Origin of the sequence: Adhaeribacter terrigena, from assembly GCF_016623615.1 — a bacterium.
GTDB lineage: Bacteria > Bacteroidota > Bacteroidia > Cytophagales > Hymenobacteraceae > Adhaeribacter_A > Adhaeribacter_A terrigena.
On sequence record NZ_JAEHFX010000007.1, the window covers coordinates 57,672 to 115,342 of the forward strand.

Sequence of the window (57,671 nt, forward strand, 5' to 3'; positions counted from 1 at the left end):
TACCTTACCTGATCACAATTCGGGCTTAAGGTTGCGAGCCAGTTAATGTTGCCAACCGGTTTAGCGGCACTGCTCAGGTTAAAGGTAGCTCCGGGCAGAACGGTAGTTACGTCACTTTCAATACTCAGGATGTCATTCGGATCCTGATCGAAAGTAGTAAACTGCAGATTAAGCACAGAACCCTCCTGAACGGTATAAATACTATCTGCAGGAAAAGGATGACCGGGGATAACGGGTGGCGTAATGTGGGGTAAATTATTTCCGCCGCAATCTTCAATCTTGAATACAAATTCGCGGCGGATAAAGCCAATTTTCTTTATTACCCCGTTAACCTTGCGCCATTCGTTTATCTGCACCGTTACGTAATATTTATTGGTAGTAGAAGCGGCTGTATTGGGGTTATAAGTGGCTGGAATGAAATTTAAGATGCCTAGTTTGGAATTTAATTTAAACCATGGGGTAATCGTCCCGGTTGGCTGGCTTCCCCAGTTAACTAAATAGGATTGAAGCGGAAAGGTTGGAGAGTAATGCGTTCCCAAGTTAGGTGCATAAGCAATTTGCGGATTAGAGGGATTGCTGAATGGTGGATTAGGAGAAGGATTAAACACAATGCTCCCCGCCACTACGCCGTGCGGCTTATAAGTTACCGGCGTATTCGGGCCGGCCAAGGGCGCAACCAGTTCATAGGAAAGCGAATCGCAATCGGGATCAGTAGCGTTAAAAATGTATTGCGCTTGCCTCATATAGCAAAAGAACGCAATCGGGTCGTCCATTGAATTTATCTGCGGAGAGCTATTCAGAATACCGGATTCCAGCTTCAGAAAAGTTTCATTATACATTCCTGCCGGAATAACTACGTTTTCGGTTTGCTGCCTGAAACTATTTCCGTAATTAAAACTAATTACCCAATCGCTGCAGGTTTGCTCTGCGGTACTGAAAGTAACAATTCCCTGGTATTGAACAAGCTGGAAAGCCAGCATTCCCGGGTTACAGTTAAAAGGAGCGGTAGCACAAAAAGGGTTTCTTAAAATGCGGGTATTGGTAAGGTTTAGCGCTATGAAACGACCAGCATTACAGCCCGGGGCTTTAATCTCTATATTTTCTACAGGTCCGGCTGCAGGACCATTACAATCACGGTAAGCATGTAACGTAACCTGGTACGTAGCCGGGGCAATGTTAAGATACGTTATAGTGGAGCTCACCAAGTAACTGGCCTGCACGAAATTAATAAAAGCAGGAAACACCAATAGGCAAATTGTAAAAACGAGCAGGCTTGGTTTTATCTTCATAATCAACAGGTATAACAATTCCCGGAATTAAATGTAGGTTACTTTAGATAAGTCGGGACAAATAGGCAAACCGTTGCCTGTTGTTGTAAAATATTCACCTATACAAAAAGCCTCACCGATTTTCTTCAGGGAGACTAAGGCAAGGCAAACAAAAAGAGACGCTCAAATTGGGCGTCTCTACAGTTTTCCGGGCTAAAACCCTACCGTTTTTCTATTGCAGCTTCGTGAATTTCAGGGTTTGAATGGTTTTGCTTTCTGTAATCAGTTTGGCTACGTAAGTTCCGGCGGCATGTTTACCGGCATTTTCCCAGGTAATTGAATGTTCAGCAGAAGCAGTTTTGGGTATTGCAATTTCGTCTATCTGCTGACCTAGTAAGTTATAAATAAAAATACTTTCGGCTTTGGTCACAGAACTTATTCTAAAATTTACTTTAACAGTAAAAGGGTTGGGATAAACCTGAAAGCTTGCCGCCCCAAAGCAATCCGAGGTAATACCCGTAATATTTCTAACCCGGATCCCGTAAGTATTCGTGAAAGTACCCGGATAAGGGCAGGCCCCATCTATGGCGCTTACGTTAAAGTAATAGGGCTCATCCCGAACATCTGCGGAAGTTGGGGTCCAGCTTATCTGCCCTGAATTCGGACTTTGTCCGGGCGTTGAAGTAAAGGTGGCTTGGGATATTATATTCTGAATATTCGAAACCAGTGAAATAATATTTGATGCATCTAAATCGGAAGCACTGAAATCCAGCGTTATTGTAGCCCCCGGATTCACATCGATGTAAGTATTCGGAGCGATAATCGAACCGTTTCGGGTAGCCGTAAGGGCGGGGGTATTATTCGGATCGCTGAATACGTTTACCATAATACAGCGTTGGATAGTACCGATCAAAGTCATCTGCCCGCTGATTTTCCGATATTCTTCTACTTCCAGCCCAACCATGTATTTATTTTCTGTTGCCCCGAGGCCGGCCGTAGCATTATAAGCGGTTGGTTTAAAAGTAATATTACCGGTGCGGGAATTCAGGGATAATGCCGGGCTGGCAGTAATGGGATCTAAATAGGTAAAACCTGGTGCATAGCCGGCCCACGGACCAAGTGACTGGAGATTATAAACAAGCGAATCACCATCCATATCTATGGCAGCTGTGCTATAACTTATTAGTTGGTTTACATTTGCAAAAATAACTGGGGGGTTAATAAATTTAGGCGCCCTATTTATCATACCTGCTGATACTTTATTTAAAGCTATTGGCTCTATAGCATAAGTCCCCCCCATATTGGCTGCTTCAAAATTACCGAAACCAGTTACCCCAAATTTGGTTTGCAAAGTATGTAAACCTGGAGCCGCTATATTGGCTTTGGGTGTGAACGTAAACTTAACTTCAGCATTCTGGTAATTAAGCGGCCCGGTAGATGTACAAGCTGCTGTAACTGACGAACAAAAAGGATTCCCAAAACTCACGATTGGATTCCATGAATAAGTGTCGTATACCGGCGAACCATTATCGAGCGTATAAGCAACCGGACCTGTCTGGAAACTACCAGGAACCGGATTGCAATTCCGATATAAATTAAATGTAAAACCATGGTCTACCAAGTTAGACGCCGGGGCAGCATAATCATGATAAACAAAATCGTACCCTTGGGCAAAACTTTTACCGGAACTTAGAAGCAAAGGTAGCAAAAGCAGGGCTTTTAAAATCTTTGTTTGGAAATCAGATCTCATTTGGGGGAAGTTGGTGTTAGAATTTAAAATATCCTTTTTGATAAAATATCATTTTAATCAGGCTGCAAGGTGTTAATTTCAACTTGAAATACCTAACACTACACGATTAATCTTTAGAAAACCCGCATAAATAACAAAGCCTCCCCGAATTGCTTCAGAGAGGCTTTAGACTTTTTCGGGCTGAAACCCTAGCGTTTTTACAGGTGAATCACTTCGCCGTAAGCAGCAGCGGTAGCTTCCATAATGGCTTCGCTCATGGTTGGGTGCGGGTGAACGGCTTTGATGATCTCGTGGCCGGTCGTTTCCAGTTTGCGGGCAACTACCACTTCGGCAATCATTTCAGTTACGTTCGCGCCGATCATGTGTGCGCCTAACCATTCGCCGTATTTGGCATCGAAAATTACTTTTACGAAACCGTCTTTGGCACCGGCGGCGCTGGCTTTACCACTGGCCGAGAACGGGAATTTACCTACTTTAATTTCGCGGCCCTGGGCTTTGGCTTCTTTCTCGGTTAAACCTACCGAAGCAATTTCCGGGGAGCAATACGTACAGCCCGGGATGTTGCCATAATCCAACGGTTCCGGGTGGTGACCGGCAATCGCTTCCACGCAGATAATGCCTTCAGCAGAAGCAACGTGCGCTAAAGCAGGACCTTTTACGATGTCGCCGATGGCGTAAACGCCGTCCATGTTGGTTTTGTAGAAATCGTCTACTAATACGCGGCCTTTTTCGGTTTTAATGCCCATTTCTTCCAGCCCTAAACCTTCCAGGTTTGTCTGGATACCTACGGCTGAAAGTACAATGTCGGCTTCAATAACCTGTTCGCCTTTGGCGGTTTTCACGTTCACTTTACAGCCTTCGCCTTTGGTATCTACGCTGGTAACTTCGGAAGAAACCATGATATCGATGCCGGCTTTTTTCAGCGATTTTTCGAGTTGTTTTGATACGTCTTCGTCTTCTACCGGCACAATGTTCGGCATGAATTCTACGATGGTAACTTTAGTACCCAGGGCGTTATAGAAGTAAGCGAACTCCACGCCGATGGCACCGGAACCAACTACAACCATTGATTTTGGCTGGTTTTCCAGCACCATGGCCTGGCGGTAACCGATGATCTTTTTGCCATCGATCGGCAGGTTTGGCAACTCGCGCGAACGGGCGCCGGTTGCTAAAATAATATGGTTGGCTTCTACAATCTCTTTCTTGCCTTCGTTGGTAACTTCCACTTTGCCTTTGCCGGTAACTTTACCGAAACCAACGATATGATCGATTTTGTTTTTGCGGAATAAAAACTGGATGCCTTTGCTCATGCCGCCGGCAACGCCTCTTGAGCGTTCCACCACGGCTTTAAAATCTACTGAAGCATCGGAAACGTTGATGCCGTAATCTTTGGCGTGCGTTAAATATTCGTAAACCTGGGCACTTTTCAGCAACGCTTTGGTCGGGATACAACCCCAGTTCAGGCAGATACCGCCTAATTCCGCTTTCTCTACCACGCCTACTTTCATGCCTAACTGCGACGCGCGGATAGCCGCCACGTAACCGCCCGGACCGCTGCCAATAACTACTAAATCGTATTTCGATGCCATAATTTCTGGATTAATATTTTGCGGGCAAAGCTAAGGGAAATCGGGGATTTCGCAAAACCGGAGAATTGTTGATTGCTGATTGTTAATTGTTGGGTGGTTAATTGGTATTGAGAACGGGTTTTAAAGTAGCGTGTTGTTTTCAGGCGCTATACTTTTAGCCCGAAAAACCATAGCATTTTTACACTTCCGGTTTTTTTCGTAACTTCCTGTAATTATGGCAAAAGTAAAATTACAAATAAACGTTCCGGAGCCCTGCGAACAGGACTGGAACGCGATGATTCCGCAAGGCAACGGACGGTTTTGCGACGTTTGCCAGAAATGCGTGATCGATTTCAGCACCAAATCCGACCGGGAAGTAATTGAAATTTTCAGCCGCAGCAATAATAAAGTTTGCGGACGTTTCCGGGAAGATCAATTAAACCGGAATCTGATCTTGCCGCAACAGGCCCTCATTTCCGGCTGGCGCTTGTTTGCCCTGACTTTTGGAGCTCTTTTCGCTACCGATCTTGCACATGCCCAAACCACCAAGCCGAAACAAGCTGTACTGAAAAACTATACTTCTGCCAAACCTGCGCAGCAAAACTGCAAATTCCTGATGATCAGCGGAACCGTAAAAAACCGTTACGGCGAACCATTGAAAGAAGCGTTTATCGGCTTAAAAAATAAACCCGGCATTCTGGCTTATACAGATAGCTCTGGAAATTTCCGGTTCAAACTTCCGGAAAACTGGATCACCAATTCGAAGCAAAAACGGGTAATTTTAACGTTCAGCCGCACGGGATATCATTTATATGAACAGCCGGTTTCCACGCTCAAAAATCACAGGTTTGCCATTACGCTGGATGCTTTGCCGGAAGAAATGAAAAAGGAAGAAAATGTGGCTGAAATTACAGCTTATGAACCGCCGGTAATTGGCCCTGAAAAAATTAGCACAATTATTACTGGAGAAATTCTTCGTATTCCAACAAGAATAATTGTTACTTCGAAAGACGACAGCTACTACAAAATGAAGCACGACCTGAAAGATTAAATTCTTCGTTTCAGGGTAACTTCTGCATAGATCAATTGCCCGTCGCGTTTTAAAAGCAAATTCATCTTCCGGTCAGGATAGGAATGAAAAATGCGGCTGATCTCGGTTAGGGTATAAGACGAAGCGGAATGAAGGTCCAGCGAAAGCAGTTCATCGCCGGGGAGAATGCCGGCTTCCGCGGCGGCAGAATTTTCGTGTACATTTGTAACGCGGTAAGTCCGGTATTTTGGCGGAACGGCAACCAGGTCGATGCCACACATATCGTATTCAAAAGGCCGGGCCAGCGAAATACGGTTACGTAAATAAAGTTTTTGGTGCGGGTAATCGAAAATAACGGAAAACCGCTTGAATAATTCCAGACCCAGACTGCCGTTCCGGGAAACGGTGGTTTTGGCCTGAATATCCGCCGAATCGGGAAAAGAAGCCAGCACTGCATTTACGGTATAGCGCCCCAGTTTTAGCGCCGGAATGCGGCCCAGAAAACCACTAACGCTGCCCGCCAAACCTACGCCCAAATGCGAACGCAATACTTTTTCCGGTAATTTAATTCGTTTATCGGAGCTGCAATCCAAAGACAAGGCAAAGCCGGCGCCGGTGTCGAGCAGGAGTTTTACGGGTACTTTTCCGGCGTCAGTTTCTATTTCGGTTTGCAGGTAAGGTTTGTTTCCTTCCAGTTTCAAGGGCAAGGCTTCGTGCTTCGGGGGAGCTTTAAATTCCGCAGGCTGGTGCAGGATCAGGTTTAGCTTTTTAAAATCTACCTCTATTACAAAGCTGTTGAAAAAATCGTAGCCCAGAATGCCGGTCACCGGAATGCCAATGTAACTTCCCAGCTGAATTACATCTTCGGAAAGCACCGCGAACGTCAGGTTTTCGGAAGTTACGCCCGGCAATTGAACCTGGAGGTCGGGCGTAAAATAAGCATGCAGATCGGAGCCGGATCCTACGCCTGCAATTTCAAGCGCCGGACCACGGGAAAACCGGATGGAATCGCGCAGGCCGGCGTCGGTAATAAGGGAAGAACTTACGCCCGTATCTACCAGAAAATTGAAAGGCCCTTTTCCGTTCAGCTTCGCTTCTACAATTATTAAATTCCGGTGCAGCTGAAACGGGATCTTTTGCTTTTTCCGGCCTTCGGTAAATTTGAAAATTTGCGCCTGAACCGGAAAAGCAAAAATCAGTAGCAAACCAAAAAGCAGCAGCAAACCCGGGTTTTTGGGGCAAAAACCATAGCGTTTCCGGACTAAAAAATGCGGGTTTTGATCTTGCAAAGCAACTGATTTTTACCGCAATAAATTGCAGAATTGAAAGGGCATTTCCTAGTTTTTCAGGGCGAAACGATAGCGTTTTCAGGTCAAAAACTAAAATTGCCCGGAAGCGGATAAACCGGACAGCCGGAAACGAAAAATAATGATTTGCGAAACTTGTTAAGACGGAGCCGGTTTTAAAAACTTTTTTACCTTTGAGGTTATGAAAGTATTAGAAGGAAAAACTGCTTTAATAACCGGCGCCTCCAAAGGAATTGGCCGCGCCATTGCCCAGAAATTCGCCGATATGGGGGCGAATGTGGCTTTTACGTATTTATCGAGCGTGGAAAAAGGCCAGGCGCTGGAAAATGAACTGAGCGCTGGTGGTGCCAAAGTAAAAGGCTTCCGCTCCGATGCTTCCGATTTCAAACAAGCCGAAGAACTGGTAGAAAATGTGGTAAAGGAGTTCGGCAAGCTGGATATTCTGGTAAACAACGCCGGCATTACCCGCGACGGCCTTTTAATGCGCATGACCGAAGAAAACTGGGATGCGGTGATCAACACCAACCTGAAATCGGTTTTCAACCTGACCAAAGCCGCTACCAAGCACATGATGCGCGCCAAATCGGGTTCTATCATCAACATGACTTCCGTAGTAGGCATTAAAGGCAACGCCGGACAAGCCAATTACGCGGCTTCCAAATCGGGCATTATCGGTTTCACGAAATCAGTTGCTTTAGAATTAGGCTCCCGGAATATTCGTTCCAACGCCATTGCTCCGGGTTTTATTGAAACCGAAATGACCGGCGAACTGGATCAGAACGTAGTAGATGGCTGGAAACAAGCCATTCCGTTAAAACGCGCCGGCACCGTAGAAGACATTGCCAACGCGGCCGTATTCCTGGCTTCAGACCAATCTTCTTACATCACCGGCCAGGTATTGCAGGTAGATGGCGGTATGCTCACTTAGTTGTTCGTTGTTGGTTGTTAGTTGTTGGTGACGCAATAACTTTAAAGGTTTGGAGTTGGTAAATGTAGCACAGGAATTTTATGCAGAAAGCTTATACAACGTTAGAAGTCTGGCAGAAAAGTCGTGAATTAGTAACCATAATCTATCAACTTACAGGTAATTTTCCGAAAGAAGAATTATTTGGGTTAACCAGTCAGATCAGAAGAAGCGCCGTATCAGTTCCGTCTAACATTGCCGAAGGTTGTGTTAGAAATACATCCAAAGACACGCTGCAATTTCTATATATTGCCCGTGGTTCGTTATACGAACTGGAAAACACAACTTTACCTCGCTATAGATGTGAAATATCTGGACCAAACAAATTTTGATACAGGAGTACAACTAATCACAACCTGCAAAAAACTCCTGAACGGTTTCATAAATTATTACCAACAACTAACAACCACCAACTAAGAACCAAATTGGAGCAATTCAGAATTCTGTTAACCCATTCGGCCTGGTTTCTGCCGCTTTGCCTTTTGGTGGGGGCGGCGTACGCCTGGCTGTTGTATTCCAAAAATCCGCTGTGGAGTAAGCAATTAAACTACCTGCTGGCGGCTTTGCGGTTTGTGGTGGTTAGTTTTCTGTGTTTTTTGCTGCTAGGGCCGGTGGTACGTTATTTTTCCAATACCGAAGAAAAACCCGCTATCGTTTTCGCCATCGATAATTCCGAATCCGTTCGGCTTTTTACCGATTCCGTTGCGCTGCGCCAAACCCGCGAAAAACTGGCTGATATCAGTGAAGCACTGCGTAAAAACGGTATCGAAACGACCATAAAAAGTCTGAATGCCACGCAGGTTTCAAACCTGAACGCGATCCGTTTCGACCAGAAAAGTACCAACCTGGATGTGCTGCTCAACAACGTGGCCGAAACCTACGAGAACCGCAATTTAGCCGCCGTAGTGTTGCTTTCTGATGGCATTGCCAACCAGGGAAAATCGCCGGCTTATTCCGATTTTCCGTTCCGGCTTTACCCCGTTGCCCTCGGCGATACCGTTCCGAAACGCGACCTGAGCCTGCCGGCTTTGCAATACAACAAGGTAGCTTTCAGCGGCAACAAATTCCCGCTGGTGGCCGAGATCCGCAACGATGGTTTTTCCGGCCGGAATGCTAGCGTTTTATTAAAAGAAAACGGTAGCATTTTAGAGCGAAAAACCATTGCCCTGCAACCAAACAAGCCTTCGCAAACCGTTACCTTCCAGATCACCGCGGCCCAGCCCGGCAAAAAACACTATGAGGTTGTAATAGAAGCTTTACCTGGCGAATTCACCAGACTCAACAATGCCAAGCACGCTTATTTAGAAGTAGTAAAGGGCAAGCTGAAAGTTTTGCTGGCCGCTGCCGCCCCGCACCCCGATATTAAAGCGCTGAAAAGCGCGATAGAAACCGATGAAAACTTTGAAGTAACGCTTTACCTGCCGGGTATTTATCCGCTCAAAAAATCGGATTACGACCTGGCCATTTTACACCAGTTACCTTCGCGTTTACGCACCGGCTCAGAAGTTTTACAGCTGGTGCAGCAACAGAAAATCCCGGCGTTTTACATCGTGGGCGCGCAATCGGATCTGGCTGAATTCAACAAGCAGCAGGCCGGTGTTTTTATTGCGCCACGCGGCAACCAGACCGACGAAGTGGTTCCGGTGATCAACAGCAGTTTCACGCGTTTCGGTTTTGCCGATAGAGCTGCCGAAGCTTTTAAAACCTACCCGCCGCTCACTGTTCCATTTGCCGATTTCAGATTAAACCCGGCTACGGAAGTCGTTTTGCAGCAGCAGGTTGGCCGTTTAAAAACCGATCGTCCGTTACTGGCCGTTCAAACCGGCAACGAAAACACGAACGGCGTTCTATTAGGCGAAGGCCTCTGGCAATGGCGCCTGAACGAAGCCGTGGCCAACGAAAAACCGGCGCATTTCGATAAACTGATCACCGATCTGGTGCAGCTTTTAACCACCAAGCAAAATAAAAAACGCCTGAATGTGTACCCCGTGCAGGATGAGTTTTTAGTTTCGGAAGATGTGCGTTTCCAGAGCGAAGTTTATAATGCGATCTACGAGAAAATCTACGGTCAGCAGATAACCCTTACTTTAACCGATGAAAAGAAGAAAAGCCGGACTTTCAATTTTGTGAACGGCGAAAACTTCTCGGGTTTGAACGTAGGCAATTTGCCGGGGGGCGTTTATAAATACACCGCTGCAACTACCTTAGATGGCAAACGCGTGCAGGATTCCGGGGAGTTTCTGGTGCAGGATCTGGCGCTGGAAACCTTAACTTCGCTGGCCGATCATAACCTGCTTTACCAGCTGGCGCGCAAAAACAACAACAAACTTTATTACCCCAACCAACTCGAGCAACTTGAAAAAGACCTGTTAGAGACGGATTTTAAAAACGTGATCTACACCCAGGAAAGCCTCAAAGACCTTATCAATCTGAAATGGCTGTTCTTCGTAATTCTGGCTCTGGTTTCAATTGAATGGTTTCTGCGTAAATATTACGGCAGCATTTAAAAAAACAGCTTTTTTTCTGATTGCTGCGGCCTGAAAACGCTATACTTTTCAATGCAAAAAGTATAGCGTTTTTATTTGCCATTATCCGGAAATACTGGTGCCTTACCCGGCAAAGGCGCTTTGGCCGGAAATTCCGTATCTTTGTAAACCAACTATACCTGATCTGCAGCTTTTATGGCCCAACAAACCTTCTTTTTGAATAATGATCCGGCGCAACCGCTAACCTTAACCTGGGGCTTCAACTGGAAAAACCTGAGAATCACCTATCTCGGCGAGGCAGTTGGAGAAATAAATTCAAAAAAGGAATTGCTGCAGGGCCAGGAATTTACCTTGCCTAATAATCAGACCCTTACTGTAAAACTAAAGGGTAGCTTTATGCCCCAGCTCGAAGTGTTGGCCGATCAGCAAGCTCTGAGCGGCAGCGCCACGCATCCCGAGTCGGTTCTGGAGCAGGCTTTTAAACTTTCGGCCATCCTGGGCGCATTAAATTTCGTACTGGGTTTTGTTGCTATTTTCTGGCCGACCGAAGTACTTTTGCGTTTAGGCATGGGTATGGAAACCGTTTTTACCGGTGCGCTGATCATGGCTTTGGCCTACGGCATCAAAAAACGCTCGATGGCCGCGCTGATCGCTTCTATCTGTTTCTGGATCTTAGATTACGGGCTTAGTATTTACTTTGCTTCCCAAAACGAAGGCGCCGTAAACCCGAGCTCCGGTCTTATTATGCGGATGGTTATTGTTTTTACCTTGTATCGCGGTATTGCCGCCCTGAAACAAATCAGGCAGCAACAGGCTGCCATTGAACTTGCAAAATAATTCTTTACAAATTTATACATATATGAAAACTGCGGAAATCATTACCGACAAAGGCACCATGAAAGTAGAATTCTACGAAAAAGATGCCCCTAAAACGGTTAAAAACTTTATCGATCTGGCTGAAAAAGGCTTCTACGACGGCTTATCTTTTCACCGCGTAATTCCTGATTTCGTGATCCAGGGCGGTTGCCCGAACTCCCGCGAAGGCGCGAAAGGCACACCTGGCACCGGCGGACCAGGTTACAAAATAGATTGCGAACTGACCGGCGAAAACCAGTTCCACGACCGTGGCGTGCTATCGATGGCGCATGCGGGCCGCAATACTGGTGGCTCGCAGTTCTTCGTTTGCCACAGCCGTAAAAATACCGCGCATTTAGACCGCGTGCACACCTGCTTCGGTAAAGTGGTTGAAGGCCTGGACGTGATCGACCAGATCAAAGCCGGCGACCGCATTCAGAAGATCACCGTTACAAATGTGGAAGGGTAATTAATGTGTTAATTTTTTAATGTGCTGATGTGCTATTTTTTCACGGGTAGTTTTCAGCCGTTAAAAACCCATTAAAAGTAAAGGCCGGAAAGTTTTCCGGCCTTTACTTTTAATGGGTTTTTCAGTTGATTATCGGGTAAACCAGAGCTGGCGAAAGTGTTCAGCGACAGCGTCACTTGCGCCAGCTAGTACCCGTTATGATTTCATTCTCGCATTCTCGTATTCTCGCATTCTCGCATTTTCAAATCTTCAAATTCTTAAATCCCCAGCACGTCTTTACCTTGCTCAAAGGTAACATCTACCGGAATATTGGCTTTTTGCAGGCGGTCGAGGTCTTTTTGTAATTCCGGACCAACTTTGCCTTGCTCGGTGAAGAGTTTTTTCACGCCTTCGTAGTCGCCGTTGCCTTGCAGGGTAAGCAGAATTTCGGAAAGCTTATTCATAGCCTGCTCCATTTTGGCATAATCTACGCGGTAGGTGCCGGTTTTAGCATCGCGCTGGAAAGCACCTTGTTCGGCAAAATAATTGAACCGCACCATATTAGCTGCCCCGTGCGCCTCACCTGCCCCAAACCGAACGGAACGAATTACGCTGGCCAGGAAAGTGGTGTAATAATCTTTCAGATCGCCTTCAATCATGCCTTTTTTATGGAGTTGCGTGATCATGTATAGTCCCAGAATATCGGCTTTACCTTCTTCAATGCCTGAGCCCTGTTCTTTAAGCGCTTCCCGCACCAGGCCTTTGCCGTTCACGGTTTTCTTGATGCCTAAGCCGTGCGCCACTTCGTGAAACATGGTGGTAGCAAAAAACGCATCGAAAGTTAGGTGTTTGCGCTGATCCTGGGCAATGAGCATGTTCCCGATCGGCATTAAGATTTTGTTGAATTTGGCGCGCATGGCATTTTTGAGTTGCAGCCGGCGCGCGCCTTTTTTCAGTTGTACTTCTTCGTCGTTGGGCAGGTTTATGGCAATGGTTTTACCGCCAGTGTTGGCGTGACCGGCGTAATAAAGCACATCGTAAGCGTTTAAGTCAGCATCGGTGCCTGGTTTTTCTGCCTTATATTTGGCCGGAACCGGTAAGCCTTTCTGCAATTCGGGTAACGTGGCCGCATATTTTTCCAGCTTTTTGCTCCATTCTTTATCTTTCACCAACAAATAAGCTTCGTGCGCGGCTTTATAACCGAAAAGCTTGTCTTCGTAAACCTCGATCGGACCAACCACAAAATCGATGGTATTGGTTTTCATGTCCATCCAGGCAAGGTCGCTAGGCTGGTATTTATCCGTTAACAAAGCATCGGCGCGCAGGGTCAGGTATTTTTTCAGGCCCGGATCTTCAGCTAAAGCAGCGGCTTGTTTCAGTAATTCGGAAGCTTGTTTCAGCTGCGTGGCATACGCAGTGCGGTACGGAATCGTAACAAGCTTACCTTTGGAATCGCGGCGCAGCAAGGTATATTGGCTCGTTTTCTCGGGGAGGTTTGCGCTTTCGAATTCGGCTTTGGTCATGTTGGCCGGGTAGAAATTGGCGCCTTCCGGTTTCTCGCCTACGCCCGGCACAAAGGGTTTATCTTCGTTCAGGCGGTCCCAGGGGCCATAATTCATTTCGATGTAGCGTTTCAGATCGGCATCGGTAGTAGCATTAACCAGCGAATCGTAATTGGTATAGGTCTGCTGCTTGAAAATATCGTCCATAATTTTTGCGCAATCCAGCAGCAGCGGGATCATTTGCTTTTCTTTGGCCGTGAGTTTGCTCAGGTCGGCGGTTAAACGCACCGGTGCGTATTGTTTAATGCGATCGGCTATGGTTGCAGTTTGCACCGTATCGGTCGTGGCGGTGGTATCGGCGGGTAAATTGGCGGCGTTCGGAATTTTTTCGGTTTCCTGTACCGTACGTTTGTTTTCGCAGGCAAAAAGCATGGTTGCAGCCAAGGCGCTGCATAGAAAATGGTTACGGTTCATAAAGGAGATTCTGTAACTAAAAAAAATGATGAACCGGAAATTTAGGGTTTGTAAACCGAAAATGGAAATAAAGCCGGCCGGATATAAAAAATATTTTAAAAATGGTATGTTTCCGGCTTCAAAAAGTAACCTGCAACCTGATTTTCAGGTTTAGAGAATAAACCTTAACCACTTATGCTTTTGAACGAAGATGTACTGAATCAGCCGGTTACGCCTGTTCCGGCGGTCAGCAGACAACGAACCGTAGCGGCTAACAGCACCATTTTATTTCTGCTGGCTTACCTGGTTAGCTACCTCGCCTACCAAATAGCCACCCTGGCGGCCGCATTTTCGGCCCGCATCCCTACCGTATTTCACCTGGGGCACCTCGAATTTAAGATCCCCGACTCCGCCTGGCGTACTGCCGATGTGATCGCGGTTTACGCCGCCGGTCCGGTCGTGGCGCTGGCGCTGGCATTTTTGGCTGGAGTGCTTTTTATGGTTGTCCGGAAGAAAAGAGGGCTGCAAAAAACGTTCTTTCTCTGGACTTTCCTGCACGGCTGCAACCTGTTTTTCGGGGCTTTAATTGCCGGTACCATCACCAAAAGCGGCTTCTGGTTTGCCATTCGGTGGAGCGGTTTCAACGATACGGCGCTTTGGATCATGGCTTTCCTTTTCATTTTTATCTTGCTGGCCATCGGCGTTTTAGCGGCCCCGGCCTTCCTGTTTTCCTGCGATTCTATTTCCCTGATGGAATTTCAGAACCGGCCTAAAATGCTGGCAGCAACGGTAATGTACCCCTGGCTTTTTGGTAGCTTTTTCCTGGTGCTGCTTAAATTCCCGGACCTGCAGTATTACGAATTGCTGCAAATTTTCACCCTGATGCTGATCTTGCTGCCCGTCTATTTTCTGAACCAGCAAAACCTTTTTTCTGAAACCGTGGAAATGCCGAAAAGAACGCGGCTGGCCCAAACTGCATTGGTGCTTTTGGTAATTATGGCGGTTGCTTATCGCTTGCTATTACAACACGGTAGGTTTTTTAACTGAAAAACTGCCTTGTAACTTTTCGGGCGAAATGGAGTTTGATGCAGGTAAGCTATTGCTTCCTTTTAAACTTATTTTCAAAAACTATGAAACCACTTTTTTGCTTCAAAACCATAGCCTTTTCCGCCGCGGTGGTATTTTGTTTAAGCAGCTGCGAACGCACCACCCGCACCGAAACCAACACCGAAGCCACCGACCGCGATACGGTTACCGTTAGCCGCACCGAAACCACTACCAAAACCAAAGCCGACGACGAGGTGCGCGATTTTCAAGACTGGGTAAACGATAAAACCAACCGGGCCGATAGTAATGCCAAAGAAAAATGGCCGGAAGTAAAAGAAGATTTCAAAACCCGCAGTGCGCAGCTTGATGCTAAAATGGACAGCTTTTCTGCTGATACGCGCCGCGAATACGAAGCAGCCAAAGCCCGTTACCAGGCCTGGGAAAACCGCCGCGACACCCGCACCAGCCGCCCGCTCGATAATGCCCATCTCTCCAGCTGGCGCAACACTTTGCTCGGAAATTTCGGCAATTTAAAAACCGTAACGGCAACCAACGTTAAAGAAGTTTACCTCACGTTTATGGGAGCCGTTCGCGCCAAAAAAGCCAACTGGACGCAGGAAGACTGGGATTACGTGGACCAGGTTTACGGAGAACTGAACCAGCGCAAACGCGAGATCGACAATGCCATTTCTACCACCGATGCTGTAAAGATCAAAACCCTGCAGGCCGAATATTTAACCCTGGAGGCCTCGGCCGATGCCCAGGATGTAACCCGGTAATTATTAACGGGATTTGCGGGGCTATAATAAAGTCCCCCTTTGGAGGGGGTAGGGAGAGGACTCACGCATTTCTGAATTAAATTATCGGAAAAACTGGAAATCCTCCCCTACCCCCTCCAAAGGGGGACAAAAAAAAGCCTGCTTCGTTTCCGGAGCAGGCTTTTTTAATTTCAACAATTGCTACTTTAACCCGGAGCTTACATAGCTTGCTGGTTAATGTAATTTTTCGCCAGTTTATTCAGGTTGGTATCGGCGTTTTGTTCTTCGTCTAAGGTAGTACGCAGAATCTTCGCAATATCGTCCATGCCTAAGCGGTCGGCATAATGCGCTGCCGTGCCGTAACCGGAAATTTCGTAGTGCTCAATGCGTTGCGCTTCGGCAATTAAACCGGCGTCTTTCACATCCGGGTCCGCATCTTCGTGAATCATGTCTTCGCCTTCTTCAATCAGGCCTTCCATGGCTTTGCATTTCATGCGTCCCGGGCTGATGCCTAACTTTTCGCAGATCTGCTCAATGCGGGCTTTCTGTTCTTCGGTTTCGGTTAAATGCGCTTCAAAAGCAGCTTTCAGTTTCGGATCCTGCGCTTTTTTAGCCATTTTTGGTAAGGCTTCCAGCAATTGCTTTTCGGCGCTGTAAAGGTCTTTTAGTTGGTGATGAAACAGTTCTTCCAGATTTTTAAGTTTAGGCATAGCTTTATATTTGGGTTTGTATAATTTCTCCGGCTTGCATATACGGGGGCTTCCCTAAAAGCGTTTTATATAATTACAATTACTGCGTAACCGCCAGAATATGAACCTTTACCGTTTTACCCATGGGCGGGAAAGCCGATTTACCAAGGTTATAATCTTTGCGGTTCAGGGTAATATTGCCTGAATACACCACCTCGCTCCCTTGTTGTTCGCGCTGAAAGGGAATGGTTACCTCGTGGGTGCGGTCTTTAATGGTCAGATCGCCGGTAACTTTGTAGCCCTGGGCCGTTTTGGCAAAGCTTTTCGACTGGAATTTTATTTGGGGGTAGCGTTCGGCATCAAAGAATTTTTCTTTCCGGAGATCGGAATCGCGGGCGCGGTTTTCGGTATTTACGGTAGCCGCGTCCACGGTGGCCTGCATATTGCTGGCGGCCAGGTTATTTTCATCGAAATTTACGGTGCCCTGCATGCCCGTTATGGTACCATCTACAGTTCCGCCCATATGGCTTATGCTGAAAGTTACCTTCGACTGGGAAGGAATGATCTGCGCAATAACTAGCTTCCTGCTTCCCAGAGCAAGTAAGAAGCCGATGAGTAAAAACCTTAGAATTTTCTTCATGCCGTAACCCGTATAAAAAACACAACCTGCCTTGCCTTTATACGCACGTTTTTCAACCCTAAACCGGAATTGCCTAAAACCTGGAGCCCTTTACAAAATTTACCGGCTCGTAATCCGTTAGATAATTTCTCCGGAAAGGAATAATATCAGCCTGAAATTTCGGGACACAGGTTTATTTCCGGATATTGCCGGGCCAGATTTTGCCGCCAAAAACGGTATCTTTCCGGCCTGAAAAACCGTAACCCAATTATCTAATTACTTCGCTTCATGTATTTCCTGGTTCCGGTTGGAAGAATGCCTTTTTCGTTTTTCCGCGTTCTTATTTGCTTTTCCATTCTGCTTCTTTCGCTTAGTAGCTGCCGCCGGAAACCGGTTGTTCCCGCAGAAAATCCTAAACCGCAATACCCTAAAACCGCAAAGCAAATTCAGCAGGGTACTTTTATGCAGGCCCTGAATACCGAATCGGAATGGGTAGATTCGGTTTTTAATACGCTCACGCCCGACGAACGCATTGCCCAGCTCATGATTGTGGAAGGTTATTCGAACCAGGGAAAAAAATACGAAAAAGACCTGCAGATGCTGGTAAAGAAATACAAAGTGGGCGGCATCATTTTCTTCCAGGGCGGGCCGATCAGGCAGGCGCGATTAACCAACAAACTGCAGGCCGTTTCCAAAGTACCGCTCATGCTCAGCATGGATGCCGAATCTGGCGTAGGTATGCGCCTGGACAGCGCCGTGCAATACCCGTTGCCCATGCTTTTAGCCGCCGCCCGCACCGATAGCTTTGCCTATAAAATGGGGGCCGAAATTGCGCACGAATTCCGGCGGCTGGGCATGCACCTGAACTTTGCGCCCGTAGCTGACATCAACAACAATCCGGCAAACCCCGTGATCAGTTACCGCGCTTTTGGCGAAAACAAGGAGATTGTAACGGCTAAATCGGTAGCGTTTATGAAAGGCATGCAGCACAACGGCGTAATTGCCTGCGCCAAGCATTTTCCCGGCCACGGCGATACCGATGTAGATTCACATTTCGACCTTCCGGTAGTACCTTTTACCCGTAAACGCCTCGATTCGCTGGAACTTTATCCGTTCCGGGAGCTGATAAAAGAGGGCGTAGGCGGTATAATGGTGGCACACTTAAATATTCCGCTGCTCGACGAACTTCCTAACATTCCGGCAACGCTCTCTTACCCCATAACCACCAAACTGCTGCAGCACGACCTGGGTTATAAAGGCCTGGTAATTACCGATGCCATGGTAATGAAAGGCGTTACCAAATACCACCCCCCGGGCGTGGCCGAAGTAAAAGCCCTGCAGGCCGGCAACGATATTCTGGAGCGTCTGGTAAGCGTGCCGGTAGCGCTGCGCGAAATAAAAGCGGCCATTAAACGCGGCGAGATCAGCCAAGCAGAAATAGACCGGCGCTGCAAAAAAGTGCTAAAAGCCAAGCTTTGGGTAGGCCTGAACCAATATAAACCCATCGAAACCAAACACTTGTATGGCGACCTGCATTCGGCTGAATCGGATAAACTGAACCGGGAATTTGCCGAAGCTTCGGTAACCGTTTTGCGGAACCACAAAAACACCCTGCCGCTTAGCTGGACCAAACTTTACAAAAACAAGACGAAAGTAGCCAGCATTAGTTTTGGAGCCTCAAAGCCTACCGTTTTTCAGAAACTGGCGCAGGAACAGATTCAGGCCCCGGCTTTTACTATTAACCGCAAAAACACCAAAGCCCGCGAGCTGCGCAACCTGCGCAAAGCCCTGAAAAAGTATGACCTGCTCCTGATCAGCATTTACGGACCAAACCTGCGGCCCAGCAACAATTTAGGTTACGGCAAACCCGAAACCGAATTCCTGAACGAACTGGTTAGGTCGGGCAAAGCGGTGGTGCTTTTCTTCGATAATGCTTATTCCTTGCCTCAGTTTGAGGGAATACAAAATGCGCGGGCGCTGGTAGTTGGTTATCAGCAGATCACGCCGGTGCAAAAAGCCGTAGCCAAAGTGGTTTTCGGGCAACTAAAACCGCGCGGCATTTTGCCGGTAACCGTAAATGCGCATTTTAAATATGGCGCCGGCTTAACTTTTCCTATTTTAGCGCCCGCATTGGCAAAACCGGCGCCGGCTAAGTTGATAGCACAGCAACATAAAAAAGCAACGCCCAAAAAAGCCCCAAGCCGGAAAAAAAGTAATTCCCGTTAATCAAGATCAAAAAACAAAAGAGAAAATGAGGATCCGAAAGAAAGTAAAAGTATTACTGCCGCTGGAAGCCGGAAAATTTGTAGCCATGGGCGTTTTTGTGAAAGCCGCCGAAAAAGATAACTGGACCGAAGCCGAAATCCAGTATATAATAGACGAGGTGGTGGAAGCAGATGAAAGCGAAGGCCTGAAGATCCTGCAGGATTACGTGCAGTAGTTTTTTAACCGGAAAACGCTATGGTACAGGCCTTAAAAAGTACTTAAACCAAAAATTTAAGCGCGTTCAATCCAGGTTCTGGCAGAATTCAGATCCTGGAAATATTCTACGGGGTGCGTAAGCTGCGGCCGGATCTTACTCATCATGCTGCTCATGGCCATCTGGTTGAACATATCGTCGGCAATAACCAGGGCCCATTTCTGAATATGGAGGCTTTTGAAAAGCGGCAACCATTCGTTCACGCTCCACTCCTGGTCTGCCTGCCGGATCGCCTTCATTTCCTTCATATTGTTTAGCCACTTGGTAAGGTTGTATTGCCGTGAGATCTGGATGGCAACTGTATTGGCTTCCCGGTATTCATCGGAGTTGGCAAACCCGTGCCACGTTAAAATAAGCAGGCTTTTTTCCGGCTCTATTTCAATGGTAGCAAATGGTTTGTCGAATTGTAGCATGGGTATTTTCTTAATAACCAGATACTGGCTGGATAGTTTACCAAACCGGCTCCGGGCAATAACACTTTTTTAATGTTCAAATATATTTAATTTAGATATCGTGTGCAAATCATTAGCGCTTTCCTTAAACAGTTAGGGCCAAAGTCATAAATAAAAGAAGCCGGCATAAACCGGCTTCTTTGCATTGCAGGAGTATTTTACAGATTTAGAACTCGATACGGTAATTTAAAACCGGTATCAGGCCCGCCTGCGTTGCCATTTCCACGGTGCGCGTGTAGGGGTCGTAATACTGGCGGTACATGTTCAGGCGGTTGCTTACATTCTGAATATCCAGCGACACGATATACGAAGCTTTGGGTTTGTTTTTGCGGTAACTCACGCGCAGGTCCGTCCGGAAATAAGCGTCAGCCTGCCGGGCGAAGGTTTCATTTTCTACGTACACTTCCGTACCTTCCTGCTGCGAGCGTTCCGGGTCAATTGGCGTATAGCGGTTGCCACCGGCCCACACCAGCTTCATATTCAGCCCGATTACGTTGTTTCGGTCTTTGCCCACTTTAAATTCCTTGCCGCCCAGCACATTTAAAATATAATTACCGTTGAAACGCGTGTTGCGTTCTATGCCATCTAAAGCAGTGTATTTGGAATTATAAAGCGAGGTAGTGACCAGGAAATAATAATTATTGGTGAAGAATTTTTCGAGGCTTAGCTCCAGCCCGTAGTTGCGGCCCGTGCCTTTGCTTACCAGGCTGTCAGTAGTGAGGCCTTCTTCGGTGTTCAGGGCCGCGTACGCAGATTTCGGATCGGCGGCTATTGCTACGTCATACAGATCCTGGTAATAAGTTTCGGCTTTCAGGCGCAGGTCTTCGCGCAGCATCAGGTCGTAGGAAAGTACCAGGTGGCGGGCTTTGGCGAGTTCCAGGTTTTTGTTGGCCTGGCTGTAGGTGCCATCGGCCAGCGGTTGCCGGGCAAAGTATGCGGCCATGCTTTCGTGGCGGCTGTGGATGCCGAAACCCAGCCCGATAGCCTGCGCACTGCTCAGGTTCCAGCGCAAACCGGCCCGCGGTTCTACTGAAGTGCTGCCGTTCAAACCCAGCCGCACCAGGTGCAGGCCACTGTTAAGCGTCAGGTTTTCCAGCAGACGGTACTTCCATTGGCCGTAAGCCTGGGTTAAACCGGTATTGCCGGCGTTTTCTACGTAGGTCTGCATTATTTTTTCGGCGTTGCGGCCTTCGCTCATCATATCGAAACCAAGCTGGCTGTAAATGGCACCCAAACGAACGGTATGGCGGGCGCTTAATTTATGATTGTAGAGCACTGAAGCCCGGGCAGCCGTTTTCTGATAATTTTCGTGATAAACCAGGTACGGTTGCAGGTTGGGCATGAGCGAATCGTACTGAAAAGCGCTTTTATTGGCCGAAAGCGATACAATGGTTTCCAGGTATGCGTGCGGATTCAGGAAATAGGTATTACTCACGCCCACGGTACCCATGCCGCCTTTATAAACATTGTTGAAGGCATCGCTGGCTTCCTGCCATTTGTTCACGTCTTTTTCAGCTTCCTGGGCATCGCGGCTTAAACCGCCCAAGCCCCAAACGGTAAACGTGCCGGCTTTTTGGGTAGGCAGGTGCAGCTTAAAGGAAAAATCCTGAAAATCAGGGGCATTATCGCCGGCAATTTTAAAGCCCAGGTTGTTGAGAATGGCCAAGGTAGAATAACGGTAATTCGCCAGGTAAGAGCCTTTATAGCCTTTTTTGAACGGGCCTTCAGCGGCAAAATCTACACCCAGAACCCCGGCCTGAAAGGCGTATTCGCGTTTTTCGTTGTTGCCTTTGCGCAGTTTCATATCAAAAATCCCGCTCAGCGCATTGCCGTATTCGGCCGGGAAAGCGCCGGTATAAAAATCGGAGTTATCGATCATGTTCACGCTCAGCATGCTGATCGGGCCGCCGGAGGCGCCTTCCTGGGCAAAATGGGTCGGGTTTGGTACTTCAATGCCCTCGATACGCCATAGAACGCCTCTCGGCGAATTACCCCGCACCACAATTTCATTGCTCATATCGTCGGTAGCGGCTACGCCGGCAAAACTCTGAGCGGCGCGGGCCGGGTCGTTCATAGCGGCAGCGTAATGCCTGGTTTCTTCTACGGAAATACTGCGGGCGCTCAAAGTAGCCATTTCGTTTTGCGGACGGCCTTTTTCCTGCTGCGCCTTTATCACGACTTCCTGCATTAACCGAATATTTTCGGCCAAACCAACCGTGAGCACCAGTTCTTTGCCCGAACCCAGCAGCAATTCCGGGAGGGTTTGTTCTTCGTAGCCCAGGTAATTTATCTTTAAAGTATGGCGGCCTACCGGCACTTTTTCGATCTTGAAATTGCCGTCGGCATCGGTTACGCTGCCTTTAACCGGATTGGTACTGATCACCGCTACCGACACCCCGATGAGCGGCATCTGCGATTCCCGGTCCAGCACTTTGCCGCGAATGGTTTGGGTCAGGTTCTGGGCACTGCTTAAAAAGGGCAATCCGAAAAAAAACAAGAAAAAAGCTGCCAACAGCTTCGTTTGCACTTTTTTAGCCCGAAACCCTAGCGTTTTTCCGGATTTATTTTCGAACTGGCGCTGGTATTCCTGCTGGGCTTTTTTCCAACCGGCGTTATAGTCCTGCACGTTTATTGGGGTGGTTGTTTTGCTTGGCTGATTCATAGTTTAGCAGTTTTTTTAGGCAAAAGGATAGCGTTTACCGCTGAAAAGCGGCTTTAAAAGTTTAAAACAAGTTTTTGGATTAGGTTCTAGAAGGTAAATGAATAAGCTGGCGCAAGTGGGAAGCGAAAGCGCCAGGGATATTTAAAAACGCACGCCGGCATTAAAACCGATCCACATTTTTACATTGGTGCCGCCGGCGGAAGTGTGATCGTAAAAGGTTTTGGTTACAAGTTGCGAACCCACTTCCTGCAATTCCGGCTCCTGGTAGCGCGACACGAAAACGTTGTACACCGGTCCGCCAAAAAGGGCCAGGCGATTGGTTATTTGTAATGTAGCCAACAGGCGGAATTTATTGAGCAGATTCAGCTCATCTGCTTCTAAAATGCCTTTCGGAAATTTTTCAAAGCTTTCTTCAATTACATTGTAAGCCACCAGGTCGGTATTGATGCGGAAGTGTTTGGCAACCGGCCATTCAGCACCCAAACCAATGGAGTAAGCCCAGCGCTTTTTATCGTTCAGTTCGGCGCTTAAACCGGCCAGCGTGTAGAAACGCTGCACCCCGATCTTGTAAGTAAAGTTGGCGTCAAAATCATCGGCTATATAAAATTCTGCGCGTTTGTAACCGCCTTTTTTAACGAAGTTGAACAACCCGATCGGTACGCCGGAAACGCTGTCGGCAATGTTAATGACCGAGATCTGGGTGCCCTGCACTACTTTGGCTACGTTCAGAAAACCCGAAGCCTGCAAACCGGAAACGGTATCGGCGATGTTGAGAAAGCCAGCCAATTGGGCGCCTTCTACGTTTTTAGCCAGGTTCATGTACCCTGCCCCCTGCACGCCGTGCACGTTTTTGGAGATGTTGAGAAAACCGGCAAACTGCGCACCTTTCATGTGGCCGTCGGCAATGTTCATGTAGCCGGCAAACTGCGCGCCTTTTACGTTGCCGTTGGCCAGGTTAAAAAAACCGGCAAACTGTCCGCCGTTCAGGGTGTAGCTTTCGTTGCGTTCTTCGGCCAAATAATACAGTTCAGGGCTGTTGCGCGTAATGTTAAAGAAGCCGGCATACTGCAAACCGCTCACATAGCTTTTCTCCACGTTCCCGAAACCCGAGATTTCCAGCCCTTCCAGACCTGCAGCCGTGCCTAAAATGGCGTGCGCCGAAATATTATTCACGTATTTGTTGGCCTGGGTGCCATTGGTGCTGAGGGGCGGCACAAAACCAACGTGATAGTTGCGGGTTAAAACGGTATCGGAATTTTCGGCGGCTTTTTCGTTTTGCAAACGCAGGGCGGCCAATTTGTCGAGCCAGGTTACTTTTTTGCCTTCCATTTTAAAGACCGTGAGGGTGTCGTACACATTTTCGTCGGCGGGCAGAGCAGTTTTAGCGGCCGGAAGCATAGCGTTTTGCGGGGCTTCTTCGGCAACTCTGGCTATGGCAGGCGTTTCGCTTTTCGCTTTCGGATGCTCTTTGGTTTCCGCGGCTTCCGGCTTTGGGGTTTCTGCGGCAGCTATATTTTTGGCGGGGGATTCCGGTTTGGTTTCGGCGGGTTTTATGGTGGTTTTGGCTACCGTTTTAGGGGCGGATACCTGCTGAAAAGTGGTGGTTTTGGGTTTGTTTTTCGGAAAGCCTTTTTTAATAATGATCTGCCCGTTACTTTGCTTGTAACCCAGATCGGTTTTCTCCAGCAGCACGTCCAGCACTTCCGAAAAAGATTTGTTCTTGATTTCGGCGGTGAAGCGGGTTTTAGCCGGCAGCTCGTTGTTGAGGTACGAAAACCGGTAACCGTATTTTTTCTGAAGCTGCTGCAAAACCTGCGGCAACGTGGCGTTCTCTACCTTTATAGATATTTTTGTGTGCAGGTTTTGCGCAAAAAGGGTATTGATGGTAAAGCTCAGGCAAAGTATTCCCGTAATGAAGAATTTTAGCGTTCTCATTAGAATTATTTTAATTTTTTAAAGTCGTTTGTTTTTAGATCTTGTTTCTATTGCCCGTTTTAAATGGGTGAGTAAATGGCAAATGGTATTTTCGGCAAATTTCCGATATTCCGTAGGCGAAAGCAACCGGCAAAGAATGTTCAGACTTGTAAAATCCTGCCCTTTTTAAAAGCTTTTCTTCACCTGGCTGCCAGCTGGAACGTGGCTTAATTACATCCTTTACCGTTTACCAGGTATTTTTCGCCTTGCTTCGTAATAGTTAAATTCCCCGTCATGGTTAGAATATCGAGCACCTCCTGCAGTTCCGGTTCCTGGAAGGATGTGGTAAAGCGGCAGTTATTCAAAGCCGGGTTCTGAATTTCAATTTCAATGTTAAAGTAGGTTTCCAGTTCGGCGGTTATTTGTTCCAGGCGCTGGTTATTGAAGTTCAGCTGTTTGGTTTTCCAGGCCTGGAAGTTTGGTTCGGCTATTACTTTTTTGGCTGGTTTTGCTACCGTTTTTTCGCCAATTACGCCCTCCTGGCCGGGGGTTAAGAAAACAGCATCGTCGGTTTCGGTTCTGGCAAAGGCCACTTTACCGGTTACTACCTGCACTTTCACTTCTTTTTTATCGTAAGCCCGCAGGTTGAAACTCGTACCGATCACTTCGGTTTTGGTGCCCTGCGCAAAAATGGTGAAGCGTTTTCCTTCGGCTTTGGCTACTTCAAAAAAAGCTTCGCCGGTTAGTTTTACGGTGCGGTTCTCTTTCTGAAAATTCTCGGGGTAAGCAAACGTACTGTTCTGGTTTAAACTCACTTTACTGCCATCGGCTAGCATAATGGTTTTGGTTTCGTTCGCAGCGGTAGTTACCTCGGTCCAGTGGTGGCTAGTGGCACGGGTTATAAAATAAATGCCGACTAAAATGAACAAGGCAAGGGAAGCGGCAATGCCGTAAACCGCGCTCAGAGGCATTTTCCGGACCACCGGCGCTTTCGGTTTGGCCGTTTCCGGCATTTCGCCCGTTCTGGTTTGCACCTTGAGTTGGAAACGCTGCCAGCCTTTTTCTACATCAGGTTCGTAACCGGTTTCGGGCAAAGCAATGCCGGCCCAGACTTTTTTGGTCTGTTCAGCTACCGTTTCTGCTTCCGGATCCTGTTCCCGTTTTACACGGAGCCAGGTTTTATCTGCTTCTGCGGCATTTCCGCTTACTTCTCTGGCTAATTTTTCCCAGAAATCTTGCCCGTTTTTTTCCATTTATTTTTGCATATACACTATGCCGTGCTTATGCCAGCCAAAATTAATTCATATTTTTAATTCCTTGCCCAATTAATCCCACTTCTGAATTTTACCGCTGCCCGAAACCGAGGTGCTCACGGCCGGATTCCCTTTGTAGCGCACCGTGCCGGAACCGCTGATTTTGGCTTGCAAGGATTCGGCAACCCGCACGTCGCTTTTACCTGAACCACTGATGTTTACTTCGGTTCTGGCCGTATAAAGATCGAAGGCGGCCAGTTTACCTGATCCAGAAATCTCCAGGTTGTGAGAGTACGCTTCGCCTTTTAAATTGATCTCCCCGGAGCCGGAAATGCGGGTTTCTACGTTATCGGCGCCCAGCAACGTCAGGTCTATTTCGCCACTGCCCGAAGATTTCAGCGCCAGATCGTTTATGTGCCAGTCGGTTAAGCCCCGCACTTTGTTAACGCCGGAAATAGAAAGCGAGGTAAGTTCCGGGGTGGTAATATAAACCCGAACCGGCTCGGAAATTTTTACGCGATGGCTCCGGAAATCGATCTCAAGTTTGTTGTTGCGGGTGGTGGTACGGACATCGGCCAGCACGTTTTCCTGCCCTTCCAGCACAATGTCTTTAGCCGGCCCCTGGGTTAAATACACTTCAAATTCACCACCCATTTCAATTTCATCGAAGTTGCCGACGGTGCGGGTACGGGTTACATCATCGCCGTGGCCGCGCAGCACTTCGCGCTCGCAGGCAGAAAAAGAAAATGCAGTGGCCACTAAAATAAAGGCGGCTATATGTTTTTTGAAAAAAGACAGGTTCATGATTAGGTATGGTTAAAAATTTCTCAAAATGCGTTTTAGATTTGAAGCCGGATCCGGTGGCTTTCATCTATAAAACAAGAAACCGGGCCCCCACCCTACCCTGCTGCTGAAATTTTTTTAATTATTTTTCAACCACCCAGCATTTCTAAATATGAACAGTCGTTTTTTTTGATTGGGGTGGAGATTTGGGAGATCCAGCAGGGTGCGTTTTATGAAATTGCATTTGTTTCCGGGTTTAGTCTATTAAATGGGTGCTGTCTTTCTTCGTTATTGTTAGCGGATAGCAGTTTATAACCCTGAAAGCATACCGTTTTCAAAGTTAGCTTTCGTTTTTAACTGCTTTTTTTCTGCTTCTTAGTTAACTTTCTCCCTCAAGCCGGGCGGCTTCGTTTAGCTCCGCTGAATCTTCGATTTCTGCGTTCGCGTCTTCTATTCAAACTGGCCTTGCGGCCTGCCTGAAGGCACCGTATGAATAGGAGGCCGCGCACGCAGAAACTGGTGTCAGTTCCCTTCGTAGCTCGCTTTCTTTTTATTTTACTCTCTCAGATAACTTGATTTTCAGGAAACGCTGCCCTGGCGATATGCGTGAAAGGAATATATAAGGAGGGTACTGCCCCTACAGTAAATTCGGTTTGTTGATTCTGGAAATTCTAAAATTGACTAAGCCGAACTTCGCTTCTGAAAATTCAGATTCAGCTAAGAATCCTTTTATCCCTTAAACCTACAAATCCCAATTGGCTTCGCCGAACTACGTTACAGACAAAAATCCTGGCAATCATATAAATCCTGAAAATCGTGTTCAGACATTCATTGCTGTCTGCTTTAGCTGACGGTTCTACAGGCAAAAAAGCTCCCTCCCCTGTTTCTGGAAGCAGTGGTGGAATCAAAGCAGCTGTTGCAGCAAAAATAAAAATACGGCTACCAGGTAATCCTTCAGATTTTCGCGGAGGCGTTGCAGGGCTATGCCCATGTGTTTTTCGACCGATTTAATTGAAATATCGAGTCGTTCGGCAATTTCTTTGTAACTCAGTTCTTCGAAGCGGCTCAGGGAAAACACTATTTTGGTTTTAGGGGGCAGCGCATCGATGGCTTTCTGAATTTCGGTTTCGGTTTCGAGCAGGTTCAGGTTTTTTTCGGCCGTTTCGCCGCCGCCAAAAGCCATGTCCAGCGTATCGATGTCGGTGCTTTGTTTCTGGGTTTTCAGGAAATTTAGGGCGGCGTTGTAGCAGGAACGGTACAGGTACGCATGCATAGCCTCGTTCATTTCCAGGCTTTCGCGCTTTTCCCAGACCTTGATAAATACTTCCTGCACCAGGTCTTCGGCAAAGGTGGCGTCGCGCAGCATGCGGTAAAGACTTTTGCATAGCGGCGCATAATACGTCCGGAAAAGTAAAGCTACTTTTTCGTCGGGCGTAAGATTCTGGTATAGCGATACAACCGCGCCGGCTGTTTTTTCTTCTTCCATGTAACGGGGGCAATGCTGGCGCAAAAGTAGCTTATTTCTGCCAATAGCACCGGAGTTTTTCCGCCGCCAACCCTACCGTTTTAGTTAAACCCACAGCCGGAAAGGGGAACGTCTATAGCTGCAGAAATCTTTAAAGCAATACAAAAAAAGGTCATCTTAAATCATGACCGGTATCATTGGTCGCGCTTTTTCAGCTGGCAATATTTCGTAAAAAAAAGCCTTATGAAAAAGATAACATTCGCCCTGACTGCACTAGCCCTTTTTGCGCTGGCATCCTGTTCCCAAACCCAGAACCCCGAAACGGCCTCGGCTGCTGAAACCCATTTGGAAGAAGCCGGCGTGCCTTCCGGAGGACAATCGGCCGTAGCCGATGATGAATCGCAGAAGAATGTGGTGCAGACTGCCGTTGGTTCTCCCGACCATACCACACTGGTAACGGCCGTTAAAACCGCCGGCCTGGTAGATGTGCTTTCCAACGCCGGACCGTTTACCGTTTTTGCGCCCACCAATGCGGCTTTCGATAAACTGCCGGCTGGTACGGTAGAAGCCCTTTTAAAAGAAGAAAAACGCGGCGACCTGAAAAACATTCTGCAATACCACGTGTACGTGGGTTCACTGCGCACAGAAAGTTTTGAAGACGGCCAGAGTCTGGGCCAGGTAAACGGCGGCCGAGTAACCATGGGCGTCAAAGACGGCAAAGTCACCGTAAACGGGGCTACTATCCTGGCTTCCATTCCAACTTCTAACGGCGTGATTCACGTTATAGACCAGGTTTTACTGCCCAAATAGATAGCGTTTTCCATTACATAAAAGCCCGGCAATTACCGTAAAGGTTTCTGCCGGGCTTCTTTTTCACTTGTAAGGGCCAGATTCAATCTGCAGTTTTATTCATTAAAGCAATTCCACCGGAAGCCATGATCGCATCTTCGGCCAGGCCTAAAACCATGTTTGGCAAACCGCTTTCCTGGCCTAACTTTTTACGGAGATAGAAAAACCCGTAAGCCGCCACCACAGCCCCCGCTACGCCTAATAAGGCGCCGTTGACTTTTGGCTTTTCATTTGCGCCTGCTACCGTTGCGCCCACTATTGCTCCCGAAATAATGCGCGGGATCAATTGCTGAACCGAGATCCGGTCGCCGGTCATGGGTAATTTATCGCCGATCAGTTCAGCGCCCGCCAGGAATTTTAAGCTGGTAGCTACCATAGGCCGCTGCAGGTAACGCAAGCGGGTGTTGTACAATGCGCCGGCCGGATCGTTGGTAAGGAAATGGCTCAGCAACGCCGGGGCGGCCATGGCGCGCATGCCGGCAATAGCCCCGAGGCCTATGGCTTGCAGGTTGGAGTTTGTAGAGTTCATAGTTTGCTGTTTTTTAGTAGAGCGGTATACGGAAACGGTAGGGTTTTGGGGTGGAAAAGTAATAACTATTTGAATCTTCTAAAATTAACAAAAATCAAAACAGCGAGTCGTTATCAAATCTATTGAAAATTTATAATACGGAAAGAACATGCATCTAACAAAAAGCCCCGCTCCTTCCCAGGAAAAAGCGGGGCTTTCAAATTATTAACTAAAAACGTCTACTTAAACATCCCTTTTAAAGCAGCCAATTTGCTCTGGAAATCGCCTTCCGGTTCGGCTTCTTTTCTTGGGGCATTTCCACGTTGCTTACCGCCGCCACTTCCGCCGCTAGCCGGTTTCGCGGCCATCGGGTCCGACTTCATGGAAAGGGCGATGCGTTTGCGGTTGGCATCGACTTCCAGCACGGTTACTTCCACACGTTGCGCTACTTTTACGGCTTCGGCCGGGTTGGTAATAAAGCGGTCAGATAAATGGCTCACGTGAACCAGTCCATCCTGGTGCACCCCGATATCAACGAAAGCGCCGAATGCGGTAATGTTGGTTACGATGCCTGGCAGTTTCATACCCACGCGCAGGTCGGAAATTTCGTTTACGCCTTCGGTGAAACTGAACGCTTCGAAGCTTTCGCGCGGGTCGCGGCCGGGTTTGGCAAGTTCTTTTACAATGTCCTGAAGCGTTGGCAGACCTACGGTTTCGGTTACGTATTTCTTCAGATCGATCTTATTCCGCAGCTCCGCATTTTTCATCAGCTCCGCGATGGACGTATTCAGGTCTTTCGCCATACGTTCTACCACGTCGTAGCTTTCCGGGTGAACCGCGCTGGCGTCCAGCGGATTTTCGGCGTTGCGGATGCGCAAGAAACCTGCTGCCTGCTCAAAAGCTTTATCGCCTAAGCGCGGCACTTTTTTCAGTTCTAATCTTGAACGGAACGGACCGTTGGCATTGCGGTAATCGATGATGTTCTGCGCCAGGCTCGGGCCTAAACCGGAAACGTAGGTTAACAATTGCTTGCTGGCAGTATTAACTTCCACGCCCACGGCGTTTACCGAGCTCATTACCACGTCGTCCAGCGAATGCTTCAGGGCGGTCTGGTCTACGTCGTGCTGGTACTGGCCAACGCCGATAGATTTAGGATCGAGCTTTACCAGTTCCGCCAGCGGATCCATTAAACGGCGGCCGATGGAAACGGCGCCGCGAACGGTAATGTCCTGATCCGGGAATTCTTCGCGGGCAATTTCGGAAGCGGAATAAATGGAGGCACCACTTTCGTTTACCATTACGGTGGCAATTTCTTTAGGCAAATTCAGGCTGCGCACGAAGGTCTCGGTTTCGCGGCTGGCTGTGCCGTTACCAATGGCAATGGCTTCTACTTCGTACTTTTTCGCTAATTTCTCTACCGTTTCAGCAGCCATTTTAGCCTGGCCGGCACCGGTGTGCGGATAAATAGTCTCGTTGTGCAGCAGTTTGCCTTGTTTGTCTAATACTACCAGTTTACAACCGGTCCGGAAGCCAGGATCTAAAGCCAATACGGTTTTCTGGCCCATGGGCGCGGCTAATAAAAGCTGGCGCAGATTATCGGCAAAAACGCGGATGGCTTCTTCGTCGGCGCGTTTTTTAGAGCTCATGCGCACTTCGGTTTCCATGCTAAACTTCAGCATGCGTTTGTAGGCATCTTTTACGGCGAGTTTCACTTGTTCGGCAGCAGCGTTGTGGCCTTTCACGAACTGATTTTCCAGAATATCGATGGCCGCTTCTTCTTCCGGCTGGGCATCGAGCATCAGGATCATTTCCTTTTCACCACGGCGTAAGGCTAAAACCCGGTGCGAAGGCGCTTTTTCGATCGGCTCTTCCCACTCGAAATAGTCTTTGTACTTCTGGCCTTCTTCTTCTTTGCCGGCCACAACGCGGCTTTTGAACACGCCTTTTTTCTCGAACAGGTTACGAATTTTGGTACGCGCTTCGGCATCTTCGTTTACCCATTCGGCAATGATGTCGCGGGCACCGGCCAGGGCTTCTTCTTTGTCTTTTACTTCTTTTTCTTCGCTTACAAATTGTTCGGCTTCGGCCTCTACATCAAATGCAGCCTGTTCGAAAAGTTTGGTAGCCAGCGGCTCCAAGCCTTTTTCGCGGGCAATGGTAGCTTTGGTGCGGCGTTTCGGTTTGTAAGGCAGGTAAATATCTTCGAGCACGGCCATGGTTTCGGCGGCCATGATCTTTGCTTCCAGTTCCGGCGTCAGTTTTTCCTGGTCTTTGATGGATTTCAGGATGGCTTCGCGGCGTTTTTCAAGTTCGCGGAGTTGCTCCAGGCGGTCGCGGATGGCCGCGATCTGCACTTCGTCGAGCTCGCCGGTAACTTCTTTCCGGTAACGGGCAATGAAAGGCACCGTGGCGCCTTCGGCTAATAAATTGGCGGTAGCTTCCAGGGCTTTTAAACCGATGTTGAGCTCCGAAGCTATTTTGAAGTAATGTTGCAGATCGTCCATTTGTTGGATTTGAAAATTTGGAGATTGGAAGATTTGAAAATGCTCTGGAATGCGTTTATCCTCCCCCTACCCCCTCCGAAGGGGGACTGATCGGGATTGTGTATTCAGAATATTTAGTTCTTCAGATGTTTGTGATTCGTATTTTAAACCTGGTTTTAACTTTTATCAGACTTCAAAAATACGGTTAATTTAGAGGAAGCCCAAGCGGGAATCGGGCTTGAATTTGAAGAATGTTTTCGGTATGGGTTTTAAATCTGGGCAGATTTCTGTTTTGCTTCGAAGCGTTTAAGTTTTCTTTCTACTATTGGAATGAGAAGGACCAGGGAGAAACAGTAGAAGAAATTTATAGGCAAAAAAGTGGCGGTAAACGATAAAATATCTTTAAAAAGAAAAAAGTAAAGTAGTGAAATTGCCACGGTTACATGGGTAATAATAAGCATATATTTGGCGGCTAATTTATTTGCATAATGCCAGATCTCCAGGTTTTCCATGGAACGAGGAGTGCGGTAACCGTAAAAGCCATTAATATCTTTGGGTTGCTTCAGATAATAAATGATACCCATTAGAAGCCAAAGCAGGTAATAGACAATTATTAGAAATAATACGATCTTCTTTTCTATTTCTGGCATTCTTTTTCAGAACTTAATAAAACCTGTTTGATTTATCAAAGAGGGAATATACCGTTTTCTTTCTAAAAACTCTGTAACTTTGGTATAGTTTTTATACTGAAAACGATACCGTTTTTGATAAACCGATCATGAAAAAAATACTTTTAAGTTTATTACTGGTTTTTGCCACCACGCTTGGCTTTGCGCAAAGCACCAAAACGAAAACTAAATCTAAAACCACTACGCCAGCCAAAACGGCCGTAAAGAAACCGGTTACCAAGAAAACAGCGGCCGAAAAACTGCCCCAGGAAACGCCGGAACAAAAAGCCGAGCGTGAAAAAATGGCGATAGAAAAAGGGCGCGCCTTAACGCAGAACATGGATAAGAACCTGCGCTTTTCGCCGGAGCAATTCGAAGCGGTTCTGAAGATCAACCAGCAAAGCATTGCCCAGGTAGAACTGGCAAAATTCCAGTACCTGAAGAAAATGAAAAAGATGAACGCTGAAATTCAGAATATTGGAGCCAGCCGCTTGAGTTTACTCAAAGATGTTCTTACCCCGCAGCAGTTCCAGAAATACAACCAGAAGCGCGAAGAAAAAATGGGCATGCCAGGAACGTCACCGCAACAACAACGCGTACCGGCCATGGAACAGCACAGCAACTAGTAAAACCTTGATTTTCAAATTTTTATTCCTAAACCGCTGCCTCAACAGGCAGCGGTTTTTTGCTTTAAAAGGATAGCGTTTTTCGGCTGGCAACCATTTACGCGTGATATAAACTTATCTGCCCGGTTTCAGACTTCCCTCCTATTTTTAATCCAAATCTTCTGCTTATTGTTTCGTTCTGTTTTTCTGAATCTTAGCAGCCTTTTACTTAGCCAGGGTGAAATTCATGGCGCACTATTATTTCTCCTTAACCAGCCTAAGAATTGGTTGTGTCGTTCACGCTATACTTTTGGACTCACACCCTCATTTTCAGGCTTAAAACGCAACTTAAAACTCTTAAATCGGCCATAAATATAACTATTCCAACAAAACACTTGCATCCCTATTACGACCGCTGTTTGGGCCCCAACTTCTAAAGTATCGGGGCGTTAAACCCAACATAAGCAAAAACACTAATAAAACTTCAAAATATCGGTCCATAAATTTTACTTATACCTGCTATGAAAAGAACCTTACTTCCTATCCTTATCTTCGTTTTATCCTGTTTATCTTTCACAGCTTCGGCGCAAACTTCTGACCCATGCTATGGCTGCGATTACGAGCCGCTTTGCGTGATTGAGGATGAAGGCTTCCGCTTTGAATATTTCGGCGCAATTGATCAGGGCAACGGCACCACCCAACTCAAATTCAAGGTTTTTAACGCCAGCCGCTTCCCTTTCACCAGCATCATGTTCGATCTGCCGGGCACTAATATCCCGGCCATTTCGCCGCAAACCAGTTATGTAAGCCGTTTCTGGTACAGCGTAGACAATAACTACAACCAGGAGTTCATTAAATTTACCGGCCTTAACACGCTTAATTACCGTTACGATCAAAGCGATATTTTCCGCTACACGGTAGACAGTGCCACTTTTTACAACGGCCAGAACAACGTGATTGAAATTCAGGCGGAAGCCGGCACCATGACCGGGATCGCAGTTTTTGATCTGAACGAATGCGGCGACATGCCGATCAACCCGCTTCCGGTAGAATTAACCAGCTTTAAAGGCAACGTAACCGCTCAAGGCGTGGCGCTGACCTGGGAAACGGCTTCGGAAAAAAATAACGCTTACTTCTCCGTTCAATACAGCACCGATGGCCGCAATTTTGAATCGGTAGGTTACGTGGAAGGAAACGGCACTTCAGCTGCAGCGCATCGTTACAACTTCACCCATAAAGATCCGGCCGGCGGCAAAGCTTACTACCGCCTGAAGCAAGTCGATTTTGACAATACATCCGCTTACAGCAAAGTAATTGTGCTCGAAACCAAAACCAAGGCGAATTTACCGCTACGCGTTTTCCCTAACCCGACTACGGGCAACGAAGTGAACCTGCAATTCGAGCATGTGAACGCCGAAAAAGTAAACGTAACCCTTACCGACCTGAACGGCCGCGTAATTCTGAAACAAACCACCCAGGCTGCCCGCACCGTAAACGTTAACCTGCAGGGCGCCAATTTAAAACCAGGCATCTACATCCTGAACGTACAGGCCGGTTTACAGACCGCACACCAGAAAATTGTAGTACAATAACCTGAACCAAATCTGAATAGAGCTATGAAAACGCAGAAAGGCTGCCTTGCAAAAGGCAGCCTTTCTGCGTTTAAAAATAGGGCTTACCGGAAAAAACGGTATCTTTAAAACCCAAAAAACTATACTATCGCCCGCATGACCGACAAGAATATTTACCTCGTAATTACGCCAAATGGCCAGCGCCTAGACCTGACCAAAGCCCGTTCTTTAAAAGGCAATAACCTTTACCCTTTCGGGCCGCATAATTTCGCCATTTACCAGACGCCCGATAATATTTTTGTAAAAGGAACCAACCGCGGCGAACGCGAAACGATGCTGAATTACTACGAAATTATTGAGGAAGCGGAAGCCCGCAGTTACCAGCACCCGTATACGCGCGAAGACGAGGTTGAAGAAATGAGCTAAAAAACGGTGTTAAAAAAGCCCGAAAAGTTCGATGTTTATTTTATTGATGATATAACCCAGATCCTCGGGGCGTGCTACAAAATCGAGGTTATTCACGTCTATGGTCAGTACCTTGCCGTGCTTGTAATTGGCGATCCATTCATCGTAGTGTTCGTTCAGTTTTTTCAGGTAATCAAGCCGGATGCCGCTTTCGTAATCGCGGTTGCGTTTTTCGATCTGAGTGATGAGCTTGGGCAGGTCGGCTTTTAAGTAGATGAGCAGATCGGGCGGCTGCACCATGGTGATCATGCTTTCGTAAAGCCGGAAATAATTTTCGTAGTCGCGTTCGCTCAACATATCGGAGCTGCGCAGGTTTTTAGCAAAAATGTGCGCGTCTTCGTAAATGGTGCGGTCCTGAATTACGCCTTTGGTGCGCTGCTGAATCTGCTGGGTCTGGTTAAAGCGGCTGTTCAGAAAAAATACCTGCAAGTGAAAAGCCCAGCGCGGCATGTCGTTATAAAAATCTTTCAGATACGGGTTATCCTCCACGCTTTCCAGGTGAACATCCCAGTTAAAATGCTGCGCCAGCTTGGCCGCTAAAGTAGTTTTTCCGGCGCCAATGTTGCCGGCAATTGCAATGTGCATAAGCAATAAAAAAAACGTTAGGGTTTCGGGCCGTAAAAGTAAAGCAAAGCTGCCAGATTTTACGGGTTAATTCCTGGCCATACCCTGGGTTTTATTTTTTATACCCTGATTCACCTTAAAGGGCTTATTACCACCTGAATTTAAATTTTTAAGCTGAATACCAACAGCTTAAACGAAATCCTCCGGATTGGATGCAATTTATACTGAAAATATGTAACCTTTTCAGACATATCGAATGCAGGCTGCAAACGCGTTTTATATAAATATTTTAAAAAAAATTGAACAAAATATTTTGAAACTCGAAAACCAATTGCAATATTTCAGAGAATTTAAGACTAATCCCTGAAAATTCTTAAAAAACATTCTCACCTAAAACCATTAAAACCTTATGAAAAAATTTTACGCTTTCGCAGCGGCAAGCTTGCTGTGCGTTTCCGGTGCTATTGCTCAGACCAGTGGTTTTGAGCGTTGTTCTGCCATGGAAGTCTTGCATCAGCAGATGCAAAACGATCCTAAAATGGAATCGCGCATGCAGGCCATTGAAGCCCACACCCAAAAATTCCTGCAAAACAAGAGCACTACGGCTAATCAACGGACAAACGCTGTAGTTACCATTCCGGTAGTAGTGCACGTTGTCTGGAATACTGCTTCCCAAAACATCACCGATTGCCAGATCCAGTCCCAGTTAGCAGTTCTGAACGAAGATTTCAGAAAGTTAAATGCCGACAATTCTAAAACCCCTGCTTTATACGCCGGTTTAGCAGCCGATGCCCAGATCCAGTTTGTATTGGCAACCAAAGACCCTAATGGAAATGCGACAACCGGCATTACCAGAACCAAAACCAAAACCCGCACTTTTTCCGGCAATAATGCGATCAAATTTACCAGCCAGGGCGGAAAAGACGCCTGGAATACTTCCCAATACCTGAATTTCTGGATCGCACCAAATTTAGTAGATCGCGGCGTACAATTGTTAGGTTATGGCCAGTTTCCGGGCGGCCCGGCTAGCACCGATGGCGTAGTTATGGCCTACGGGGCTTTTGGCTCCCGCGCAAAATGCCCTAGCGGCGTTTACTATCAGGGCTATGACTTAGGCAGAACTACAACCCACGAAGTAGGCCATTTTCTGAACCTGCGCCATATCTGGGGTGATGCTACCTGCGGTAACGACCTGGTTTCTGATACCCCAACCCAGCAAACTTCTAACTATGGCTGCCCTACCTTCCCGAAAATAACCTGCAGCAACCAGGGCGATATGAGCATGAACTTCATGGATTATACCGACGACCCTTGCATGTATATGTTTACCACAGGTCAGGCGGCGCGCATGGCTGCAGTGCTGGCACCAGGTGGTTTCCATTACAGCTTAACTACTTCTACAGCGGCCTCCACTCCGGTGGCAACTACTACTACTTCTACCCAGGGTGCTACCACCACTGCTTCCAGAGACATGAACTTTGCTGCCGCTACTGTATTCCCGAACCCGGTTAAAGCCGAAATGAACGTGAGTTACTCGGTAACGGCAGAAAACACGAATGTGGAAGTAGAAATTTATAACCTGCTGGGCGCCTTGGTAGGCACTTATAAAGAAGGTGCAAAACCTGCCGGCAAACACGTGTTCAGCATTAATTCCGATAACAGCCGCAGCTTTGGCGCGCTTTCCAACGGAATGTATTTCTGCCGCATTAACGGCGCAGAAGAAGGCAAACTGGTTCGCTTTGTAATAGAAAGATAATAACCGCCCCCTTTTCATTAAAAAAGTCCGGCAAGCATTGCCGGACTTTTTTTGTGTTTAATCGAATAGTTTGAACCGCGGTTTCTCTTCCGGCACTACTTCCTCTTCTTTATCGGGGAATAATCTGAATTTCTTTTTCTCCGGCTTTTTCTCTTCCTCGCCACCAAAAAAGTTAAAGCTGCTTTTCTCTTTCTCTTTTTTCTTCGTTCCGAATATGCCGCCGGAATTTTTATCGTTGTCGCCACCGAAGAGGTTGAGCTTTTTCTTCTTTTCCTTAATTAAAATGTAGCGCAGCGAAAACCCGCCCTGCAAACCAAAATAATCTTCGTGGTTAAAATGAATGGCTGGTTTTAAATCGGCGGAAAGCAATAAGCGGGTAAAGATCAGTTTGGCTTCGAGCCCTAAAACGCCATCTACGCCGTAAAAAGCGCCGTTATCTTTCAGATCACCAATGTGCCCGCCGGCGCCAACATAGTAATTAAGGCCGTGGGTAATAATTGGGAAATGCTGCTGAAAAAGGGCGGTCGCGCTTACTTCGCGGGTGCCGGCCATGCCCAGAAATTCGATGGTGCTTTTAGGTAAAACGCGTTGCTGCAAGGTTAAACCCAGCCGGTGTTTTTCTACGCGCAAACCTACCGCGGTAATGTATTTCTGCGCCTGGGCCGTAAAAGTAAAAGCCAGCATTCCGGCCACAACCAACAAAATTCTGTTCTTCATAAAATCGGGAAAATACCTTTCTGCCCAACGAAATTACGCTTTTATTTGGTCAGAACTAAAAGCTTCTTGCTGGCAAGGTGCCGCTTTGCGCGAATTGCCTTATCTTTGAAAGAACTAAAAACCGTACCAAAACCATGGCAAAAACCAAACTTACTGTAAATAATAACGGCTCTTTAAGAGTAGAGGGCGAATTTGAAATTGTAGATGCGCAAGGCAACGTGTATGGTTTAGCCGGCCGCGAACTGGTAAGCATCTGCCGTTGTGGCCTTTCCAAAAACAAACCGTTCTGCGACGGTTCACACAAGGGCCATTTCGAGCACAACGCTGTAGCTTTTGATCTGCCGGAAAAGAAAGCTTAATTTCAGTCTGCTGCATTCCGTTTTATGGTTGCAATCACCTTAACGCCGGCTTCGGAAATAGATATTCCGGAGCTGCGCGCCCTGGCTTTAACTACCTGGGAACCGACCTATAAAAATATACTGAGCCGGGAGCAACTGCTTTTTATGCAGGAGGAAATTTACAACGAAACTGCGTTGGCAAAACAAATGCAGCACGGCCAGCAATTCTATTTTATTCAGCAGGAAGCATGTTCTGTGGGTTTTCTTTCACTCACGTTAATGAACTCAACAGAGCAACGCTACAAACTGAATAAGCTTTATTTATTGCCGGAAATGCAGGGCAAAGGAATTGGAAAAGCTGCGCTCGATGCTGCCGCAGAAACGGTACAGAAAATGGGCGGAAAAGTGCTGGAACTGAACGTAAACAAATTCAATCCGGCCAAATTTTTTTACGAACGCTGCGGCTTTTCCGTGATCCGGGAAGAAGATATTCCGATCGGCAATTACTGGATGAATGATTTTGTGATGGAGAAAAAGCTGGCCTAAGCTACCGCTGCCTGGGTGCGCACAAACCGCCGAAATACCGGCAGCGTGGCATAATAAACCAACAAACCCAGTGGAATCGCTAATAAAGCCCAGGCCGCAATGCCCAGCAAATTGGCAACCCAAAGTTTGTTCAGGGTTTCTACCCAGTCTTCTTTAATCATGTGCATGATCTGGGCCAGCGAATACCGCAACGGCGTGCCGCCAAAAATAAAAATACCGAGTTTAACCAGCGGGATAGCAATGATGATCTGGATCGGATTTACAAAATAGCTGATCAGCAGCAGGATCGGGCTGTTCAGGCGCAGGCGCGCGGCCACGAGCGTACCTATTAAAGTAGTAACCCCAAAAGCCGGAATCAGGCCGATTACCGCACCCAGGGTAACAGTAAGCGACAATTTTTCGGGCGTAATACCCGCTTTGAGTAAAGCCAGGAGCGGTTTTACCAGTTTGCGTTTAAAAAAATTTTCTTTGGTTTGTAAAGCTGTTTCCAATACTCCGGAAGGTTAAGCGGTGATCTCCTGCAAGGACCGGGTTTGCAGTTCAGAGGTTTATACGTAAAAAACGCCGCAGGTAACCTGAAAAACGGCATTTTTAATAAAAATATAATTTCGGGTATTTTCGTTCCACAAAACTAAGGCCATTTCTGACTTTTTCGTGTAAAAAGTATTGCGTTTTAGATCAGATTTTCAGGATTAACGGATTGGCAGGACATTAGTGTGGATCAGGATTATTATCATGCCCCCTAGGGACAGGTCGCAACCTTTCCGTACGTCATCCGATCAAATTGTCTGAATTAAGATCTTCGGGATTTAATAGATTGACAGGAAGGGTTGTCTGAATCAGGATTTACAGAATTTTAGAATTTACAGAATTAAGGAATTAAATGTAGGGGCACCCTTGGGGTGCCCTTTCCCGTTATTGTCTGAACACGATTTTAAAAATTATAAGGATTGACAGGATTTCTCAACATCCGATTTCACGCATATCGCCAGCGCAGCGCGCCTGAAAACCACGTTAGCAGAGAAACTAAACTAAAAAGAAAGCTGACTACGAAGGAGAATGACATCAGTTTCTGTTCCAAAGACTTTGGATTAACCGGTGCCGAGGAACGAGGCAGCCCGGTAGGGCAGGTGAATCCACGGCTTTGGAGCAGAAACGAAGCCTCCCGGCTTGAGGTAGAAAGTTAACTATAAAACTCAAAACCTAGAAGTAAAGAACAGAAGCAACGCTATAAAAACGCTATACTTTCAAGCTTAAAAACTCAATAGCAAAATATTACTACCAACCCGACGGGATCTCTCCTAACGTCGGGATGACAAGAGGAAAAAATGCTATGCTTTCAAGCATAAAAACTCCTTAATTCCGGATCACAATACCAAACAAATTAAATTGAAAATCCCTACCTTAGCTTTGTAAAATCAAGAAGTTGGCAGCATGGGTTTATTCACGAAAATTACGTACACAGACGTTTCTTACGCCACCCGCGCCAGTCAGCCGCTTACGCTTTTCCAGCTCCAGAATAAGATCCGCGAAGCGCTGGAAGAAGCTTTTCCGGCCGGTTACTGGGTGGTTGCCGAAATTTCGGAAGTACGAACGCATGCCAGCGGCCATTGCTATTTAACCCTTACCGAAAAAGACAACCGTAATCAGAATAATTTAATCGCCCAGGCCAAAGGCACGATCTGGCGCAACAATTACCGCGAAATCTCTACTTATTTCGAAAGCCAGACCGGCCACAAATTGCGCTCCGGACTCAAAATTCTCTTGAATGCCAGCGTGCGTTTTCACGAACTGTACGGCTTCAACCTCGATATTCTCGACATCGACCCGAACTATACCATTGGCGATCTGGCGCGGCAGAAGCAGGAAACGCTCCGGAAACTGCAAGCCAACGGCCTTTTAGAAAAAAACAAACAGCGCTTCCTGCCCGAAGTGCCGCAACGCGTGGCCGTAATTTCTTCGGCTACCGCCGCCGGATTCGAAGATTTCATGAAGCAGCTGGCGCAGAATCCATACGGCTACCATTTTCAAACCACTTTGTTCGAAGCAAGCATGCAGGGCAACGAAGCGGCGGCTTCGGTAAGGCAGGCGTTGCGGTTAATCGAAATGCAGCAAAGCCAGTTCGATGCGGTGATTTTAATTCGTGGTGGTGGCGCGCAAACCGATCTTTTGTGTTTCGACGATTATGAACTGGCGGCGACAATCGGCAATTTTTCGTTGCCGGTACTTACCGGAATCGGCCACGAACGCGACGAAACGGTGGCCGATATTGTAGCCCATACCAAACTGAAAACCCCTACTGCTGTCGCTGCTTTTTTAATTGATTGCTGCCTGACTTTTGAAGCGCATTTAGATACCGTTTTCGAAGACCTGAAAGACCTGGCAGCCGTGATTGTGAAACGCAAAAACGCGCAGCTCGAAAACCAGGTTCTGCAATTATCGCAGCAAACCAACCGTTATTTAAAGCAGCAGGATTCCAGGCTCGAAATGCTGGTGCGCAGTTTATCGGTAAAGCCGAAAAAATACCTGACCGAACAGGATAAACTCATCAGCTGCCACGAACTGAACCTGGTAAATTTCACGCGAAAAAAGCTCGAAAATTCGGAAGTAAAACTTTTGCAGCAAAGCCACAAACTCGAAAATATTAGCCGCCAAACGGTAGCACAAAAGCAGCAAAAACTCGAGCATCTAATTTACTGCATCAGCACTTCCGCCAAAAACAATATCAGCAATAAACAGCTTCTTTTTCAACCCTTTACCAATAAAATTAAAGCCGAAACGCAGCAGTTTTTGCGCGAAAAAACCTACCGTTTGCAGCTCACCGAAATGGAAGTAAAAAACCGCGATCCGGAGCAAATGCTGCTGCGCGGCTACACCTTAACTTACGTGCACGGCCAGCTGGTGCGCAGCGCCAAAGACTTGAAACCCGGCGACCTGATCCAGACGCATTTTGCCGACGGAGGCGCCGAAAGTACCATTACCAACCTGACAATTTTATGAACCAGAACCTAACCTATAAAGAAGCCACGCAGGAGCTCGAAGCCATCCTGAAAGCCATAGAAACCGACGCCGTAGATGTAGATGAACTGACCCAGAAAGTGCAGCGCTCTTCCGAACTCATCAAGATCTGCAAGCAGAAACTGCGTTCCGCCGAAGCCGCCATCAACCAGGTTTTCGAAGACATTGAATGCAACGACGAACCTGAAACGAAACCGAACTCTGACAAACCCGCGACGGGCAAATTGTTCTAAAAAACGATAGCAATTTACATGGAAAAACTCTTATTGCTGCACGGCGCGCTGGGTTGCCAGACCGGTTTCAACGCACTGAAAGCCGCTTTATCGGAACATTACGAGGTTTATTGCCTCGATTTTTACGGCCACGGTTCGGAAGCATTTTCTACGGAACCGTTTAAAATTGAAGGCTTTTCTGAACAGGTTTTTAACTGGCTCGAAGAAAATAAGATCGAGGCTATTTCCATTTTTGGCTACAGCATGGGCGGTTACGTGGCGTTGCATTTAGCGGCCAGGTATCCGGAAAAAGTAAAGCGCATTTTCACGCTCGCTACCAAATTCGACTGGACCGAAGCTTCGGCCGAAAAAGAAACCAAACTGCTCGATCCGGATAAGATTGAAGCCAAGGTGCCGATGTTTGCCAGTGAACTTTCCGAACGCCACGGCGCGCACCTCTGGAAAAACGTGCTCCGCAAAACCGCCGAAATGATGCTTGGTTTAGGCCGGCAAAAAGCACTTTCCGAGGAAGAACTTGCGCAAATTGAAATTCCGGTTTTAGTTAGCGTCGGCGACCGCGACCCGATGGTTAGCCTGGAAGAAACCGTGGCGGTTAGCAAACAACTGAAAAATGCCGCCCTGTTGGTTTTACCCAATACGGTGCATCCGCTGGAGAAAATTCCGGTGGTGAGGTTGGTTTTTGAGTGCCGGCAGTTTTTTGGGTGATTTGGGTAGCGTTTTTGGGTATTGACAAGGGCATATATTAATTGACGACAATTCATCGAACATTCATGTTAAGAATATTTCTATTTTTAATCCTCAACGCTATAAGCGTAAATGTTTTTGCTCAAAGTAAAGCTGACAGTCTTTTTATGTCTGGTGGAGAAGCTTTTGAGCTTGAAAATTACTCGGAGGCCATTAAAAACTTTAAAGAATTAGTTAGAAATTATAAGGGTTTTGAATACTATAATCAAGCAGTCTATAATCTTGCATATACTTACGATGCCTCTGACAGCTTAGACCAAGCAATATTATGGTATGAGAAAATTAGAAGTTCAAATGTTAAAGATAATAGTAGAGTTGGAGGAAGAGGCATTTTTGAGCCTTACGCAAATTATAAGCACTTTTCTACCTCAAATATTGCTTCCATTGAATATAATAGAGGGAATTATGAAAAAGCATTAGATTATTATACGCAGAGCTTAAATAAGTTTCCATATTTTAATTCTTCAGGCACAGATCTGAGAATTAATGAAAATAGATTAAAGATTTATCTTGTTGACTGTCTAAAAAAGCTAAAAAGATTCGATGAAGCTCTTGATATAATTGTTCTTCAAGCTTTAGCCTCTAAGGGAAGTAGTAACTACCAGTCCGTTGTAAAAAGTGCGATTGTATTGATCAATGAGAATTTCGACAAAAATAAGATAGCGTCTGAAATTGAGAACTCTTTAACGACAATTAAAAGAAAAGGGACCGGTTCTTTTGAATTAAATTGGAGAAATAAAAAAACTACAATACATCCTTATTCAGCAGGGCAGAATCTTACTGTGGCTAAATTGAAAGATGAAATTAAACAGTCTCTTTTCTGGACAGAACTCACTAAACCATAACTGACGTCAGAATTAAGCACAAAAAAAAGAGGAACCAGCTTGGCACCTCTTTTTTGCTTTAAAACGATACCGTTTTCTGGTTACCAGATCCGGATGCGTTCTTCCGGTTTGCGTACCATTTTGTCGCCTTCTTTGCAACCGAAAGCTTCGTAGAATTGCGGCATGTTGGCTAACGGACCATTGCAACGGAATTTACCCGGTGAATGCGGATCGGTCATTACCTGCTGACGCAAATATTGGTCGGTAGCATTTATGCGCCAGTTCTGTGCCCAGGCCAGGAAGAAACGCTGGTTTTGGGTGAACCCGTCGTATTTCGGATCGGTTTTGCCGGCGTTGGCTTTTTGTAAAGCAGTAAAAGCAATGTTCAGACCGCCAATATCGGCAATGTTTTCGCCCATGGTCAGCTGTCCGTTCACGAAAACGCTGTCCAGTGGCTGGTAAGCGCTATATTGCTTGTCCACCATTTCGGTGTGTTTGGCAAAACGTTCGGCATCTTCTTTGGTCCACCAGTCTTTCAGGTTGCCTTCGTGGTCGTACTGGCGTCCCTGATCATCAAATCCGTGGGTCAGTTCGTGGCCGATCACAGCCCCCATTCCGCCATAATTTACGGCGTCATCCGCTTTCGGATCGAAGAAAGGCGGCTGCAGAATACCGGCCGGGAACACGATCTCGTTCATAGACGGATTGTAATACGCGTTAACGGTTGGCGGGCTCATGTGCCATTCGTTGCGGTCTACCGGTTTACCCAGTTTCGAAGCCATATCGTTGTAATCGAACATGCGCGCACGCAGCACATTCATTACATAAGGGCCGCGGTTCACGTCGAACGTAGAATAATCTTTCCACTGATCCGGGTAACCGATCTTAACCGCGAAAGCATCCAGTTTCTGCATGGCTTTCTGCTTGGTTTCTTCGCTCATCCAGTCCAGCGTTTTTACGTGCTCCTGAAAAGCAGCCTGCAGGTTTTTGATCATGGTAAGGGCTTTGGCTTTGGCTTCCGGCGAGAAGGTTTTCTCTACGTAAAGCTGGCCTAAGGCTTCGCCCAGAGCGTTGTCAGTAGCGCGAGCCATGCGTTTCCAGCGCGGCTGCATTTGCTTGGCACCGCTCAGGGTTTTGCTGAAGAAATTAAAGTTTTCCTGCGCGTAAGCATTTGGTAAGGCACTGGCTAAAGAAGAAACCATCCGCAAACGCATGTAGGTTTTCCAGTCAGCAACCGGAACCGATTTCAGCATCGCGTTCAGCTCTTTAAAGAAAGCCGGCTGGCCCACAATTACTTCTTTGGCTGCACCCAGTTTCATGTTGGTCAGCCAGTTTTTTACGTTCAGGTTCGGCATCAGCTTCTGGAATTCTGCTACCGTCATTTTGTTGTAATTAGCATACGGATCGCGCAGCTCCACTCTCGATTTGGAAGCTTTGGCTAAACGCGTTTCAATGGCCATTACCTTATTGGCATTGGCTACAGCCTGTTTTTCCGAATCGCCTAATAACGTAAACATGTTGCGCAGGTAATTCAGGTAAGCCGTGCGGATCTCCTTCGAACGTTTGTCGTCTTTCAGGTAATAATCGCGGTCCGGCAAACCAATTCCGCCCTGGAACACGAACAGCGCATATTGCGTGCTGATCTTATCGTCCTGACCCACATACGAACCGAACATCGGGCCGAAGCCATGCATCTGGTGGGTGGCCAGCATATTCTGCAGGCCTTTCAGGTCTTTCACGGCATTCAGACGGTCCAGCTCCGGTTTCAGCGGTGCCAGGCCGGCGGTTTCAATTCCCGCGGAGTCCATGCCGGAATAAAAGTAATCGCCCACTTTTTGCAGGTTGCTGCCTTTTTCGGCGTTGGTGGTAGCCGCAGCGTTGTTAAGTAACTGGCGCAGAATAGCGTTGTTACGTTCCGCTACTTCGTTAAAGCTGCTCCAGATGCTTTCGGTAGCCGGCACCGGGTTGTTCTTTATCCAGTTACCGTTGGCGTACAAATAAAAATCATCACACGGCTTCACCGATTTATCGATGTTGGGCACATCTATGCCCACCCCTTTGGCAACTGCCAACATTTCCGGAGCCGGAGTGGCAATTACTTTGGCCGAAGATTGTTGCTGCGCTTCCGGCGCTTTGCACTGGGTTAGCAACATAGCTGCCAACGCCAACGAAACTGGTATAAACGATCTTTTTTTCATAGAATTATTTTTGACGCTGAAAATTTAGGCAATATTTTCGAATTAATAGCATAAAAGCCTTGCACACACGCATTTTGTATGTTTCCGCACGTTGCTGCCCGTATCCGCACATTACTTTTTAAGCCTGAAACCATACCATTTTTAAATTTGCAGCTTTACCGGAAAACAAAAAAAACCAGCCCGGTTAAGAGCTGGTTTTTGAGGAAAAAAGGATAGCGTTCTTGACTTATAAACTAACCGAAGCGCCTAATACAAAAGTACGGCCGCGATTGAAGAATACTTCAATGGAATTCGGATCGAACTGGTTGATTCCGGAACGGGTTGGAGCATCGGTAATGTAGAATTCATTCAGCACGTTCAGCACCGAGCCATTAAGCGTCAGTTTCAGGTCTTTATAGAATTTAAACGAATAACCGGAGTGAATATCGATGTTACGGCTGGTTGGCAGACGGAAAGCATCCTGCGGGGTTTTACCGGCCGGCAAGGCATCCGGCGAGAAATCTGCATAATTTTTGGCGAACATCAGGTAAGTAGGGCGAATGTAGAAACCTTTAATCGGTTCGTAACGCACACCCAGCATAAACTGGTTTTGTGCCGAACCACCCACGTGAATACCTTTGGCATTAAAATCTGCTTCACCAATCTGAACCCCTGTTTCAGTTACAATCCGGGCCTTTCCTTCTGAATTCCAGCGCCAGTCGCCCAACGAGATAGCAGCATTCAGGGAAACTTTACGACTGATCTCCTGGGCTAATTCCAGCTCCACGCCCAGGTGGCGGGCATCCATGCCGGTAATATTGTAGTAAAGCATGCCACCGGTGGCTTCATCCTGCACTGAACGGGAAATAGAACGGTCGTACCAGGTAGTGTGGTACCCATTCAGGTTGGCTTTAAAATTTCCGCGGTTGATCCCATACCCAACTTCAAAAGACATTACGCCTTCGTTCTGGTTGTTGGCAAATTGCTCACCGGAGCGGGTATCGAACACGAAGTTGAAGAACTGCGGCTTATTAATATAACCTAAGTTGAAGAAGAGGTTGTTGAATTCGTTCAGGTTGTAGTTCAGACCACCTTTAATGGTATAACCGGTAAATTTTACCCAGTCGCTTTCTTTCAGCTTGCCGGTACCGGAAACCTGCTGAATGTTTTTGGCGCTGGTACCACTTCCTACCGTTACCGGGGAGTTCTGATTAAGCTGTACGGTATCTTTTCCGGAGATCACATAATCGGACTGGGTATAATAAATATTATTAACCTGGTTTACAATGGTAGCCGGGGTGGTATAAAAACCGACCGGGGTTTGGGAACCATTAATGCTGTAAATTTTCGGCAGGAAATAATCTTTGCGCTTATAGGCCGTATTCGAAAGCGTGCCGCTTACAAAAGCCGAAAGTACCGGCGTTTTATACTCGGCCATCAGGAAACCACCAATATAGCGCACGTAACCATCGTTATTGAAGCTGATCTTGTCACCTTCATAAAGCTTCTTATTCGGATCCTGGTTGGCGTGGCCGGAAATGTTGCTGGCAAAATTCGCCCCTAGCAGATCGTGAACCTGGCTGTAGTGTTCGCCTTTGTAGGTACGGCCATCAATACCAGCCGATAACGTAGTTCTTTCAGTAGCCTTATAATCCATGCCCGAAATAAAACCATACCAGCGGTGATTGTTTACGTTGGCGCGCAGAATATTGGTAGCTTTGGTAGTTTCCCGGTTTCTGTAGTTAGCATCGTAAATACTCTGGAAATTTGGGCGGCCATTTTTAGTAGCAATGGTACTCAGCGGGCTCACTCCACCCCCGTTACCGATTGAAGCATACACCACGTTGCTCATGAATAGCTTTTCGGAAATGGTCCAGAAATGGTTCAGGTTGAATTGCGGCTTGTGGTAATAGTTCTGGCGTTCGTTCAGTTTTTCGCGGTTATGAATGGTATCCCCGTCAGAAAGCGTGTACCGATCCAGTTCACCCCAGTGGGCATTATAGTCAAAACCATAATCACCTATAATCTTGCCATCGTTATCTTTATAGTTGGTAGCACCCAGTTCCTGGGCTTTATCGGCGCTGTAGGTTGCAATGTTTTTGGCAAAAGAACGCTGCCCGTGTTTCTGCGGCGAACCTAAACCGGTTAAAGAAAGCGTATGGTTGCCGAATTTCTTGCTGATGTTGGCAAAATAGCTCCAGGAATCGTCCCAGGTGCCTTCTACCCAGCCATCGCCGGTGCGGCGCGAACCGTAAACTGTAAAAGCCCAGTCGCCTTGCAACTGACCGGAAGAATACATAAGCGAAGTTTTTGAGTAACTGTTGCTGCCAATTTCCTGGCGGGCTACAAAGCTGCGTTTGTTTTCAAAACCTTTGGTAAGAATATTCATGGTACCCCCAACCGAAGGCGTTGCCAGTTTAGAAGCACTTAAACCACGCTGTACCTGCGTAGATTTGGTTACATCGCCCAGATCCCAGTTAGACCAGAACACGCGGCCGTTTTCCATATCGTTTACCGGCACCCCGTTTACCATTACGGCAATGTTTTCCTGGCTGAAACCCCGGATGCTGATACGCGATTCGCCCGGGCCACCGCCCTGATTGGTCGCGTAAACTCCTGGCGTTTCATTTAGCAATAAAGGTAGGTCGCGGCCCGCTAAACTTTCGCGGATGGTAGATTCTTTAATGGCAGAGAAAGCCACCGGCGTTTCACGTTCCACGGCTACGTCGGCCACAATTTCCACTTCATTCAAAGTAGCATTATCTTCGCCCAGGCGGAAGGTTACAAAAGCGTCTTTATTTGAAATTACCACCGTTTCGGTAGCCGAAAGATAACCGATATAACTGGCTGTTACGGTGTAGGTACCCGGTTTCAGGTTTTCTACTTTAAACGTACCATTCACTTCGGTAAGTCCGCCGGTAGTGGTTCCGGGGCTGGAAACCTGCACGCTGGCGCCGGCCAGGCCTTCGCCTGAAGCTTTGTCTACCAGTTTGCCTTTCAGCGCGTAAGTTTGCGCGTAAGCCGCCTGCACTGTAAAGATCAGCACGAAAAAAGCGGATAAAATATTTTTCATGAAATAGGAAAAAGTTTAACCCTGCAAAGGTACGGCTTAACACCCGGAACAAAAAATCGGTCGGGCAGTAGGGAGCAATATTTTACTTCTTCTTAACGTGTTTTAAAGCAATTCTTTAGCCGGGTCCCAGAAATGCTTATCAAAATCCTGGATCTGGTCCTTAATAATGATCAGGCCTTCACTTTCAAGGGCACTTTGCATCGCGTTTGGGTCGCCGAAATGTTGCTTGCCGGTCAGCAATCCGTTGCGGTTCACCACGCGGTAAGCCGGAAGATCGGTTAGCGGGTGCGCGGCAATTAAAGCCCAGCCAACCATGCGCGCCGAACCTTTGGAACCTAAATAACTGGCAATGGCTCCGTAAGAAGTAACCCGGCCTTTAGGTATAAGCTTAACCACGGCGTACACATCTTCAAAAAAATTACCTTTCTTATCTTTCATTGCAAATCTGAAAATAAATTTCCGGAATTATTTTAGTGGTTTAAGAAGTCAGGGCCGGCATTTTCCAAAATTCTGAAATTTCAAATTAAACCTTTTATCTGTAGCTACATCTAAAGTTTCCGGTTGCCCGGAAAGTACGAAAATTAACAAAAGCTTTTACAAATGTTGTCTTTTCAAAGGCATTTTCGTATTAGCTTTGTTTAAATTTCAATTTACCTGAAACCAGTCCGGAAAATAGCGGAACAGTATATGGAAATGGCTTTTCCGCCGTTTAAGGAAAAACCAGTTTCTGTTTCAGTACGCTTTTCTGGTTGAAATATTTTTAAAAACGCTAGGGATTTAGCCCTCAAAAGTCGGCCCCGGAAACCGGCTAAAGCTCCGCTTCACTGCATTATGAAAACAAAATACATTGTTTACGCCATCTTACTCGTTGCACTTGGTTCCCTTATTTTTTACCGGATCTCTGCTAATAAAAAACTGGAAGGCAAAAGTGGCCCCGGTGGAAAAGGCGGCGGCAAAGGCGGTCCGGGCGGCGGCATGCCAGCCATGCGCGTAAGCGGCGTAGTGCTCCAACCACAGCAATTTTCCAACACGCTTTCCGTAACCGGAACAATAGAAGCCAACGAACAGGTAACGATCAGAAGTGAAATTTCCGGCCGGGTAAGCAATATTTCTTTTCAGGAAGGCAGCCGCGTTAGCAAGGGCCAGGTTTTATTGAAAATAGACGATTCTGAACTGCGCGCCCAGTTGGCCCAGGCCCAGACCAGGCAAAAACTCGCCGCCGAAAATGAACGACGCGCCGGCCTGCTTTTACAAAAAGAAGCCATCAGCAAGGAAGAATTCGACGTAGCCCGCTCCGAATTATTAACCACCAAGGCTCAGACCCAACTTATACAGGCGCAAATTGCCAAAACTGCCATTAAAGCGCCTTTTTCCGGACAAATTGGTTTGCGCAACATTTCCGAGGGCGGTTTCCTTTCGCCCGAAGTTGTAGTTGCCAACCTGGTAAATACCGATCCGGTAAAGATCACTTTCTCCGTACCCGAAAAATATTCGAACCAGGTAAAAGTAAATACAGAGATCAGTTTTACCATTGCCGGAAATACTAAAAAATACAACGCTACGGTTTACGCCATTGAGCCCGGCATAGAATCTGCCACCCGCACGCTCCAGCTCCGCGCCCGGGCTGCGAATCCAGAGAATATTTTGCGTCCCGGTTCCTTTGCCAATATTGAACTGCCGCTTACCGAAATAGAAAATGCCTTACTGGTTCCTTCCGAAGCGATTATCCCGATCCAGAACGGAAAGAAAGTGTTTGTAGCGAAAAACGGCAAAGCCAAAGAAGTTAAAGTAGAAACCGGCACCCGTACCGAAAAAGACGTGCTTATTACTTCCGGCCTTACCGCAGGCGATACTGTTTTAACTTCCGGTATTATGACGCTGAAAGCCGATGCACCGGTAAAAGTAAAGATTGAGGCAGCGAAAAAATAGCCGGCTACCGAAAAAAAAGTATAAACCCGCACTTTTAAGCTCGAAAACGGTAGCGTTTTGGAGGTAAAAAGTCAGGCATAAAAAACAAGTAATATGAGTTTATCTACCACCAGTATCAAGCGGCCGGTCTTCACCATAGTGGTCAACCTCATGCTGATCCTGTTCGGCGTGATCGGGTATACCTTTCTGGGCATCCGCGAATTTCCTTCTATCGATCCGGCGGTGGTGTCGGTGCGCACCAGTTATACCGGCGCCAATGCCGATATTATTGAATCGCAGATAACCGAACCGCTCGAAAAAGCCATCAACTCGATCGATGGGATCCGGAATATTTCCTCGTCGAGCAACCAGGGAACCAGCAACATTACCATCGAATTTAACCTGGAAAAAGACCTGGAAGAAGCCGCCAACGACGTGCGCGACAAAGTTTCGCAGGCCATCCGGAATTTACCCGAAGATATTGATTCGCCGCCGGTAGTTTCCAAAGCCGATGCCGACGCCGACGCCATTATTACCATGACGGTGAGCAGTGACAACCGCAACCAGCTTGAACTTAGTGATTATGCTGAAAACGTAATCGCGCAGCGCTTACAAACCATTCCGGGCGTGAGTGCGGTGCAGATCTGGGGGCAGAAACGCTACGCCATGCGCCTCTGGCTCGACCCGGCCAAACTGGCTTCTTACGGCCTGACCGTGAGCGATGTACGCAACGCCCTGAACCGCGAAAACGTAGAACTTCCCTCCGGAAAAGTAACCGGCTCCAATACCGAACTGGTGGTAAAAACCCTGGGAAATCTTTCCAACGAAGGGGCGTTCAACAACCTGATCGTAAAATCGGAGGAAGGTAAAATAATCCGTTTCAGCGACATTGGAAGTGCCGAGCTTGGCCCGGAAAACCTGGAAACCAAAATGACCGAATCGGGACAGCCCATGGTTGGTTTAGCCATCATTCCGCAGCCGGGCACCAATTATTTAGAAATTTCAGAGGCCTTTTATGAGCAGTTCGAAAAACTAAAAAATGAACTGCCCCAGGATCTGAAACTGAATATTGCCATGGACAACACCATTTTCGTAAAAAATTCGGTGATCGAAGTAGGCGAAACCATTGCCATTTCCTTGGTGCTGGTGGTACTCATCATTTACCTGTTCTTCCGCGACTGGAGCATTGCCTTCCGGCCTTTGATCGATATTCCGGTTTCGTTGATCGCCACGTTCTTTATCATGTACCTCTGCGGTTTCTCGGTAAATGTGCTTACCCTGCTGGCCATTGTACTGGCAACCGGTCTGGTAGTAGACGATGGCATTGTGGTAACCGAAAACATTTTCAAGAAAGTAGAGGAAGGCATGAGCCCGATCGAGGCTGCCATAAAAGGTTCGAACGAGATCTTCCTGGCCGTAATTTCCATTTCCATTACATTGGCCGCGGTGTTTTTGCCGGTCATTTTCCTGGAAGGTTTTGTGGGCCGGTTGTTCCGGGAATTTGGCGTGGTGATCGGGGCGGCGGTGCTTATTTCGGCCTTCGTTTCGCTTACCTTAACACCTATGCTGAACGCTTACCTCATGAAAAAAGGTGGCCATAAAAAATCGAAATTCTACGATCTTACCGAGCCGTATTTTCAGAAAATGAATAAAGGCTACGCCGAAACGCTGGGAAAATTCATGCAAAAACGCTGGCTTAGTTTCCCGATCATTCTGGCCTGTCTGGGCATGATCGTGCTTTTCTACATAAATCTGCAAAAAGAAACCGCTCCTTACGACGACCGGAGCATGCTGCGTTTACAGGTTTCTGCCCCGGAAGGCGCCTCGTATGAATACATGGATCGTTTCATGAACGACCTAACGCAGCTTTTGAACGATTCAATTCCCGAGAAACAAGTGGCGCTGGTAATTACTTCGCCGGGTTTTGGTGGCTCCGGAGCGGTAAACAGCGGCATGGTGCGCCTTGCATTAAAAGACCCTTCGGAACGCGAACGTTCGCAGAAAGATATCGCCGAAGACCTGACCAGTTTAACCAAACGCTATTCCGAAGCCCGGACTACGGTCATTCAGCAGCCAACCATTTCAGTAAACCGGCGCGGCGGGCAGCCCATTCAATACATTATCCAGGCACCTAACTTTCAGAAACTAGAAGAAAAGATCCCGGTATTTCTGGATGAAGCCGCCAAAGACCCTACCTTCAGCATGGTAGATGTAAACCTGAAATTCAACAAGCCGGAAATAAACATTACCATAGACCGCGAAAAAGCGCAAAGTCTGGGCGTATCGGTTCTGGATGTGGCCCAAACCTTACAACTTTCGCTCAGCGGGCAGCGCTTTGGTTATTTTATCATGAACGGGCGGCAATACCAGGTAATCGGGCAATTTGAAGAAACCGACCGCGATGCGCCCATTGACCTGACTTCGTTGTTTGTGCGCAGCAATACCGGTCAGCTTATTCAGCTCGACAACCTAGTGAAAGTTGAAGAAAGAAGTGCGCCGCCGCAACTTTACCACAATAACCGTTACATGTCGGCTACGATTTCGGCGGGCCTGGCGCCGGGCAAAAGCATTGGCGACGGCATTGAAGCCATGGACCGCGTAGCTGATAAAGTACTGGACGATACCTTCTCTACGGACCTGGGCGGCGAATCGCGTGACTTTGTGGAAAGCAGCTCGAACACGGCTTTTGCCTTTGCCCTGGCTTTACTGCTTATTTATTTAATCCTGGCCGCACAATTCGAAAGCTTTATCGATCCGCTCATTATTATTTTAACTGTACCTATGGCGGTAGCAGGAGCCATGCTTTCGTTGTGGCTATTCGGACAGACCTGGAATATTTTCAGCCAGATCGGTACCATCATGCTCATTGGCCTGGTTACTAAAAACGGGATTTTAATTGTGGAATTTGCGAATCAGCTGCGCGAGCAGGGCAAACCTAAAATGGAAGCCATTATGGAAGCTTCCGAAGCCCGCCTCCGCCCTATTTTAATGACGAGTCTGGCCATTGCGCTGGGCGCTTTACCAATTGCTTTAGCCTTAGGCGCCGCTGCGCAAAGCCGCATGGGCATGGGTATTGTAATTGTTGGCGGCACCATGTTCTCGTTAATTCTGACCTTATTCGTGATCCCGGCTATTTATTCGATGTGGAGCAAAGAACGCAAGCATCATCCGGAGTTCGATCATATTGAGGAATTTGAAAGAGAAGTAGCCATGAAAACCGGGCACTAGGTTTTGAATGCGGGAATGAATTATCGGGTCATTCTGAGCCTGTCGAAGAAACTATTGGGTACTACTATGGAATTCGAGCGAAACAAAGAATTTCTTGCAGTAGGTTTCTAATTAGCTTTCCTGAAGGTTCGGCACACGATGTTTCCCTTTCAAGGTCGGGATGACGCAATAAATTAAAGGCAATAAATCTTTAAGCTAACAGTATTTTCTGCTTAGGGATTTCTGTTAAAAATATACTGGAACAAAAAATGAAGCATAAAATTCTTTTCCTGAGCATATTACTGGTCGGCTTTTTGAAAGCTGGCAGCTCAAGCGCACAGGAAATTTTAACCCTGGAAGAAGCCGTACGGATTGCGCTGGAACGGAATTATGACATCAGGCTGGCCAGGAATAATGTTGAAATTGAAGACCTGAATGTAAGCTGGGCCAATGCCGGTTTAACGCCGCGCGTAGATGCGGTACTGAACGACAATAACGGTATTCAGACGACCCGCCAAACCCAGGCCGATGGCTCCATTCGCGAACGGAACAATGCCCGGAATTCGAACCTGAATTATGGCGCGGAGCTGAACTGGACGGTTTTTGACGGTTTCGGCATGTTTGCCCGCCACGACCAGTTACAGGAATTCCGGAAACTGAGCGAAACCGAGTTGCAGCAAACCGTTCTGACCAAAGTGGGCGAAGTAATGCGCACGTATTACGATCTGATCCAGCAAAAGCAGCAACTCTCAGCCTACGATTCTGCCATTGTGATCTCCCGCATGCGCTTAAATGTAGCCCAGAACCGCTTTACCATTGGCAAAGCAGCGAAGCTGGCCGTGCTGAACGCGCAGGTAGACCTGAATACCGATACTACCAACCTGCTGCGCCAGCGCGAACTTTATATCAACACCAAAACCCTGCTGAACGAGATCATTGGCCGTGATATTGCCACGCCATTTGAAGTGACGGATTCTATCCGGATAGACGCTTCACTTACTTTAGGGCATCTTTCTAGCCTGGCGCAACAGCAAAACCCGAGCTTAAAAGCAGCCGGAATTAACAAACGCATTGCCGAACTCGATAAAAAACAGGTGCGCGCCATCCGGTACCCGGCCGTGGGCGTAAATTCAGGGTATAATTTCAGCCGTTCAGAATCTGCGCTGGGCTTTGCTACTTCTTCTTCCGGACGTGGCTTTACGTATGGCCTTTCGGCTTCGGTAAATCTGTTTAACGGCGGTTTGCAGCGCCGGAACGAAAAAATAGCAGAGCTGCAGATAAAAAATGCGCAGATAGACCAGGAAAAAACGAACCAGACCATTAGTTCGCAGCTTACCCGGGCTTACCAGGTTTACCTTACCAATTTAGATCTGGTAACGCTGGAAAAGAACAACGTGGAAATTTCACGGCGCAACCAGGAAATAACTTTAGACAAATACGAGTTAGGCACCCTTACGCCGGTAGAATTCCGCGATGCGCAGCTGAATTATTTAAATGCCAAAGTACGCTACAGCAATGCGCAATACCTGGCCAAAATAGCCGAAATTGCCCTGAAAGAAATTGCCGGCAACCTACCTTTGCAATAAAATTCTGCCACTAAAAAAAACTTAACAAAAAGGCCGGTTAAGAAATTTAACCGGCCTTTTTGGTTGGAAAAACGGTAGGTTTTCCGGACTAAAAAGTCTGCTTTTAAAACAGCAGAAGCGCTGGCTTTAAGCCCTGCAATTTTATAAAACGCTATACTTTTCAGGCTCAAAACTGTCTGCCATTTTCATTGTTTTTTAAAGGAAGATCAAAGCGGATTTTCTGCTTTTTGCTCGAGCACCAGTTCCATGCCGGAGGTAAAATAAAACGTTACTTTCCGGCTGAAATAGTCTTCTTCATCGTCTTCGCGGTATCGGGTTATGATGGCATTTAAAACGCCTTCTTCTTCGCTGAAAGTAAAGTTAAGCTGCGGGTTATAGATAATTTCGGTTTCTTTAAACAATTCCCAGTGCCCGGTTTTTGCTGTGCCATCGGTAACTATTACGGAACCTTTATTCTGAAAAACCACTTTGCTGCAGGTTGCAAAAACGGAAGTATCAGAAACCTGACCGCCTGGCCGTTCCAATACATCCCAACTGCCCAGCAGATGCTCCGTAGCTATAATATTCAGATCGAGGTAACGCACAGCTACAGATTAACCTTTAGAATTTTTAAGTCTTGAAATTTCTTCCTGCAATGCTTTTACCTCTTTTGCTAACTGCAGATTCCGGAATTTCACTTTCACTTCCATATCCTCGTATGCGTTTTTAAGGTTCTCGGCGTAGTTACTCAATTGTTTGTTCTTAGCGGCCAGTTCCTGCGTTCGTTCTGCTACTTTGCGGTCCAGGCTGTGGTTCAGTTCGCGTAATTCCAGGGTCATTTTATCGGCCAGTTTAAGGGCATTTTCGCGGGTATTGGCCAGGGTGCGCAGCAAAAAGAAAAGCGAAACATTAAGCAGAATTCCGCCGAAAAGAATTACGTAAGCCAGCGTTTTACCCTTGGCGGTTTCGTAGTCGCGCACCGGCAAAAGCCGCAGCGTCCACTGATTATTGTAAACCGGGAAAGAGGCTGTGTAAGTAGAATCGGACATTTCCGGGCGCACAACCCAGGAGCGGTATAGCAATTTACTCGTATCGGTGCGGGCGCCATCGTAGAGTTCTACCTGGTAAGGCAGATCCCGACGACTGAGCTCCCGCTGCAATACGCCCTTCATAAAATTTTCAGCAACAAATGGCGCGTACGCCCAACCTAAAAACCGTTTAGTGGAATTCTCCTCAAGGGCTTCGGAGCGAAAAACCGGCACGTAAATCAGGAAACCGGGGGTTCTATTTTTATCCTGCACCAGCACTACCCGGTCCGAAATGGCGGCCTTACCCGTATTCCGGGCTTTTTCCATGGCCCTGCGGCGGGTTGGGTCCGAACCCATATCAAACCCGAGCGCTCTATGATTACGCAGCTGCGGCTCGATGAATTTGATCACGAAAAATTCTTTTGCCCCCGGCACCTTGCCCAAACTGGTTATCGAAAAATCGGGAGCCCGGTCGCGGCGGTTTTCCATTACAAACGCCAGCGAATCTGACTTGTTTACCGGAACAGCAAAACCAAGACCGTATATACCCGGATAATTTATATCTAATTGTAAAGCGGTCACAAAATCACGCCAGTCGTAACGGTTTACCTGTTCGGAACTGGCTACAAAAGCGCCGGCCGCAACCTGCTCATCTACATAGGTTTGCAAACGAAAAGCAATATTCTGCCTGATCTTTTCGAGCTGGTCCTGGTAATACGTTCGCCGGCTGATCTCATGCCAGCGCAGTTCGTTCCGGAAAAATAAAAAAGTAACAACAAGCCCTGAAATCAGCAGCACAAATGGCAATGCGTTATATAATTTTTCTTTCATGCTTTAAAAGTTTACCAGCCAACACCTGAGGCCGGCACCAAAAATAATGAACAATTCTGCCAACGCTTTCGCTACAAAAGTACTTATTCCGGGACAGTAAACAGTATAACAAGGTTGTTTAATTCGGCCTTGTTTTTCACCTGATGATAAGAGCGTTCTGTATACAGGTTCGTGTATTTTTTACTTCTGCTGGCATTGCGTACATATATACGTAGCGCGGCCTCCAACAACCATTTTTGTG

The 57,671-nt window shown here is 47.1% G+C and carries 49 protein-coding genes (2 of these 49 cut by a window edge); 24 read left to right on the forward strand and 25 right to left on the reverse strand.

Annotated elements, in window-relative coordinates; translation table 11 throughout:
* From I5M27_RS13425 to lpdA, 3 genes are all read right to left on the reverse strand, one after another.
* On the reverse strand, positions 1-1,289 hold the 5' portion of the coding sequence (locus I5M27_RS13425; RefSeq protein WP_200506829.1) for a T9SS type A sorting domain-containing protein. Its footprint begins 373 nt before the window's first position; only the first 1,289 of its 1,662 coding nucleotides appear in the window; its start codon is at positions 1,287-1,289; its stop codon lies off the left edge, out of view.
* 211 nt (positions 1,290-1,500) lie between these two features.
* The gene (locus I5M27_RS13430; RefSeq protein ID WP_200506830.1) at positions 1,501-3,018 is read right to left on the reverse strand and encodes a T9SS type A sorting domain-containing protein; all 1,518 of its coding nucleotides are present in this window, start codon (positions 3,016-3,018) and stop codon (positions 1,501-1,503) included.
* A 197-nt stretch (positions 3,019-3,215) separates the two neighbouring features.
* A complete protein-coding gene (gene lpdA, locus I5M27_RS13435; RefSeq protein ID WP_200506831.1) occupies positions 3,216-4,607 on the reverse strand; it encodes a dihydrolipoyl dehydrogenase in 1,392 nt (463 codons plus the stop codon).
* A 214-nt stretch (positions 4,608-4,821) separates the two neighbouring features.
* Between lpdA and I5M27_RS13440 the strand changes: the two genes are divergently transcribed.
* Entirely contained in the window at positions 4,822-5,637 is an 816-nt protein-coding gene (locus tag I5M27_RS13440; RefSeq protein WP_200506832.1) for a peptidase associated/transthyretin-like domain-containing protein, read from the forward strand.
* Here the strand turns inward: I5M27_RS13440 and I5M27_RS13445 are convergent.
* Positions 5,634-6,905 (reverse strand): aspartyl protease family protein, encoded by a 1,272-nt coding sequence (locus I5M27_RS13445; RefSeq protein WP_200506833.1) that lies wholly within the window; start codon positions 6,903-6,905, stop codon positions 5,634-5,636. The two genes, I5M27_RS13440 and I5M27_RS13445, sit on opposite strands and share 4 nt — an antisense overlap.
* 199 nt (positions 6,906-7,104) lie before the next feature.
* Here I5M27_RS13445 and fabG point away from each other — a divergent pair, with 199 nt between their 5' ends.
* The 5 genes from fabG to I5M27_RS13470 all read left to right on the forward strand — a co-directional run bounded on the left by fabG (position 7,105) and on the right by I5M27_RS13470 (position 11,697).
* A complete protein-coding gene (gene fabG, locus I5M27_RS13450; RefSeq protein WP_200506834.1) occupies positions 7,105-7,851 on the forward strand; it encodes a 3-oxoacyl-[acyl-carrier-protein] reductase in 747 nt (248 codons plus the stop codon).
* An 80-nt stretch (positions 7,852-7,931) separates the two neighbouring features.
* The gene (locus tag I5M27_RS13455; RefSeq protein ID WP_234462532.1) at positions 7,932-8,219 is read left to right on the forward strand and encodes a four helix bundle protein; all 288 of its coding nucleotides are present in this window, start codon (positions 7,932-7,934) and stop codon (positions 8,217-8,219) included.
* Positions 8,220-8,312: 93 nt separating this feature from the next.
* Positions 8,313-10,394, forward strand: a complete 2,082-nt coding sequence (locus I5M27_RS13460; RefSeq protein ID WP_200506835.1) for a VWA domain-containing protein — start codon at positions 8,313-8,315, stop codon at positions 10,392-10,394.
* A gap of 174 nt (positions 10,395-10,568) precedes the next feature.
* A complete protein-coding gene (locus tag I5M27_RS13465) occupies positions 10,569-11,210 on the forward strand; it encodes a hypothetical protein (RefSeq protein ID WP_200506836.1) in 642 nt (213 codons plus the stop codon).
* Positions 11,211-11,232: 22 nt separating this feature from the next.
* A complete protein-coding gene (locus I5M27_RS13470) occupies positions 11,233-11,697 on the forward strand; it encodes a peptidylprolyl isomerase (protein WP_200506837.1) in 465 nt (154 codons plus the stop codon).
* A gap of 257 nt (positions 11,698-11,954) precedes the next feature.
* Here I5M27_RS13470 and I5M27_RS13475 read toward each other — a convergent pair whose 3' ends face one another.
* Positions 11,955-13,652, reverse strand: coding sequence for a dipeptidyl-peptidase 3 family protein (locus tag I5M27_RS13475; RefSeq protein ID WP_234462533.1), 1,698 nt, complete (start codon positions 13,650-13,652; stop codon positions 11,955-11,957).
* 174 nt (positions 13,653-13,826) lie between these two features.
* On the opposite strand from I5M27_RS13475, the gene I5M27_RS13480 reads away from it, so the two are divergent.
* Positions 13,827-14,678, forward strand: coding sequence for a hypothetical protein (locus tag I5M27_RS13480; protein WP_200506838.1), 852 nt, complete (start codon positions 13,827-13,829; stop codon positions 14,676-14,678).
* An 83-nt stretch (positions 14,679-14,761) separates the two neighbouring features.
* Positions 14,762-15,457: a hypothetical protein gene (locus I5M27_RS13485; protein WP_200506839.1), complete on the forward strand. Its 696-nt coding sequence runs from the start codon at positions 14,762-14,764 to the stop codon at positions 15,455-15,457.
* A gap of 197 nt (positions 15,458-15,654) precedes the next feature.
* On the opposite strand, the gene I5M27_RS13490 is transcribed toward I5M27_RS13485, so the two are convergent.
* Both I5M27_RS13490 and I5M27_RS13495 read right to left on the reverse strand, forming a co-directional pair.
* A complete protein-coding gene (locus I5M27_RS13490; protein WP_200506840.1) occupies positions 15,655-16,146 on the reverse strand; it encodes a YciE/YciF ferroxidase family protein in 492 nt (163 codons plus the stop codon).
* A gap of 79 nt (positions 16,147-16,225) precedes the next feature.
* Positions 16,226-16,765, reverse strand: a complete 540-nt coding sequence (locus I5M27_RS13495) for a YceI family protein (protein ID WP_200506841.1) — start codon at positions 16,763-16,765, stop codon at positions 16,226-16,228.
* 441 nt (positions 16,766-17,206) lie between these two features.
* Here I5M27_RS13495 and I5M27_RS13500 point away from each other — a divergent pair, with 441 nt between their 5' ends.
* Both I5M27_RS13500 and I5M27_RS13505 read left to right on the forward strand, forming a co-directional pair.
* The gene (locus I5M27_RS13500; protein ID WP_234462534.1) at positions 17,207-18,970 is read left to right on the forward strand and encodes a glycoside hydrolase family 3 protein; all 1,764 of its coding nucleotides are present in this window, start codon (positions 17,207-17,209) and stop codon (positions 18,968-18,970) included.
* Between the two features lie 25 nt (positions 18,971-18,995).
* A complete protein-coding gene (locus I5M27_RS13505; protein WP_200506843.1) occupies positions 18,996-19,184 on the forward strand; it encodes a hypothetical protein in 189 nt (62 codons plus the stop codon).
* Between the two features lie 56 nt (positions 19,185-19,240).
* Here I5M27_RS13505 and I5M27_RS13510 read toward each other — a convergent pair whose 3' ends face one another.
* From I5M27_RS13510 to I5M27_RS13535, 6 genes are all read right to left on the reverse strand, one after another.
* Entirely contained in the window at positions 19,241-19,636 is a 396-nt protein-coding gene (locus I5M27_RS13510) for an STAS/SEC14 domain-containing protein (protein WP_200506844.1), read from the reverse strand.
* Between the two features lie 205 nt (positions 19,637-19,841).
* Entirely contained in the window at positions 19,842-22,337 is a 2,496-nt protein-coding gene (locus I5M27_RS13515) for a TonB-dependent receptor (RefSeq protein WP_200506845.1), read from the reverse strand.
* 141 nt (positions 22,338-22,478) lie between these two features.
* Positions 22,479-24,272, reverse strand: a complete 1,794-nt coding sequence (locus I5M27_RS13520; protein ID WP_200506846.1) for a FecR domain-containing protein — start codon at positions 24,270-24,272, stop codon at positions 22,479-22,481.
* 206 nt (positions 24,273-24,478) lie between these two features.
* Positions 24,479-25,504: a FecR family protein gene (locus I5M27_RS13525; RefSeq protein WP_200506847.1), complete on the reverse strand. Its 1,026-nt coding sequence runs from the start codon at positions 25,502-25,504 to the stop codon at positions 24,479-24,481.
* A gap of 72 nt (positions 25,505-25,576) precedes the next feature.
* Positions 25,577-26,308, reverse strand: a complete 732-nt coding sequence (locus I5M27_RS13530; protein ID WP_200506848.1) for a head GIN domain-containing protein — start codon at positions 26,306-26,308, stop codon at positions 25,577-25,579.
* Between the two features lie 883 nt (positions 26,309-27,191).
* Positions 27,192-27,773 (reverse strand): RNA polymerase sigma-70 factor, encoded by a 582-nt coding sequence (locus tag I5M27_RS13535; protein ID WP_200506849.1) that lies wholly within the window; start codon positions 27,771-27,773, stop codon positions 27,192-27,194.
* 222 nt (positions 27,774-27,995) lie between these two features.
* Here I5M27_RS13535 and I5M27_RS13540 point away from each other — a divergent pair, with 222 nt between their 5' ends.
* Positions 27,996-28,562 carry a fasciclin domain-containing protein gene (locus I5M27_RS13540; protein WP_200506850.1) on the forward strand — a complete coding sequence of 189 codons (567 nt, stop codon included), beginning with the start codon at positions 27,996-27,998 and terminating at the stop codon, positions 28,560-28,562.
* 82 nt (positions 28,563-28,644) lie between these two features.
* Here I5M27_RS13540 and I5M27_RS13545 read toward each other — a convergent pair whose 3' ends face one another.
* The 3 genes from I5M27_RS13545 to I5M27_RS13555 form a co-directional block, all read right to left on the reverse strand.
* Positions 28,645-29,130, reverse strand: coding sequence for a DUF4126 family protein (locus tag I5M27_RS13545; protein WP_200506851.1), 486 nt, complete (start codon positions 29,128-29,130; stop codon positions 28,645-28,647).
* Positions 29,131-29,348: 218 nt separating this feature from the next.
* Positions 29,349-31,613, reverse strand: a complete 2,265-nt coding sequence (locus I5M27_RS13550; protein ID WP_200506852.1) for a Tex family protein — start codon at positions 31,611-31,613, stop codon at positions 29,349-29,351.
* A 248-nt stretch (positions 31,614-31,861) separates the two neighbouring features.
* Positions 31,862-32,242 (reverse strand): SdpI family protein, encoded by a 381-nt coding sequence (locus I5M27_RS13555; RefSeq protein WP_200506853.1) that lies wholly within the window; start codon positions 32,240-32,242, stop codon positions 31,862-31,864.
* A 128-nt stretch (positions 32,243-32,370) separates the two neighbouring features.
* On the opposite strand from I5M27_RS13555, the gene I5M27_RS13560 reads away from it, so the two are divergent.
* From I5M27_RS13560 to I5M27_RS13570, 3 genes are all read left to right on the forward strand, one after another.
* On the forward strand, positions 32,371-32,886 hold the full coding sequence (locus tag I5M27_RS13560) for a hypothetical protein (RefSeq protein ID WP_200506854.1): 516 nt from the start codon (positions 32,371-32,373) through the stop codon (positions 32,884-32,886).
* Positions 32,887-33,386: 500 nt separating this feature from the next.
* Positions 33,387-34,457 carry a T9SS type A sorting domain-containing protein gene (locus I5M27_RS13565; protein ID WP_200506855.1) on the forward strand — a complete coding sequence of 357 codons (1,071 nt, stop codon included), beginning with the start codon at positions 33,387-33,389 and terminating at the stop codon, positions 34,455-34,457.
* Between the two features lie 135 nt (positions 34,458-34,592).
* Positions 34,593-34,862, forward strand: coding sequence for a hypothetical protein (locus I5M27_RS13570; protein ID WP_200506856.1), 270 nt, complete (start codon positions 34,593-34,595; stop codon positions 34,860-34,862).
* 9 nt (positions 34,863-34,871) lie between these two features.
* On the opposite strand, the gene I5M27_RS13575 is transcribed toward I5M27_RS13570, so the two are convergent.
* On the reverse strand, positions 34,872-35,486 hold the full coding sequence (locus I5M27_RS13575) for a deoxynucleoside kinase (RefSeq protein ID WP_200506857.1): 615 nt from the start codon (positions 35,484-35,486) through the stop codon (positions 34,872-34,874).
* Between the two features lie 388 nt (positions 35,487-35,874).
* Between I5M27_RS13575 and I5M27_RS13580 the strand changes: the two genes are divergently transcribed.
* The gene (locus I5M27_RS13580; RefSeq protein ID WP_200506858.1) at positions 35,875-37,221 is read left to right on the forward strand and encodes a M43 family zinc metalloprotease; all 1,347 of its coding nucleotides are present in this window, start codon (positions 35,875-35,877) and stop codon (positions 37,219-37,221) included.
* Between the two features lie 57 nt (positions 37,222-37,278).
* Here the strand turns inward: I5M27_RS13580 and I5M27_RS13585 are convergent, their stop codons facing one another.
* On the reverse strand, positions 37,279-37,938 hold the full coding sequence (locus I5M27_RS13585; RefSeq protein ID WP_200506859.1) for a hypothetical protein: 660 nt from the start codon (positions 37,936-37,938) through the stop codon (positions 37,279-37,281).
* Between the two features lie 134 nt (positions 37,939-38,072).
* Between I5M27_RS13585 and I5M27_RS13590 the strand changes: the two genes are divergently transcribed.
* On the forward strand, positions 38,073-38,297 hold the full coding sequence (locus tag I5M27_RS13590; RefSeq protein WP_200506860.1) for a CDGSH iron-sulfur domain-containing protein: 225 nt from the start codon (positions 38,073-38,075) through the stop codon (positions 38,295-38,297).
* Positions 38,298-38,321: 24 nt separating this feature from the next.
* Positions 38,322-38,822: a GNAT family N-acetyltransferase gene (locus I5M27_RS13595; protein WP_200506861.1), complete on the forward strand. Its 501-nt coding sequence runs from the start codon at positions 38,322-38,324 to the stop codon at positions 38,820-38,822.
* On the opposite strand, the gene I5M27_RS13600 is transcribed toward I5M27_RS13595, so the two are convergent.
* Positions 38,819-39,313: a DUF2062 domain-containing protein gene (locus I5M27_RS13600; RefSeq protein WP_200506862.1), complete on the reverse strand. Its 495-nt coding sequence runs from the start codon at positions 39,311-39,313 to the stop codon at positions 38,819-38,821. The genes I5M27_RS13595 and I5M27_RS13600 overlap by 4 nt on opposite strands.
* A gap of 943 nt (positions 39,314-40,256) precedes the next feature.
* On the opposite strand from I5M27_RS13600, the gene xseA reads away from it, so the two are divergent.
* From xseA to I5M27_RS13620, 4 genes are all read left to right on the forward strand, one after another.
* Positions 40,257-41,822 (forward strand): exodeoxyribonuclease VII large subunit, encoded by a 1,566-nt coding sequence (xseA, locus tag I5M27_RS13605; RefSeq protein ID WP_200506863.1) that lies wholly within the window; start codon positions 40,257-40,259, stop codon positions 41,820-41,822.
* Positions 41,819-42,073, forward strand: coding sequence for an exodeoxyribonuclease VII small subunit (gene xseB, locus I5M27_RS13610; RefSeq protein ID WP_200506864.1), 255 nt, complete (start codon positions 41,819-41,821; stop codon positions 42,071-42,073). The genes xseA and xseB overlap by 4 nt, the downstream gene beginning before the upstream one ends.
* An 18-nt stretch (positions 42,074-42,091) precedes the next feature.
* Positions 42,092-42,778 carry an alpha/beta fold hydrolase gene (locus I5M27_RS13615; protein ID WP_200506865.1) on the forward strand — a complete coding sequence of 229 codons (687 nt, stop codon included), beginning with the start codon at positions 42,092-42,094 and terminating at the stop codon, positions 42,776-42,778.
* A 65-nt stretch (positions 42,779-42,843) separates the two neighbouring features.
* A complete protein-coding gene (locus I5M27_RS13620) occupies positions 42,844-43,662 on the forward strand; it encodes a tetratricopeptide repeat protein (protein WP_200506866.1) in 819 nt (272 codons plus the stop codon).
* Positions 43,663-43,742: 80 nt separating this feature from the next.
* Here I5M27_RS13620 and I5M27_RS13625 read toward each other — a convergent pair whose 3' ends face one another.
* The 3 genes from I5M27_RS13625 to I5M27_RS13635 form a co-directional block, all read right to left on the reverse strand.
* Positions 43,743-45,839 (reverse strand): M13 family metallopeptidase, encoded by a 2,097-nt coding sequence (locus I5M27_RS13625; RefSeq protein WP_234462535.1) that lies wholly within the window; start codon positions 45,837-45,839, stop codon positions 43,743-43,745.
* Between the two features lie 226 nt (positions 45,840-46,065).
* The gene (locus I5M27_RS13630) at positions 46,066-48,891 is read right to left on the reverse strand and encodes a TonB-dependent receptor (RefSeq protein WP_200506867.1); all 2,826 of its coding nucleotides are present in this window, start codon (positions 48,889-48,891) and stop codon (positions 46,066-46,068) included.
* Between the two features lie 102 nt (positions 48,892-48,993).
* A complete protein-coding gene (locus tag I5M27_RS13635) occupies positions 48,994-49,329 on the reverse strand; it encodes an MGMT family protein (RefSeq protein WP_200506868.1) in 336 nt (111 codons plus the stop codon).
* Positions 49,330-49,722: 393 nt separating this feature from the next.
* Between I5M27_RS13635 and I5M27_RS13640 the strand changes: the two genes are divergently transcribed.
* From I5M27_RS13640 to I5M27_RS13650, 3 genes are all read left to right on the forward strand, one after another.
* The gene (locus I5M27_RS13640; protein ID WP_200506869.1) at positions 49,723-50,820 is read left to right on the forward strand and encodes an efflux RND transporter periplasmic adaptor subunit; all 1,098 of its coding nucleotides are present in this window, start codon (positions 49,723-49,725) and stop codon (positions 50,818-50,820) included.
* A 93-nt stretch (positions 50,821-50,913) separates the two neighbouring features.
* Complete coding sequence (locus tag I5M27_RS13645) at positions 50,914-54,027, forward strand: efflux RND transporter permease subunit (protein ID WP_200506870.1); 3,114 nt, start codon at positions 50,914-50,916, stop codon at positions 54,025-54,027.
* Positions 54,028-54,275: 248 nt separating this feature from the next.
* Positions 54,276-55,592, forward strand: coding sequence for a TolC family protein (locus tag I5M27_RS13650; RefSeq protein ID WP_200506871.1), 1,317 nt, complete (start codon positions 54,276-54,278; stop codon positions 55,590-55,592).
* Positions 55,593-55,798: 206 nt separating this feature from the next.
* Here the strand turns inward: I5M27_RS13650 and I5M27_RS13655 are convergent, their stop codons facing one another.
* The 3 genes from I5M27_RS13655 to mutM all read right to left on the reverse strand — a co-directional run.
* A complete protein-coding gene (locus I5M27_RS13655) occupies positions 55,799-56,176 on the reverse strand; it encodes a hypothetical protein (RefSeq protein ID WP_200506872.1) in 378 nt (125 codons plus the stop codon).
* Positions 56,177-56,185: 9 nt separating this feature from the next.
* Positions 56,186-57,430, reverse strand: coding sequence for a CHASE domain-containing protein (locus I5M27_RS13660; protein WP_200506873.1), 1,245 nt, complete (start codon positions 57,428-57,430; stop codon positions 56,186-56,188).
* A 180-nt stretch (positions 57,431-57,610) separates the two neighbouring features.
* A protein-coding gene (mutM, locus tag I5M27_RS13665; protein ID WP_200506874.1) for a DNA-formamidopyrimidine glycosylase crosses the window boundary here: on the reverse strand, positions 57,611-57,671 show its 3' end. 755 nt of this gene lie beyond the right edge of the window; only the last 61 of its 816 coding nucleotides appear in the window; its start codon lies beyond the right edge, outside the window — the gene reads right to left on this strand; the stop codon is at positions 57,611-57,613.

Excerpts from the sequence above, each read along its gene's own strand:
- I5M27_RS13430 (WP_200506830.1), bottom strand. The coding sequence starts at position 3,018 with ATGAGATCTGATTTCCAAACAAAGATTTTAAAAGCCCTGCTTTTGCTA.
- lpdA (WP_200506831.1), bottom strand. The coding sequence starts at position 4,607 with ATGGCATCGAAATACGATTTAGTAGTTATTGGCAGCGGTCCGGGCGGT.
- I5M27_RS13440 (WP_200506832.1), top strand. The coding sequence starts at position 4,822 with ATGGCAAAAGTAAAATTACAAATAAACGTTCCGGAGCCCTGCGAACAG.
- fabG (WP_200506834.1), top strand. The coding sequence starts at position 7,105 with ATGAAAGTATTAGAAGGAAAAACTGCTTTAATAACCGGCGCCTCCAAA.
- I5M27_RS13455 (WP_234462532.1), top strand. The coding sequence starts at position 7,932 with ATGCAGAAAGCTTATACAACGTTAGAAGTCTGGCAGAAAAGTCGTGAA.
- I5M27_RS13465 (WP_200506836.1), top strand. The coding sequence starts at position 10,569 with ATGGCCCAACAAACCTTCTTTTTGAATAATGATCCGGCGCAACCGCTA.
- I5M27_RS13470 (WP_200506837.1), top strand. The coding sequence starts at position 11,233 with ATGAAAACTGCGGAAATCATTACCGACAAAGGCACCATGAAAGTAGAA.
- I5M27_RS13475 (WP_234462533.1), bottom strand. The coding sequence starts at position 13,652 with ATGAACCGTAACCATTTTCTATGCAGCGCCTTGGCTGCAACCATGCTT.
- I5M27_RS13480 (WP_200506838.1), top strand. The coding sequence starts at position 13,827 with ATGCTTTTGAACGAAGATGTACTGAATCAGCCGGTTACGCCTGTTCCG.
- I5M27_RS13485 (WP_200506839.1), top strand. The coding sequence starts at position 14,762 with ATGAAACCACTTTTTTGCTTCAAAACCATAGCCTTTTCCGCCGCGGTG.
- I5M27_RS13490 (WP_200506840.1), bottom strand. The coding sequence starts at position 16,146 with ATGCCTAAACTTAAAAATCTGGAAGAACTGTTTCATCACCAACTAAAA.
- I5M27_RS13495 (WP_200506841.1), bottom strand. The coding sequence starts at position 16,765 with ATGAAGAAAATTCTAAGGTTTTTACTCATCGGCTTCTTACTTGCTCTG.
- I5M27_RS13500 (WP_234462534.1), top strand. The coding sequence starts at position 17,207 with ATGCAGGCCCTGAATACCGAATCGGAATGGGTAGATTCGGTTTTTAAT.
- I5M27_RS13505 (WP_200506843.1), top strand. The coding sequence starts at position 18,996 with ATGAGGATCCGAAAGAAAGTAAAAGTATTACTGCCGCTGGAAGCCGGA.
- I5M27_RS13510 (WP_200506844.1), bottom strand. The coding sequence starts at position 19,636 with ATGCTACAATTCGACAAACCATTTGCTACCATTGAAATAGAGCCGGAA.
- I5M27_RS13515 (WP_200506845.1), bottom strand. The coding sequence starts at position 22,337 with ATGAATCAGCCAAGCAAAACAACCACCCCAATAAACGTGCAGGACTAT.
- I5M27_RS13520 (WP_200506846.1), bottom strand. The coding sequence starts at position 24,272 with ATGAGAACGCTAAAATTCTTCATTACGGGAATACTTTGCCTGAGCTTT.
- I5M27_RS13525 (WP_200506847.1), bottom strand. The coding sequence starts at position 25,504 with ATGGAAAAAAACGGGCAAGATTTCTGGGAAAAATTAGCCAGAGAAGTA.
- I5M27_RS13530 (WP_200506848.1), bottom strand. The coding sequence starts at position 26,308 with ATGAACCTGTCTTTTTTCAAAAAACATATAGCCGCCTTTATTTTAGTG.
- I5M27_RS13535 (WP_200506849.1), bottom strand. The coding sequence starts at position 27,773 with ATGGAAGAAGAAAAAACAGCCGGCGCGGTTGTATCGCTATACCAGAAT.
- I5M27_RS13540 (WP_200506850.1), top strand. The coding sequence starts at position 27,996 with ATGAAAAAGATAACATTCGCCCTGACTGCACTAGCCCTTTTTGCGCTG.
- I5M27_RS13545 (WP_200506851.1), bottom strand. The coding sequence starts at position 29,130 with ATGAACTCTACAAACTCCAACCTGCAAGCCATAGGCCTCGGGGCTATT.
- I5M27_RS13550 (WP_200506852.1), bottom strand. The coding sequence starts at position 31,613 with ATGGACGATCTGCAACATTACTTCAAAATAGCTTCGGAGCTCAACATC.
- I5M27_RS13555 (WP_200506853.1), bottom strand. The coding sequence starts at position 32,242 with ATGCCAGAAATAGAAAAGAAGATCGTATTATTTCTAATAATTGTCTAT.
- I5M27_RS13560 (WP_200506854.1), top strand. The coding sequence starts at position 32,371 with ATGAAAAAAATACTTTTAAGTTTATTACTGGTTTTTGCCACCACGCTT.
- I5M27_RS13565 (WP_200506855.1), top strand. The coding sequence starts at position 33,387 with ATGAAAAGAACCTTACTTCCTATCCTTATCTTCGTTTTATCCTGTTTA.
- I5M27_RS13570 (WP_200506856.1), top strand. The coding sequence starts at position 34,593 with ATGACCGACAAGAATATTTACCTCGTAATTACGCCAAATGGCCAGCGC.
- I5M27_RS13575 (WP_200506857.1), bottom strand. The coding sequence starts at position 35,486 with ATGCACATTGCAATTGCCGGCAACATTGGCGCCGGAAAAACTACTTTA.
- I5M27_RS13580 (WP_200506858.1), top strand. The coding sequence starts at position 35,875 with ATGAAAAAATTTTACGCTTTCGCAGCGGCAAGCTTGCTGTGCGTTTCC.
- I5M27_RS13585 (WP_200506859.1), bottom strand. The coding sequence starts at position 37,938 with ATGAAGAACAGAATTTTGTTGGTTGTGGCCGGAATGCTGGCTTTTACT.
- I5M27_RS13590 (WP_200506860.1), top strand. The coding sequence starts at position 38,073 with ATGGCAAAAACCAAACTTACTGTAAATAATAACGGCTCTTTAAGAGTA.
- I5M27_RS13595 (WP_200506861.1), top strand. The coding sequence starts at position 38,322 with ATGGTTGCAATCACCTTAACGCCGGCTTCGGAAATAGATATTCCGGAG.
- xseA (WP_200506863.1), top strand. The coding sequence starts at position 40,257 with ATGGGTTTATTCACGAAAATTACGTACACAGACGTTTCTTACGCCACC.
- xseB (WP_200506864.1), top strand. The coding sequence starts at position 41,819 with ATGAACCAGAACCTAACCTATAAAGAAGCCACGCAGGAGCTCGAAGCC.
- I5M27_RS13615 (WP_200506865.1), top strand. The coding sequence starts at position 42,092 with ATGGAAAAACTCTTATTGCTGCACGGCGCGCTGGGTTGCCAGACCGGT.
- I5M27_RS13620 (WP_200506866.1), top strand. The coding sequence starts at position 42,844 with ATGTTAAGAATATTTCTATTTTTAATCCTCAACGCTATAAGCGTAAAT.
- I5M27_RS13625 (WP_234462535.1), bottom strand. The coding sequence starts at position 45,839 with ATGAAAAAAAGATCGTTTATACCAGTTTCGTTGGCGTTGGCAGCTATG.
- I5M27_RS13630 (WP_200506867.1), bottom strand. The coding sequence starts at position 48,891 with ATGAAAAATATTTTATCCGCTTTTTTCGTGCTGATCTTTACAGTGCAG.
- I5M27_RS13635 (WP_200506868.1), bottom strand. The coding sequence starts at position 49,329 with ATGAAAGATAAGAAAGGTAATTTTTTTGAAGATGTGTACGCCGTGGTT.
- I5M27_RS13640 (WP_200506869.1), top strand. The coding sequence starts at position 49,723 with ATGAAAACAAAATACATTGTTTACGCCATCTTACTCGTTGCACTTGGT.
- I5M27_RS13645 (WP_200506870.1), top strand. The coding sequence starts at position 50,914 with ATGAGTTTATCTACCACCAGTATCAAGCGGCCGGTCTTCACCATAGTG.
- I5M27_RS13650 (WP_200506871.1), top strand. The coding sequence starts at position 54,276 with ATGAAGCATAAAATTCTTTTCCTGAGCATATTACTGGTCGGCTTTTTG.
- I5M27_RS13660 (WP_200506873.1), bottom strand. The coding sequence starts at position 57,430 with ATGAAAGAAAAATTATATAACGCATTGCCATTTGTGCTGCTGATTTCA.